The sequence below is a fragment of the uncultured Mailhella sp. genome (assembly GCF_905187505.1).
Classification (GTDB): Bacteria; Desulfobacterota; Desulfovibrionia; order Desulfovibrionales; family Desulfovibrionaceae; genus Mailhella.
Genome location: NZ_CAJJIC010000007.1, coordinates 1 through 42625 on the forward strand (window position 1 = coordinate 1; position 42625 = coordinate 42625).

At 59.2% G+C, this 42625-nt stretch carries 37 protein-coding genes and 1 other RNA gene; 22 read left to right on the top strand and 16 right to left on the bottom strand.

Features of this window, described 5'->3' with window-relative positions; genetic code table 11:
• Positions 1–59 precede the first annotated feature (59 nt).
• From QZZ60_RS01660 to QZZ60_RS01680, 5 genes are all read left to right on the top strand, one after another.
• A complete protein-coding gene (locus tag QZZ60_RS01660; protein WP_295636927.1) occupies positions 60–2504 on the top strand; it encodes a glycyl radical protein in 2445 nt (814 codons plus the stop codon).
• A 55-nt stretch (positions 2505–2559) separates the two neighbouring features.
• Positions 2560–3453 (top strand): glycyl-radical enzyme activating protein, encoded by an 894-nt coding sequence (locus tag QZZ60_RS01665; protein ID WP_295636931.1) that lies wholly within the window; start codon positions 2560–2562, stop codon positions 3451–3453.
• A 26-nt stretch (positions 3454–3479) separates the two neighbouring features.
• Positions 3480–3773 carry an ErpA-related iron-sulfur cluster insertion protein gene (locus QZZ60_RS11420; protein ID WP_367119398.1) on the top strand — a complete coding sequence of 98 codons (294 nt, stop codon included), beginning with the start codon at positions 3480–3482 and terminating at the stop codon, positions 3771–3773.
• 106 nt (positions 3774–3879) lie between these two features.
• On the top strand, positions 3880–4179 hold the full coding sequence (locus tag QZZ60_RS01675) for an ErpA-related iron-sulfur cluster insertion protein (RefSeq protein ID WP_295636937.1): 300 nt from the start codon (positions 3880–3882) through the stop codon (positions 4177–4179).
• A gap of 190 nt (positions 4180–4369) precedes the next feature.
• A complete protein-coding gene (locus QZZ60_RS01680) occupies positions 4370–5173 on the top strand; it encodes a DUF169 domain-containing protein (RefSeq protein ID WP_295636939.1) in 804 nt (267 codons plus the stop codon).
• A 181-nt stretch (positions 5174–5354) separates the two neighbouring features.
• Here QZZ60_RS01680 and QZZ60_RS01685 read toward each other — a convergent pair whose 3' ends face one another.
• On the bottom strand, positions 5355–8600 hold the full coding sequence (locus QZZ60_RS01685; protein ID WP_295636942.1) for a UvrD-helicase domain-containing protein: 3246 nt from the start codon (positions 8598–8600) through the stop codon (positions 5355–5357).
• A 128-nt stretch (positions 8601–8728) separates the two neighbouring features.
• Between QZZ60_RS01685 and QZZ60_RS01690 the strand changes: the two genes are divergently transcribed.
• On the top strand, positions 8729–9457 hold the full coding sequence (locus tag QZZ60_RS01690; protein WP_295636945.1) for a methyltransferase: 729 nt from the start codon (positions 8729–8731) through the stop codon (positions 9455–9457).
• 61 nt (positions 9458–9518) lie between these two features.
• On the opposite strand, the gene QZZ60_RS01695 is transcribed toward QZZ60_RS01690, so the two are convergent.
• Positions 9519–10778 carry a methyltransferase domain-containing protein gene (locus tag QZZ60_RS01695; protein WP_295636947.1) on the bottom strand — a complete coding sequence of 420 codons (1260 nt, stop codon included), beginning with the start codon at positions 10776–10778 and terminating at the stop codon, positions 9519–9521.
• A gap of 115 nt (positions 10779–10893) precedes the next feature.
• On the opposite strand from QZZ60_RS01695, the gene QZZ60_RS01700 reads away from it, so the two are divergent.
• From QZZ60_RS01700 to argC, 3 genes are read left to right on the top strand one after another with little or no spacing between them, the layout of a single operon-like run.
• Positions 10894–12546 carry a VCBS repeat-containing protein gene (locus QZZ60_RS01700; RefSeq protein ID WP_295636949.1) on the top strand — a complete coding sequence of 551 codons (1653 nt, stop codon included), beginning with the start codon at positions 10894–10896 and terminating at the stop codon, positions 12544–12546.
• A 28-nt stretch (positions 12547–12574) separates the two neighbouring features.
• Positions 12575–12847 carry a DUF1844 domain-containing protein gene (locus tag QZZ60_RS01705; RefSeq protein ID WP_295636951.1) on the top strand — a complete coding sequence of 91 codons (273 nt, stop codon included), beginning with the start codon at positions 12575–12577 and terminating at the stop codon, positions 12845–12847.
• Between the two features lie 53 nt (positions 12848–12900).
• Positions 12901–13947, top strand: a complete 1047-nt coding sequence (gene argC, locus QZZ60_RS01710) for an N-acetyl-gamma-glutamyl-phosphate reductase (RefSeq protein WP_295636954.1) — start codon at positions 12901–12903, stop codon at positions 13945–13947.
• A 54-nt stretch (positions 13948–14001) separates the two neighbouring features.
• Here the strand turns inward: argC and QZZ60_RS01715 are convergent, their stop codons facing one another.
• Positions 14002–14952 carry a LysR family transcriptional regulator gene (locus QZZ60_RS01715; RefSeq protein ID WP_295636957.1) on the bottom strand — a complete coding sequence of 317 codons (951 nt, stop codon included), beginning with the start codon at positions 14950–14952 and terminating at the stop codon, positions 14002–14004.
• 379 nt (positions 14953–15331) lie between these two features.
• Between QZZ60_RS01715 and QZZ60_RS01720 the strand changes: the two genes are divergently transcribed.
• The gene (locus tag QZZ60_RS01720) at positions 15332–16771 is read left to right on the top strand and encodes an SLC13 family permease (protein WP_294446022.1); all 1440 of its coding nucleotides are present in this window, start codon (positions 15332–15334) and stop codon (positions 16769–16771) included.
• Positions 16772–16878: 107 nt separating this feature from the next.
• A complete protein-coding gene (locus QZZ60_RS01725; protein ID WP_295636960.1) occupies positions 16879–18390 on the top strand; it encodes a PHB depolymerase family esterase in 1512 nt (503 codons plus the stop codon).
• 254 nt (positions 18391–18644) lie between these two features.
• On the opposite strand, the gene QZZ60_RS01730 is transcribed toward QZZ60_RS01725, so the two are convergent.
• The 5 genes from QZZ60_RS01730 to surE all read right to left on the bottom strand — a co-directional run bounded on the left by QZZ60_RS01730 (position 18645) and on the right by surE (position 26045).
• On the bottom strand, positions 18645–19544 hold the full coding sequence (locus QZZ60_RS01730; RefSeq protein WP_295636962.1) for a LysR family transcriptional regulator: 900 nt from the start codon (positions 19542–19544) through the stop codon (positions 18645–18647).
• A 171-nt stretch (positions 19545–19715) separates the two neighbouring features.
• Positions 19716–21695, bottom strand: coding sequence for an NAD(P)/FAD-dependent oxidoreductase (locus QZZ60_RS01735; RefSeq protein WP_295636965.1), 1980 nt, complete (start codon positions 21693–21695; stop codon positions 19716–19718).
• Positions 21696–21767: 72 nt separating this feature from the next.
• Positions 21768–23747: an FAD-dependent oxidoreductase gene (locus QZZ60_RS01740; RefSeq protein ID WP_295636968.1), complete on the bottom strand. Its 1980-nt coding sequence runs from the start codon at positions 23745–23747 to the stop codon at positions 21768–21770.
• Positions 23748–24184: 437 nt separating this feature from the next.
• Positions 24185–25108: a class II fructose-1,6-bisphosphate aldolase gene (gene fba / locus QZZ60_RS01745; protein WP_295636971.1), complete on the bottom strand. Its 924-nt coding sequence runs from the start codon at positions 25106–25108 to the stop codon at positions 24185–24187.
• A gap of 145 nt (positions 25109–25253) precedes the next feature.
• Positions 25254–26045 (bottom strand): 5'/3'-nucleotidase SurE, encoded by a 792-nt coding sequence (surE, locus tag QZZ60_RS01750; protein WP_295636974.1) that lies wholly within the window; start codon positions 26043–26045, stop codon positions 25254–25256.
• Between the two features lie 415 nt (positions 26046–26460).
• Here surE and QZZ60_RS01755 point away from each other — a divergent pair, with 415 nt between their 5' ends.
• The 8 genes from QZZ60_RS01755 (at position 26461) to tmk (ending at position 34395) form a co-directional block, all read left to right on the top strand.
• Positions 26461–27180 carry a response regulator transcription factor gene (locus tag QZZ60_RS01755; protein ID WP_295636977.1) on the top strand — a complete coding sequence of 240 codons (720 nt, stop codon included), beginning with the start codon at positions 26461–26463 and terminating at the stop codon, positions 27178–27180.
• Between the two features lie 8 nt (positions 27181–27188).
• Positions 27189–28658, top strand: coding sequence for a HAMP domain-containing sensor histidine kinase (locus QZZ60_RS01760; protein ID WP_295636980.1), 1470 nt, complete (start codon positions 27189–27191; stop codon positions 28656–28658).
• 304 nt (positions 28659–28962) lie between these two features.
• The gene (locus tag QZZ60_RS01765) at positions 28963–29370 is read left to right on the top strand and encodes a hypothetical protein (RefSeq protein ID WP_295636983.1); all 408 of its coding nucleotides are present in this window, start codon (positions 28963–28965) and stop codon (positions 29368–29370) included.
• A gap of 39 nt (positions 29371–29409) precedes the next feature.
• Positions 29410–30714, top strand: coding sequence for a hypothetical protein (locus QZZ60_RS01770; protein ID WP_295636986.1), 1305 nt, complete (start codon positions 29410–29412; stop codon positions 30712–30714).
• A 63-nt stretch (positions 30715–30777) separates the two neighbouring features.
• Positions 30778–31959, top strand: a complete 1182-nt coding sequence (locus QZZ60_RS01775; protein WP_295636988.1) for a hypothetical protein — start codon at positions 30778–30780, stop codon at positions 31957–31959.
• Positions 31960–31976: 17 nt separating this feature from the next.
• On the top strand, positions 31977–32270 hold the full coding sequence (locus QZZ60_RS01780) for a helix-hairpin-helix domain-containing protein (RefSeq protein ID WP_295636991.1): 294 nt from the start codon (positions 31977–31979) through the stop codon (positions 32268–32270).
• Positions 32271–32734: 464 nt separating this feature from the next.
• Entirely contained in the window at positions 32735–33784 is a 1050-nt protein-coding gene (locus tag QZZ60_RS01785) for an HD domain-containing protein (RefSeq protein ID WP_295636994.1), read from the top strand.
• Positions 33769–34395, top strand: a complete 627-nt coding sequence (tmk, locus tag QZZ60_RS01790) for a dTMP kinase (protein WP_295636995.1) — start codon at positions 33769–33771, stop codon at positions 34393–34395. The genes QZZ60_RS01785 and tmk overlap by 16 nt, the downstream gene beginning before the upstream one ends.
• Positions 34396–34462: 67 nt before the next feature.
• On the opposite strand, the gene QZZ60_RS01795 is transcribed toward tmk, so the two are convergent.
• From QZZ60_RS01795 to QZZ60_RS01825, 7 genes are all read right to left on the bottom strand, one after another.
• Positions 34463–35023, bottom strand: coding sequence for a DUF4125 family protein (locus tag QZZ60_RS01795; RefSeq protein WP_295636998.1), 561 nt, complete (start codon positions 35021–35023; stop codon positions 34463–34465).
• A 10-nt stretch (positions 35024–35033) separates the two neighbouring features.
• Positions 35034–35813: a tetratricopeptide repeat protein gene (locus tag QZZ60_RS01800; RefSeq protein ID WP_295637019.1), complete on the bottom strand. Its 780-nt coding sequence runs from the start codon at positions 35811–35813 to the stop codon at positions 35034–35036.
• Positions 35813–36757 carry a DUF4037 domain-containing protein gene (locus QZZ60_RS01805; protein WP_295637022.1) on the bottom strand — a complete coding sequence of 315 codons (945 nt, stop codon included), beginning with the start codon at positions 36755–36757 and terminating at the stop codon, positions 35813–35815. Before QZZ60_RS01805 ends, QZZ60_RS01800 begins: the two co-directional genes overlap by 1 nt.
• Before the next feature lie 39 nt (positions 36758–36796).
• The gene (locus tag QZZ60_RS01810; protein WP_295637025.1) at positions 36797–37231 is read right to left on the bottom strand and encodes an Rrf2 family transcriptional regulator; all 435 of its coding nucleotides are present in this window, start codon (positions 37229–37231) and stop codon (positions 36797–36799) included.
• A gap of 256 nt (positions 37232–37487) precedes the next feature.
• On the bottom strand, positions 37488–38096 hold the full coding sequence (locus QZZ60_RS01815; protein ID WP_295637028.1) for a recombinase family protein: 609 nt from the start codon (positions 38094–38096) through the stop codon (positions 37488–37490).
• Positions 38097–38908: 812 nt separating this feature from the next.
• Positions 38909–39287: a transfer-messenger RNA gene (ssrA, locus tag QZZ60_RS01820) on the bottom strand.
• A gap of 172 nt (positions 39288–39459) precedes the next feature.
• Positions 39460–40710 (bottom strand): HD domain-containing protein, encoded by a 1251-nt coding sequence (locus tag QZZ60_RS01825; RefSeq protein ID WP_295637031.1) that lies wholly within the window; start codon positions 40708–40710, stop codon positions 39460–39462.
• A 263-nt stretch (positions 40711–40973) separates the two neighbouring features.
• Between QZZ60_RS01825 and rplM the strand changes: the two genes are divergently transcribed.
• The gene (gene rplM / locus QZZ60_RS01830) at positions 40974–41408 is read left to right on the top strand and encodes a 50S ribosomal protein L13 (protein WP_294445606.1); all 435 of its coding nucleotides are present in this window, start codon (positions 40974–40976) and stop codon (positions 41406–41408) included.
• 10 nt (positions 41409–41418) lie between these two features.
• Positions 41419–41811, top strand: coding sequence for a 30S ribosomal protein S9 (gene rpsI, locus QZZ60_RS01835; RefSeq protein WP_295637034.1), 393 nt, complete (start codon positions 41419–41421; stop codon positions 41809–41811).
• Positions 41812–42019: 208 nt separating this feature from the next.
• Here the strand turns inward: rpsI and QZZ60_RS01840 are convergent, their stop codons facing one another.
• Complete coding sequence (locus QZZ60_RS01840) at positions 42020–42199, bottom strand: hypothetical protein (RefSeq protein WP_295637038.1); 180 nt, start codon at positions 42197–42199, stop codon at positions 42020–42022.
• Here QZZ60_RS01840 and QZZ60_RS01845 point away from each other — a divergent pair.
• On the top strand, positions 42198–42625 hold a 428-nt coding region (locus QZZ60_RS01845; RefSeq protein ID WP_295637040.1), incomplete at its 3' end, for a DMT family transporter. The two genes, QZZ60_RS01840 and QZZ60_RS01845, sit on opposite strands and share 2 nt — an antisense overlap.

A 42625-nucleotide genomic window follows, 5' to 3' on the forward strand; every position in this document is an offset into this window, starting at 1 on the left:
TTGCCGACAAGCAAACGACTTTTCCCGTTACCATAAAAATTTCCAACAGGAGACCCCTCATGTCTGTCATGCAGTTCACCTCGCCTGCCCCGGTGGAAGGGCAGGGCTACGGCATCAACTGGGATACCGCCGAACAGCGCGTTCAGGAGCTGAAGGATTTTCTGATGACCGCCCCCCAGGTCATGGACCCCGAGCGTCTTCGCTGCCTTCTGGACGTGTATGACGAGTTTGCCGGAGAATCCACGCTTTACATCCGTGCAAAGCTGTTCGAACGCGTTTTGCTGACCAAGAAGATATTTCTGGACGGCAATCCCATCGTCGGCACGCTTACGGGCATACGCTGCGGCGTGAATCCGTATCCTGAATGGAACGTGTCGTGGATCAAGGACGAAATGCAGCTCGCCAAGATGACGTCCCTCGGCGAAATGAAGATCCCGAAGGAAACGGAAGAGCTGCTCGAAAAGGTCTACAAGAAGTGGAAGAACCGTACCTGCATTGCCCTGAACAACAAGATGTACAAGGACAAGTACGGTGTGAATCCTGCGCAGTACTCCAAGGCCGGCATGTACTACGACAACGTGAGCGTGGCTTCCGGCTCCGGCATTGCCGACTATCCCAAGGCGCTGAACAAGGGACTGCGCTGGGTGGTGGACGATTTGAAGGCACGTCTGCATGACTGCCCCACCACGCTGGACAACAAGGAAAGGCACGACCTTTACCGCGCCATGATCGTGGCCACGGAAGCCGTCATCGCCCATTCCCACCGCTATGCGGAACTGGCGGAAAAGACGGCCGAGGCTGAAACCGATCCGAAGAACAGGGCCGAACTGCTGGAAATCGCGGAAATCTGCCGTCGCGTGCCTGAATATCCCGCGCGCAACTTCCGTGAAGCCATCCAGTCCTTCTGGTTCATTCATCTCGCCATTGAAGTGGAGCAGATGGCCTGCGCCACCTCTCCGGGCCGTTACGGTCAGTACATGTATCCCTTCTACAAGAAGGACATCGGTGAAGGCAGGCTGACGAAGGAGCAGGTCATCACCCTGCTGAAGTTCCAGTGGATCAAGCACATGGAACTCGGCGAATATCAGGGCGGCTCCTATGCCAAGACCCTGTCCGGCCACACCGGTCAGACCATCACCATCGGCGGCGTGGACGCCTATGGTCGCGACGCCAGCACCGAGCTCGAGGAGCTGCTGCTCGAAACGCAGATCCGCATGCGCGGCATCCAGCCCACGCTGACGCTGCTCTATCATCCCAAGCTCAAGGCTTCCTACATGAACAAGGTGGTGGACTGCATCCGCGGCGGCTCCGGCCAGCCTCAGATTCTGAACAATACCGTGGTCATCGAGCGCAACCTTGCCCGTTTCGCCCAGTACGAAGGCGGCATCACTCTCGAAGATGCCCGCAACTGCGGCAACTACGGCTGCGTTTCCACCGGCATCTGCGGCAAGGGCAGCTTCATCACGCAGGAAGATCAGCCCTGCCTTGCCAAGGTCGTGGAGCTTCTGCTTCACAACGGCAAGGATCCCTCGACGAAGAAGGTCGTGGGCGTGCAGACCGGCGACCCCTGCGAATTCAAGAGCTTTGAGGAAATGTACGATGCCTGCAAGCAGCAGCTCCGGCATCTGTTCACCATCTCCCGTCATCACTCCGATCTCAGCCAGATGGCCCGTCTGCAGGTGGTGCCGAGCATATTCCGCTCCGTCATGTACGACGGCTGCATTGAGAAGGGCATGTGCGAGGAGGCGGGGGGTACCCGCTATCCGCAGGTCAATCCCATCATGACCGCCGGTGTGGACGCCGCCAATTCCCTGCTGGCCATCAAGCATCTGGTGTTCGACACGAAGAGGATCACCATGGCCCAGCTTCTGGAAGCGCTGAACGCCAACTTTGAAGGTTACGAGGACATCCGCAAGATGTGCTTCGAGGCCCCCAAGCACGGCAACGACTATCCTGAAATCGAGGAATTCGTGCAGCGGTTCTACCGCGACGTGGACGAAATTCACAGCTCCATCGGTCCGGACTGCTTCGGTCACAGAACTCCTCTGGACGCCTATTCCCTTTCGTACCACAACTACTTCGGCTCTCTCATGGGCGCTCTGCCCACGGGCCGCAAGGCAGGTGTGGCCCTTACCGACGGCAGCGTGTCCGCCATGCCCGGCACCGACCATGAAGGCATCACCGCCCTCATCAAGTCCGGCGCGGAGGCCATCGACACCGTGCGCTACGGCGCCAACCACTTCAACGTGAAGTTCCTGCCCTCCGCACTGGAAGGTCCGCAGGGAGCGCGCAACCTCATTTCGCTCATCAAGACCTACTGCGACTACGGCGGTTCGCACATCCAGTTCAACTGCGTGAGCTCCGACACGCTGCAGGACGCGCAGGATCATCCTCAGGAATACAAGGATCTCGTGGTCCGCGTGGCCGGATTCAGTGCCTACTTCACCCGCCTCGACCGCGGCGTGCAGAATGAAATAATCAAGCGTACGGAATACGCCCAGTAATCACCGCAAGGCGGCGGAGCGCCGCTCCGCCGCCCCGGTTCCGGGGAGGAGAGCCATGAGCAGGGGAACGGTCTACAACATTCAGCGCATGTCCACCAAGGACGGCCCCGGCATCAGAACCACCGTGTTTCTGAAAGGCTGCCCGCTTCGCTGCCTGTGGTGCAGCAATCCCGAGTCTCAGAGCTTCTCCCCCGAGCTTTTGTTCTTCCGGGAACTGTGCACGGGTTGCGGAGCCTGTGAAAAGATCTGCCCGGCCGGAGCGATACGCATGGAAGACGGCGTGTCCGTTCTCGACAGGGAAGCATGCCGTTCCTGTGGTGCCTGCGCAGGCGTCTGTCCCACCAAGGCCAGAGAAATGAGCGGCCGGGAAATGAGCGTGGACGACGTTCTGGCCGTGGCCCGCAAGGATGCGCTCTTCTATGAGAATTCCGGCGGCGGCGTGACTTTCGGCGGTGGAGAGCCCACGGCCGCGGGGCAGTTCTTTCTCGATCTTCTGGAAGCCTCGCTCTGCGAGGGCTGGCACGTCACCGTGGACACCTGCGGCTTCTGTCCGGAAGAGCGTTTCGACAAGGCCCTTGCGCTGGCGGATCTTTTTCTTTTCGACTGCAAGCACATGGATCCTGAAGAGCATCGGAAGCTGACCGGGCGGGACAACGCGCTCATTCTCCGCAACATGGATGCGGCGCTCAGGTCCGGCAGGGAAGTGCGCATACGCATGCCGCTCATGCCCGGCCTCAACGATTCCGATGAGAATCTGGCCGCCATGGCGGAATTTTTCGGCAGATACGGCCGTTCTGAAATCGAGATCATGCCGTGTCATGCCTTCGGACGAAACAAGTATCAGGCCCTCGGCAAGCCGTTGCCCCCGGTGGATCAGTACTCGCCGGAAGCTCTTCGCGAGGTTCGGGAACGCTTCGAGAGACACGGCCTTTCCACCATTGTCGCATGACAAGAGAAAACAACCAAGGAGCAGCCATGTTTACCGTGACCATAGGCGAGGAGATGCTGGAAAAGCTTCGCGCCATGCTGGAAGATGAAGATGAGGAAACCTGCATCCGCCTGCGGGAGTACAAGGTCGGCGGCGGATGACACTGCAAGATCGTGCTCGGTCTGGGCATGGAAGAGATGGATGAGGACGAGGACGAAAAGATCGTCGTTGAAGACGTTCCGTTCATCGCGGACAGGGATTTTCTGACAAAGTACGGCAAGGCTTACGAGCTGAGCTTCAACGAAGACAGGCAGGTCGTGCTGACGGCTTCGGGCGTCTGAGCAAGGGCGTTTTGAAGAAGTCCTTCCGGGGACAGGTTCTCCGGAAGTGTCCGGCATCCGGAGCGGAGCCGTCGGCTGAGCCTGCTGAAAGCACGGGAGAGAGACCATGTTTGCAGTAACCGTCAATGAAGAGATGCTGAAGAAACTCCGTTCCATGCTGGAAGACGAGGATGAAGGCGTATGCGTCCGTCTGCGCGAGTATACGCTGGGCGGAGGCTGCCGTTCCCGCATCATTCTCGGTCTCGCTCTGGAAGAGATGGATGAGGATGAGGACGAGAGCATGACTGTGGAGGATGTGACCTTCATTGCGGACAGCGATTTTCTGCTGAGGTACGGCCGGAAGTTTGCCCTGACCTTCAACGAAGAAAAGCAGGTCGAGGTAAGGGCCCTGGAGTCCGACGACTGAGGCAGGGCGCTTCCTGCTGAAAGACGCGGGCAGCCGCCGTTCCCGGATTCCCGCCGATTCAGGCCCGCCTTTCGGGACTTGTCCCGGAGGCGGGCTCTGCCGTGAAACGACGGTGCCCTCCGCGAAGCAGAAGAGCTCGGGGCCGTTGCGGGCGGTTCGGGAACGGACACGTTTTTGCGGGAGGAGAACCATGGACAGTTCCGATTACGCGCGCATGCATGATTTTCTCATGCGCACCCTTCGCCTCATGCATGAGCCTGTGGGCATGACCTTCATTTTTGACGACGAAAGCCTGAACGAGGTTCAGAAACGGGGAGGATACTGTGAGCCCGTTCGTCCGCTTACCTTTTGTCAGGCCGAACTCGGAGCACGCATGGAAGGGCATTCCGTGCTTCTGGAGATGAAGAAGCTCTGGTGTCTTGACGCCCGCTGTTCGTTCGGCGTGGACGAGGTGAGCGACGCGGTGGTGCGCGATCTTCTGCGCTTCGGTACGAGCGAGAAGCAGGTGCGCGCTTTTGTGGAAAGCAAGCCGCGCATGGAAAGGGCGCCTCTTGCCGTGCTCATGCAGCCCCTCCGCTTATGCGCAGGAGAGCCGGACGTGGTGCATTTCTGCTGCGACAACATGCAGGCCTATCATCTGGTGGACGACTGGATGGCGGTTGCCGACGTGCATCCCTTCCGCCCGTCCCTCAGCATCAATTCCGCGGTGTGCGGCGGCACGGCGTTCAGCTTCATCCACGGTCAGGCCAACATGACGCTGGCCTGTGCGGGCAGCTACAATTCCGGCAAGATGGAACGCGGCGAAATCAACGTCATGATTCCCGGCGCGCACATCCATGCCGTGGTGCTGCGCATGGCTTCCCGGGTGGAGAAGACGGGCGGCGTTTCCCTCACCCGTACGGGTCAGCCCTTCCCGGGGGCGGACATCTGTCAGAACTGTCCGCTCATCGTGTTCAGGGAAAAGGAGCCGCGTCAAACCGGAGAAGTCTCGTAACGTAAAATTTCAGCAGTTTTGAAGTGCCGAGAAAGAACACGGCAAAGGGCCCGCACAGGAACAGGCGTTCCTGCCCGGGCCCTTTTTCAGAAAAGACAGCCGAGGCCATGCGGCGACACAGGCTTTTTTCGGGCAAAGGCCGAGCTTCTGCCGGAGCGCTCGCGGTCCGGCAAAGGAGGCGTCAGAACAGACTGAGCTGACTTGCCGTGGTTCTGGTGTGCCGCGTCAGCTTTACGGCATGAAAGTGCGAGAGCGGCAGCAGCGGCGAGGGCGGAAGCGAGAGCTTGTGACCGTAGAGCGTGCGCGTGACGGCCGAGGAAAGGAACACCGCTTCCGACGCTCTCGTTATGCCCACGTAAAGCAGTCGTTCCTCTTCTTCCACGGGAGGAGGGGTGAAGTCGTCTTCCTTGTGGAGAAGCGCACCGACGCCGCGGAAGGGCAGAAGCCCGTCTTCCGCACCGGGAATGAAGACCACCTTGAATTCCAAGCCTTTGGATGCGTGCAGCGTCATGAGCTGCACATACTCCGCCTGGCCCTTCACCATGTCCAGTTCCCTTCGGAAGGACACGAATTCCAGAAGTCCGGGCCAGCCGTCGTGTTCCTTCCATGCAAGCCGGAGGCGCTTGAAGGCCGTGGATTCGGCAAAAAGCGGATCGAAGCGGTTCGGACAGCGGGCCAGAACGGCGTCCGGTCCCTGCGCCCAGACGTCCACGGGCACGTCGTCCAGCGCGTCTTCCTTCCAGTCGTCGCTTTCCTGCGCGGCGGGAGCCATGGCCACAAGCAGCGGAAAGCGGCTGGCGTCGAGGAAGGCGGCTTCCTTCTTCGTGTGCTCTTCCCGGCGATGCATGCGGGCTGCGGCCTGAAGCAGCGCGTCCGCCCTCTCATCGGTCCAGAAGGCTTCGGTTTCGGGGGCGGAGCAGGGAATGCCCCGGCGTTCCAGCGCCGCGCGTATGGGATCCATGAGCGCCTTGATGCGGCAGAGCACCGCGATTTCTCCGGGACTGCATGAGCCTGATTCGAGATGGCAGCCCGCGAGGCTTTCGTGCAGGTCGGCCTGCTGATGGGACGTGCCGCCGACGAGGTAGGCTATGCGGTCGGCAATCCAGGCGGCCTCCTTCTCGGCGCTCGGCGCGGCCATCCATTGCAGGGTGGCGGAAGAGCCGGTGACGGAGGAGAGCTCGCCGCAGGCGCCGTGACCGGCAAGGGCGTCGTGTCCGGCCTCCAGAATGGCGGCCGCGGAGCGGTGACTTTCGGTGAGTCCCAGCACGTGAAGCTGCGGCCAGCGGGCACGCAGCGCGTCTTCTATGCCGGAATCCGCGCCGCGGAAGCCGTAGATGGACTGGTCGGGATCGCCTATGCCGAAGAAGCCCGAGCCGTCTGCCGGGGTAAGGGCTTCCACAAGGGCCTTCTGCAGCGGCGAGAGATCCTGCACCTCGTCCACAAGAATGTGCTTCCAGGGCTTGGCGGCGCCGTAGTTTCTGCTTTTGAGCTCATGCAGCCAGGTTTCCGGCAGATCGGTGTAGTCGGCAAGATTGCGCTCCTTTTTCCACTGCCGGTAGCGCCGTGCCGGAGATTCGAGCTCTTCGGGCATGGAAAGAGTTTCGCGGCCGAGCTCCATGCGGTCGTAAAGGCGTGAGGCCTCCTTTGCGCCGAGGCCGGGATTGGCCGAGGCAAAGGCCTTGCGCGCGCCTTCTTCGGAAAGGACCACGGGCGCTTCTCCGGGCCAGTGCTTCAGGGCAAGGGCGTGGAGCGTGTCGGTTTCGGGCAGCTCGACCGGCTCGTCGTCCGGGCCGCGCAGCGCCGAAGCGAGCCTTGCGCGCATTTCCTCCGCTGCGCGCCGCGTGAAGGTCACGGCCACGATGTCCGAAGCCTTCACGCCGTCTTTCAGAAGGCGCACCAGTCTGCCGACAAGCGTTCTCGTCTTGCCTGCGCCCGGGCCGGCAAGCACCAGCACCGGGCCGGGGCCGGCGTTGAGAGCTTCCCGCTGCATGGGGCTGAAGGTGTCCGGCGCATAGGAGCTCTTCAGCCCGGCGTCGCTTTTTTTGCGCGCGTCCGATTCAGCGCTTTTTTTCGGCCCGTCCGGCGTCAGGCTTTTTTTTTGAGCCCCTGCGCCTCGTTTCGGCAGCGGGGTGCGCCTCGCGGAGGGCACGCGTTCCAGTAGCGACGGTTCGTTTTCCCGTTCTTCAAAAAGGCGTATGGTGCCGTATTCGCCGTCGTAGCCGCCGTGACGCATGACGCGGCCTGCGCGCATTCGGGCGACGGCTTCGCCGAGCTCCGGCCACGCGTGACGAAGATCGTCCTCGGGCGTGTCCATGAGAATGGTCATTTCCGAACCGAACCGGCTCAGCAGATCGGCATACTTTTCCTGCGTCTTTTTGGTCTTTGAACCGCAGTGCAGGATTTCACCGAGAATTTCCGGCAGAGGAATGAGCGATTGAAAGTCCTTTCCCGGACAGGGCGGCTCGGTACGGTCGGCCAGCTCGAGCACGCGATGCAGCACGCCCACGGTGAGCGGCTTGCCGCAGACGGGGCAGATGTTGCCCATTTTCATGCTCTCCGCAGGCTCGAGCACCACGCCGCAGGCGCGGTGTCCGTCGAGATGATACTTGCCCTCTTCGGGGAAGAATTCCAGCGTGCCCCTGTAGAGGGTGTTTCCTTCTTTCTGATGCAGCGCGTCGAAGATGCTGTCGTAGCTCGCCGCACCGTCGAAGAGCGTGGCTTCGCGCGCGAGGTTTTCGCCGGAATGGGCGTCGGAGCTCGACACCATGAGCAGTCTGTCGAGGTGGCTCCAGCAGCGGTTCATGTCCGGGTCGGAGGAAAGACCGGTTTCCGCCGCAAAAATGTGGGGCGTCAGATCCTCGAAGCATTCCTCGAGGCTGTTGAATCCGGACTTGGAGCCGAAGAGGGCGAACCACGGCGTCCAGATGTGGGCGGGAATCATGAAGGCACGGGGAATGTCCAGCACCATGGAAAGCAGATCCTTCACGTCCAGGCCGAGTATGGGACGGCCGTCCGACTTGAGGTTGCCTATGGCTTCCAGCTTTTCACAGAGCCGGTCGGCGGACTCAAAATCCGGCATGTAGACCAGACTATGTATCTTGCGTACCGCTCCGTTTTTCTTGTAGATAGAACTGATTTCCGCCTCGAGCATGAACTTGGGCTCGTGAGGCTCGAGGCCTGCGAGCTGCGGAATTTCCCGGGCCATGTCGTCGCGGGAAAGCGGCGTCTTCAGGCGGAACAGGCCGCTTTCTTCGTCCTGTTCGAGAGCGTCGCGCAGCTCCTGTCGCCATGCGGGATGGGTGAAGTCGCCCGTGGCCAGAACGTCTATGCCCTTGACGGATGCCCATGCCGCGAGATGGGGCACGGTGAGGCGCGAACTTGTGGCTCGGGAAAAACGGGAATGTATGTGCAGGTCTGCTCGGAACATGGATGACTCGCGGCGGGAAAGGGTCGAAGAAGGAGGGCCGGACGACGTGCGTCCGGCGATGGAACAGCGGACATTGTTATAGCGGGAACGCGCACGTTGCGCAATGACGACAGAGGGGTGCAAGCGGCATGAACGAGGAAGAAATGCGGCCGGAAGAGACAAGGTTTCCCGCCGGGCTGGAACAGCCGGAAGGGAGTTTTCGATTCAGCGGCGACGCGCTGCTGCTGGCCGATTTTTCCGCGGGCCTTGCCCTGCCTGAAAACGCTTTTTTTGCCGATCTGGGAACGGGGTGCGGCGTGGTGGCTCTGGCCGCGCTGCAGAAAAGACCGCTGTGGCGCGGCGTGGGACTGGAAGTGCAGCCGAGTCTTGCCGGAGCGGCGGGACGCAACGCCTCAAGACTGGGACTTGCGGAGCGCTTCTGCGCCCTGGAAGGGGACGTGTCTTCTTCCGAAAGTCTGCGAGCGGCAAGAATCGCTCTGGCGCGGCAGAGCGGCGCGTCCTCTGGAAGTCTTCCTCTTTTTGACGCGGTGTTCTGCAACCCTCCGTGGCGTCGCGAGGGCGAGGGGCGTCTTCCCCCCTCTCCGCTGCGCAGAACGGCGCTTTTCGGCACGGAGCGCACCTTTCCCGTCTTTTTTTCGGCGGCCGACGCCCTGCTGAAGAGCGGAGGATGCCTGGCCGCGGTGAGCGGCGCGGAGCGCACCGCGGAACTGCTTGCCGCACTGCCGGTCAGAATGCGTCCGGAGAGGCTGCGCTTCGTGTTTACGAGGCCGGACGCTCCGGCAACGTTCGTGCTGCTCATGGCAAGGAAGAACGGCCGTTCGCGCCTTTGCGTGGACAGGGTGGACGGCGTTGACTGAAGGCAGGCGTCCGGCACCCCCGGGCAGGGAGTGCCGCCGTGCGAAGAGAGACCTTCCCTTGCTAGCGTTCCGACCAGATGAGACGCTTGTTCTTGACGTTCAGTCTGCCGAGGGGAAGGCCGTTCCAGCGAAGCAGCGCCGTGCGCGCGCCTGCGGGAACCGAGGAAGGGGCGGGCAGGCTCTGTCCCTGCAGAATGCCCGATATGATGCGCAGCCCTTCCGTGCCTTCCAGATCCACATGAGCTCCGGGGCCTTCGATGCGCACGCGCGGGGAAAGGCGCAGGTCGCCGTTCTTGCCCGCCTTGCCCATGTAAAGCCCCTGCCAGTGCAGCTCTTCGGGCAGCATGGCGAGCGCGGATACGGGCAGCGCGTGCAGGCTTGCGCCGAACATGCCTATTTCGGCGTGCACGAGCCGCGGGTCGAGCCCCTGTTCGCGAAGCTGGCGCTCGCTGACGACTTCGGCCTGAACCGGGTGTTCCGTGTACGGCACGGGACCTTCGCTGCGGCCGCTCTTGCGCAGCCTTGCCACGAAGAAGCCCTGGGTGTCGCCCATTTTCGGCGAAAGGCACCACACGCCCTCGCAGCCCTGCGGGGGCTGAAGGTCGAATCCCGGCACGTCTCCGAGGGGTTCGAGCTCGAGTCCGAGTTCTTCGCGGGCGAAAAGCACCTGTTTTTCGTTTTCCTCCACATCCGTGGTGCAGGTGGAGTACACCACCACGCCGCCGGGCCTGAGCAGTCTTGCCGCCTCGCGCAGAAGGTCCTTCTGCAGCCGGATGAGCGGGGCTACCTTGTCGTCCTTCCAGATGTCCATGACGCGGGGATTCTTTTCCACCGTGCCCCAGCCGGAGCAGGGAGGATCGAGCTGAATGTAGTCCCATGAGGCGTCGGGCAGGGGGAGCTTTTCTCCGCTCTGACAGCAGGTCACGGTCTGCGTCAGACCCATGACGTGCAGGTTGCGGCGCAGGTTGGCAAGACGAACGGGCGAAGGCTCGTTGCCGAGCACCATGCCGTGCGGTCCCACGAGCCAGGCAAGCTCGCTGGTCTTGCTGCCCGGGCTCGAGCACATGTCGAGCACGGATGCGCCCTTCGGCGGATCAAGCGCTATGGGCGGCAGCATGGAGGCCCTGTCCTGAATGTAGATGAGGCCGAAGAATCCCGCGAGGCTGTTTCCGAGCGGGCCCGGTCCTTCCACGAGACGCCGGGCGGGCGCAAAGAAGGGGTCGGGTTCAAAGCGGAACCCCTGCAGACGGAGCATTTCCTCCGCAACGGGAATTTCCTCGGGGGCGCAGGCGAATCGGAAGGAACGGCGTGCTGTGGTCATGTTCTCTGAAATGGGCTGATGCTGGTGCGATTGTTACAAAAAGGCCGGGGCCGCGCTGTTGCCGTTTGGGGCGAGAAAGTGTAGAGTCCCTTGCAAATCCTTCAAGGAGTATTGTATGTCCAGACGTTTTCTGCCCGCCATATGGGCATTTACCCTTCTGTTCCTGATGATGCAAGTGCCCGCCATGGCGGCCACCTATGTGGTGGCTCCATTCTCGGTGTCCGGCGCTCAGGGATATTCCTATCTCGGACAGGCCGTGCCGTCCATGCTGACGTCGCGTCTCTATCTTCAGGGCAAGTTTGAACCTGTCGGACGTCAGGATGCTGCGCTGAAGGAAAAGGCTCCCGCCTCGAAGGATGCCGCTTCCGCCATGGCCCGCAAGTTCAGTGCGGATTATGTGATATGGGGCAGCGTCACCGTCATGGGTGATCAGGCCAGCCTGGACGTGAGCGCGCTTTCTCCCGACGGCAAGGTCTGGAAAGAGGCCGCCACGAGTCCTGTGAACGCCCTTATCGGCGGCGTGCAGAACGTGGCCGACAGCATCAACGTCGAGGTGTTCGGCCGTACCGACGTGGCCCGTGCCTCCGGGGCTTCTTCCGGGGCTCCCAGCAGTGCCTTCGTCATGAACGAGTCCTACGGCCGCGTGCAGAACGGTACGTACCTCAATCCTTCCCTGCGCTATCAGGGCACCGAGGACGAACGCTCTCAGATCCGCAGTCAGATGCTCGGCTTTGAATGCCTCGGCATGGAAGTGGCGGACATCAACGGCGACGGCAAGAACGAGGTGCTGCTGCTCAACGACAATACGCTGAACGCCTATGTATGGAGGGACGGCAACAGGCTCGTGGAGATAGGTTCCTACGACATTCCCGCCTCCATGAAGCCCGTGCTTGCCCGCCATTTCAAGCAGGACGGCAAAAACTACGTCATACTCACCGGTTACAACAAGACTGATTCTTCCGCCTATTCCCAGGTTCTGCAGTTCTCGCAGGGCAAGTTCAACGTGGTGGTGCGCAACGTGCGCCGCTATCTCAACGTGGCCAAGATTCCTCCGCTCTACGCCCCCACGCTCATCATGCAGGACAGCGACCGCAGCAAGGTCGTGAGCGGTTCCGTGTATGAAGGCCGCATCCGCGGAGACGACGTGGTGCGCGGAGGCAAGCTCTCCAACCTGCCCTCGCAGGCCACCGTGTTCAACTTCTCCTGGATTCCCGCGGACAAGGGCAAGAGAGGCGATCATCTGGCGCTCATTGCCGAAAACGAGACCCTGCTTACCTTCGACGATCGCGGTCATCGTCTTGCCGGCACCGAGGACACCTACAGCGGCAGCTCCGTCTATGTGGAAGGCGACCGCGGCATAGGTGCGCTTTCCGCCAGCCGCGAGAGCTCCGACATGGTGCTTTACTATGTGCCCATGCGCATGCCCGTCGTGGATCTCGACCGCGACGGCCGCTACGAACTCATCGCCAACAAGCCCGTCACCGCCGCCGGCAAGCTGTTCTCAAACTACCGCACCTATCCGCAGGGCGAAATCCACGCCATGCTGTGGAACGGTATGGGCATGGAGCTTCTGTGGAAGACCCGCCGCATCAAGGGCACGGTGTGCGACGTGAGCGTTGCCGACGTGAACAACAACGGCAAGATCGATCTCGTGGTGAGCGTCAACTCCTACGCCGGTCTTGGCTCCGGCATCAAGACCCGCTGCGCCGTGTACCTGTATCCTCTGGACACGACCATGGTCAAAGCAACGCCCAATTATCAGGAATAACTTTTCGTTCAGGTCATTCGGGGGTGTCATGTCAGACAAGAACGATTCGGCCACCGTGCTGCCGGAAGTGACGTTTTCGACCTTTGTGCTTTCTCTCGCCTCTTCGGCGCTGGTGCATCTCGGAGAGGTGCCCAATCCGGAAACGGGAAACACGTCCCGCAACGAGGCCCTTGCCCGCAATGCCATAGACGTGCTCACCATGCTCGACGACAAGACGCGCAACGGTCTCACGCCCGAAGAAAGCAAGCTCATGCGCGACGTTCTTTATGAGCTGCGCATGAAGTTCGTGGCGCGTTCCTGACGCACCTCTCACCGTCAACGGGCCGGTTTCCGGCCCTTTTCTGGAGTTTTGCCATGCTGCGAGCCGGACTGGTCGGCGTAACGGGCTATACCGGGATGGAACTTTCCCGAATTCTGGCTTCCCATCCTTCCATCAGGCTGACCGCCGCCACTTCCCGACAGGATGCCGGCCGGAGGCTGGATGCCGTGTATCCTTTTCTGCAGGGGCTTCCGGGCGCCGACGTCGTGCTCATGGAGCCCGACGCGGAAGCGCTGGCCGGGATCTGCGACGTGGTCTTTCTTGCCGTGCCTCACGGCGTGGCCATGGAAATCGGCGCCGCGCTCTATGATGCCGGCGTGAAGGTCGTCGACCTGTCGGCGGATTTTCGTCTGCGCGATGCCGACGTGTACGAAGCCTGGTACAAGCCCCACACGCGCAGGGAACATCTTGCGCACGCCGTGTACGGCCTGCCTGAAATCTACGGGGAGCAGATTCGCGGGGCGAGACTCGTGGCCAATCCCGGCTGCTATCCCACGGCTTCCATCCTCGGGCTGTATGCCGCGCTTCGGGGCGGCATAGTCCGTACCGACGACATCGTCATCGATGCCAAGTCCGGCACCACCGGCGCGGGCCGCAAGGCCGTGGTGAGCTCCCTGTTCTGCGAGGTGGCCGATTCCTTCCGTCCCTACAACATCGGCGGCAGACATCGCCACACGCCGGAAATCGAGCAGGAACTGTCCGTTGCTGCGGGAACGCCCGTCACGGTGTCGTTCAATCCGCATCTTCTGCCCATCAGCCGGGGCATTCTCGCCACCATCTATACGAAGCTGACGAGCCAGCTCTCTCAGGCCGACGTGCAGGCCATGTATGAGGACTTCTGGAAGGACAGCCCCTGGGTGCGCGTGCTGCCCTCGGGAAAGCTGCCGGAAACCCGCAACGTGCGCGGCACCATGTTCTGCGACATCGCCGTCACCGTGGATGAACGCACGGGACGGCTCATCATAACGTCGGCCATCGACAACCTGTGCCGCGGTGCATCCGGTCAGGCCGTGGCCAACGCCAATCTCATGTTCGGTCTTCCTGTGGAAACGGGACTGGGCTTCGCCCCGCTGGTTCCGTAGAAAACGACGACACATGAAAAAGAGGACGACAGCGTCTGCTGCCGTCCTCTTTTTTTATGTGTGCGTTTCGCCCCCGGAACAGGGCTGCGGCGTCCTGGGGTCGGGAGGAAGGGTCTTTGAGAAGTTCTCCACCAGAAATTCCCAGAACAGACGCTCTGCCAGAGAGATTTCCGGGGCGCGTATGGCCACGATGGGGGCGCTGTGATCAAGTTCTTTTATGGGAATGCTTTTTGCCACCATCATGCCTTTGCGCACGCGGTAATCGTGCTGAAACATGGTTCCGGCCTGAATGAAGACGGCCTCGTTGCGTATGACGAGATCGAGGATGTCGTTTCTGTTGGCCAGACGGTATTCTCCGCCGAAGTACGGAGCATAGCGGGAGGAAACGTGGTCCGAGCTGTGGGAGTAGTAGGCAATGTGCAGCTTTTTCAGATCTTCGGGCTCAAGTTCGTCCTTGTGCGCCAGCGGATGCCCCGATCCTATGAACATCTTGCGTTCGTCGGTGTAGAGGGGAACTATTTCACAACCCATGCCCCGCGCCTGTTCACGGATTTTCAAACCCATGCATACCAGCGTGACCGCAATGTTGGAACGGCCGCTTTTCAGGTCGGCGATGATGTCCACGTTGGGCACGTTGCGCACAAAGACATTGATTTTCGGATGCAGCTTTGTGAAAGGAAGCACGATCACGCTCGTCAGATGAAAGGACAGCAGCGGCTGCGCGCATACGGCCAGCGAACCTCCCGCCTCCACGCTTTTTCCTCTGGCCTGTATGTTCTGCACGAGGTCCAGAATGGCGTGCGCATCGCGATAGGTGAGACGTCCGAGAGGGGTAAGGCTGACGCCGCTGTTGCCGCGCTTGAGCAGCGGACTGCCCAGTTCCTTTTCCAGACTCCGCACGGCGGCGGAAACGGCAGGCTGAGAGATCCCCAGACGCTGTGCGGCGGCGCTGATGGCTCCAGCGTCGGCGGTAGCCACAAAATATTCCAGCTGCTCCAGGCGCATTTCTACCTCCCCTGAACGGTTGACGGAGCTGTGTCCGTGCGGATTGAAATTCTGCCGTGACGGTCGGACAAGGCCTGCTCCATGTCGTATCCTAACCCGTATGTTCTCATTCAGGCAAGGCTATTTCCTCTCCCATAATTCAAACTGATATCCAGCCATTGATAATTAATATTTTTCTTTTTATCAGTTTTCTTTATTAATATTAATTCATAAGAGAGCGCTGTTCTTATATGTGCATTTACGGTCACAGAAGCAGTTTTATTATTGTGTATTAATGGACTGCTTTTTTTTACTATTCCTCATGTGAATAAAATTTTTTTCATCTAAAATGGCTTGATAAGGTCATTTTATTTGATTTTCAATGGGATGGAGGTAGGACATGAGTTTTTCATTAACGAAAAATGGACCGAAATTCTATGTAAATCTCGCAGTCATGATTCTTATCATGGTAGTATTTCGGTTTATTACACCTCCGGAAGGACTGACTTCTGATGGACTTGCAGTGGTTGGTGTCTTTTTCGGCGTTCTTTATGGATGGCTTTTCATCGACATGATCTGGCCGTCCTTCATGGGACTTGTCGTTCTCGGCATGACGCTGCCGCAACCCATGGATACCGTGCTGGGCGGGGCTTTCGGCAACAACACGTACCTGCTTCTGCTCTTCTTCTGCATGGTGGCCAGCATCATCAATGCGGCCGGCATAGCCGAATATGTGGCCCGTCGCATCATCTGCGTTCCCGTCGTCGTCGGAAGGCCGTGGGTCCTCGTGTTCATGCTCTGCATCGCCATGTGTGCCCTGGCGACCATGCTGACCATGACAGCCGCCGTGCTCGTGGCGTTCCCGCTCATCAAGGAAGTCTGCCGGCAGTACGGCTACAAGCCCGGCGACACATTTCCCATGATTCTGCTGCTTGCCATGCTGTACGTTGCCGACATCGCATACATGATGCTGCCTTTCAAGAGCCTTCCCGCCATCGTGTTCGGCATTTACGGCCAGATGAGCGGCGGCCAGGAAATCAATCTTGCCGCGTATGTGGGCGTGACCGGCCTGCTTCTTCTGCTTTCCATCTTCTTCGTCATATTCATCTGCAAGTACGTGCTCAAGGCCGACGTGTCGCCCATTCTGGAAACCCGCGACTGCATGCACTTCGACGAACAGCTTTCCCCCTATCAGAAGACCATCCTGTGGTCGTTCCTCGGCCTGATCGTGCTTCTTCTTCTGCCCAACATCCTTCCCGGCAGCTGGGCTCTTTCCAAGTTCCTCAAGGCCATGGGCAACAACGGCATTCTGCTCGCCTACATCGGCCTTTATCTCATGCTGAACTTCAAGGAAGGCATCAGCCTGAGAGAAATCATGCACAAGTCCGTGGCCTGGCCTGCGCTCTTCCTTGTGGCGGCCGTGCTCAGAATCACCGGAGCCTTTGAAGCTACCGGCGTGACCAAGTTCATCGCCGACACCTGCGAACCTCTGCTCGCCGGCTTCAGCGGCAACCTGCTGGTGTTCATCGTCGTGTGCACCACGACCCTGTGCACGCAGCTCACTAACAACAATGCCTGCGCGGCCACCTTCGCTCCCATCGCCTACACGCTGGCCGTGGCCAACGGCACCGTCGATCCTCAGGCTCTTCTCTCCTGCGTCATTCTTTCCTGCACCCTCGGCATCGCCACGCCCGCCGCGGCCACCACGTCCGCCATTCTGTACGGCGACACGGAATGGGTGCATCAGAGAACGGTCATCAAGTATGCAACTTACTTCTGGGTATTCAATATCCTGCTGCTCTCCTTTGTAGGCTATCCGCTCATGACCATCGCCTTCTAAAAGGCTCTCCCCTGAAAAGGCGTCCGGCTCTGCCGGGCGTCTTTTTTTCGCGGGCGGCAGTCGTGCTGATCGGCGGGCCGCCCGCATGTTTAACACCGGAGGTCGTTATGAAAAAGCTGCCCCTTTACCTTGCTCTGTCCGCTGCTTTAGCCGCGATGCTGTCTTCGTCCGTCATGGCGGCGGAAGTGGCATTTCCTGAAAAGCGTCTTCCTTCCATGAACGCAAAGCCGCGTTCCGTTGCTCCCGCGGCAACCATCGCCGAAAAGGCGGACATAGACGGATTTCAGCGCACCTGGAAGCTCTATGTGCCGGAACGATGCAAGGGCGACAGGCCGGTTCCGCTGGTGGTGGCGCTGCACGGCTTCGGCGGGCCGAGCATGGATTATTCCAGCGCATGGCACATGACGGCGGAGCGCGAGGGGTTCATCGTCCTGTATCCCGAAGCCGTGTCCCCCAAATGGTGGAACATATGGGAGCTTCGGAGCGATGCTCCTGACGACGTGAGCTACCTGGACTACGTCATTGAGGACACCTGCAGGAAATACGCCGTCGATCGTTCCCGAATCTATCTCACCGGCGTTTCCATGGGCGACAACATGGCGACGACCTACGCCTTCCGCAGGGCCGACAGGCTGGCGGCAGTGGCGCCTACGGACGGTCCCACGCTTCCTTCCATTCTGGTGGACCCGAAGAGCGGAGATTTCCGCATGAGGCCGGAGTTCGCCGTGCCTTCGTTGCGTCTGCACGCCGAGCTGGACAGCATGGCCGGACTTCCCTCCACCTATCAGCAGTATTCCATCACCCAGAGTGAATACGACAGAGTGGTTCCCCTGGCTGAGAGACGGGCGCTCAGGCACATGATGGATGAAAGCATGAAGAAGCTGTGGCTCGAAAAGAACGGATGTGCCGCCCTGCCGAAGCTTCATCTTGATGAAAGGCGCAATTTCGCCATATATGCCGGGGCGGATCACTGCGACTATGTGGCCTGTTCCACGCTGGGAGAAGGGCACGGCGGCGGTTTTGAGCGCTCCGACCTTCTGTGGGACTTCCTTTCCTGCTTTGCCCGCAAGGACGGCAAGGTCATCCGCGTCAGGACGGCCTCTCCCGTTGTCGCCGACCGCAACGCCGTGGCCATAGCGGCCGGTGCTCGGCGTGCCTACGTGGACAACACGCTGGTGGACATGCCGAAGGGCATGGCCATGGAGCGCAGCGGCGAGCTTTTTCTGCCGGTCTCCTTCCTTCCTGCGGCATTCCCCGGCACGGAATTTTCCATGGACGGAAAGAGCGAAACGGCCGTGGTGACCTGGAGGGGAAAGACCCTGAAAATGGGAGCCTCCCGCCCCCTCATGCTTGTGGACGACCGTGTGCTCGACTGTCCTGAACCCTTCATGGCCGAAGGCGAACTCATGGCCCCCGCACGTACTCTGGCCCGTGACTTTTACATCATGCACTATGACGACGAGTTTGAGGCTGCCTACATCTCCGAGCAGCCTGCCAGACTGAGCTATGATTTTGCCGCCGATTTTCGCGTCATGCTCGGCAGGGACAAGGCACCGGGGGCCGACATCGCCATGGAAAAGGCCGCGGTGAAGAAGATTCTCGATTCCCGCAGCAGGTAGGCAGGGAAGGGAGAAGGGCGCCCGTCGCACGGAGGCTTTTCTCCCGAAGGCTGCAAGGCGGAGAACTTTCGTTTCGGTAAGGCTCCGCGTTTCCGTGCAGAGAACAGAATGCCTTCAGGGGCGGGGATATCCCCGCCCTTTTTCATGCGGAATGAGGAAACGAACCGGAAAAGCCCCGGCGAAGGACCGGGGCAGGAGGAAGATGGAGCTTCGGGAAAGCTCGGGAAAACGGAAGATTCCGAAGGAGAAGTCTTTCAGAGGTTGCAGGAGAACTGTTCGATAAGATAGTCCCAGAAAAGTTTTTCGATGGAGGAGAGTTCCGGCGCGTGCAGGGCGAACACATCGGCCCGGCTGTCCACTTCCGTCAGAGGAATGGGACGTTCCACGATGAGCTTTTCCATGACTCGGTAGTCATGGCGGAAAAGGTGACAGGGCTGGATGAACACGGCTTCGTTCTTGATGACGAGATCAAGGATGTCTTCCTTGTTCGCAAGCCGGTAGGGCGTGCCGAAAAATGGTTCATAATTGCGGGAAACCTGATCCCTCACATCGGAATAGTAGGCCAGATTCAGGGCCTTGAGGTCCTCGCGGGAGAGCTGCTTTTTGGAAGCCAGAGGGTGCGTCGTTCCCAGGAAGAGACGTCGCTCGTCGGTGAACAGATGCTGCGATTCCCAGCCCATGGCACAGATCTGTTCAATGAGTCTGTTGTTGCCGGGCAGAGTGGTGAGCGCAATGTCCGCGCTCGTGGTCTTGAGTTTGGCTATGATGTCGTAGTTCTGGGAACTGTGCACGAAGATGGTGATCTTCGGATAGAGCTTCTGAAAGGGGACTATGATGTTCGGGGTGATGTAGCAGCTGATGATGGGCGTGCAGGCCAGATGTATTTCTCCTTCCGGTTCCTGCTCATGATACTGGCTGTACCAGCCGTTGATGATGTTGAGTATGCCCACGGCGTCGCTGTGAATTTTCTCTCCCTCCGCGGTGAGAAATATGCCGCGGTTTGTGCGCTTGAAGAGGGATATGCCCAGCTCTGTTTCCAGACTCTTGACCGAGGCGGACAGCGCCGGCTGAGAGATGTGCAGCGTTTCCGCCGCCTTGCTTATGGAGTGAAGTCGCGTGATTTCAATGAGATAACTCAGTTGTTCAAGCCGCATGACAAACTCCTTTCCGTAACTTTTCGGCAATGACCGCACAGCAGTGATTTTAATTTGCGGCAATAACCATATATTGTAGGTTTGTTATCTGCAATATCAGCAATAAGTTAAAATAAACTGGGGGCGGAAAAACGAACGCTTTTCCACCCCCGCAGAACAGATGAACTTCAGTTACAGGGTAAGGCCGGCGTCGAAGCCGGTATGCACGGCGTGCACGATGCTGGAGGCCTTCACGCAGTCGCCCACGCTGATGACGTCGAAGGCCACGTCCTTGAACTGGTCGCGTTCCTGGGCAAGAGGCTTGGTGCCCACGGAGATGATGACGGTGTCGGCTTCAATGAACTGTCTGCCGTCCTCATTTTCCACCCACACGCCCTTGTCGGTGATTTCCTGGCAGGTGGTCTTGACCATGGTTTTGACGTTGTTCTTCTTCAGATGGATCATGTAGGCGGTGCGCTCGGTGAGCTCCGTCTTGGAAGCGAGGTATTCGGCCATTTCCACGATGGTGCACTCATGGCCGAGGCCGTTCAGATGAATGCCGAGCTCCACGCCGATGGCGCCGCCGCCGATGATGACGACCTTCTTGCCGACCTTGTCTTCATGACCGAACACGTCGAAGGACATGGTGGCCTTTTCCACGCCGGGGATGCGGGGAACGATCTGTTCCGCGCCCACGGCCACGATGACGGCGTCGAAGTCGTTCTGATCGATGATTTCGGGGGTGGCTTCGGTGTTGTAGACCACGGTGATGGAGGGACGCTTCTTGACCTGGCGTTCCAGATATTCGTGGAACAGCTTCATTTCCTTCTTGAACCACATGGGATCGGAGAGAAGGGCCTGTCCGCCGAGGCGGTCGGTCTTTTCGTAGAGCACCACGGAATGGCCGCGGTCGGCGCAGCTTATGGCGGCGTTCATGCCGGCCACGCCGCCGCCGATGACGGCGACCTTCTTATGACGGTCGGACGGCGGAATGCGCAGCTTCTGGGCGCTCTGGAACTGCAGCGGGTTGACCATGCAGGTGCGGTCGTAGCTCGGATAGGTGAGCAGATGCAGATCTTTGGAAATGGCCACGCGGCGGCCGTGATCGAGGCAGTAGTCGCAGCGCAGGCAGGGACGGATGTCGTCCTCGCGGCCTTCCTTGGCCTTCTTGATGATTTCAGGATCGGCCATGGCGGAGCGGCCCATGAGCACGTAGTCGGCCTGTCCCTTGGCGAGCACTTCTTCGGCGATTTCGGGGCTGTAGATGCCGCCCACCACGCCGATGGGGATGGACACGCCGGACTTCTTCACGATTTCGCTGGCCCAGGCGTTGTGCGCCACGGGATCGAAGCCGGTAGGATGCATCTTGGGACGGGTGAGGGCGTCGATGCGGTGGCCGCAGGTGATGTGCACCATGTCCACGTAATCCTGGAAGATCTTGACCTGTTCGGCCGTTTCTTCGGGCATGATGCCGCCTTCAACGCCGTCGGTGCCGTTGAGTCGCAGTTCGATGAGCAGGCTGTCGCCCACCACGCGGCGGATTTCCTTGATGACCATGAGCGGGAAGCGGCAGCGGTTTTCAATGGAGCCGCCGAACTCGTCGGTGCGGTGGTTGGTGAGCGGAGAGAGGAAGTAGTTGAACAGCCAGCCGTGGCCGTAGTGCAGCAGCAGACCGTCGAAGTTGGCGATCTGCGCCCAGTGCGCGTATTCGCCGAACAGGGAGGCCACTTCCTCCATGTCTGCCACCGTGGCCGCCACGGAGCCGAGATGCGGCTCGTCGTCGGCGGAAATCTTCTTGAAGCCAGCACGCATGTAGGGACCGCCGTGCAGAAATTCCGCGAAGGTCTTGCCGTTGAAGGCGTGCACGGCGCGCTGCAGGCGCTGGAAGTTCATCTGGTTGCAGGTCTTGGGGTTCAGGTTGAACATATGTTCATGGCTGCCGTCGATGGGCACTTCCATGGGCAGGGCCACGGAGGAGAAGCCTCCCTGTATGTAGCGCATCCAGAAGTCGATGCCGAAGGTGTTGATGCGGCCGTCGCTGTCTTCGCCGCCGCCGGTGGCGCCGGTGCCGATGGGCGCAACGCGAACCCTGTTGTTGAAGAGCACCTTGTTCTTGCCTACGTACATGGGTTCAAAAAGATGAGGATATTTTTCCTTGTATATCGGTTTCATGGCAAACTCCTGGGGTATTTTGGGCATCCGCCTTCCGCGGATGCCCCGTGCATCTTTTGAAGGAATCCGGAATTACAGGGTGAGGCCCGCGTCGAAGCCGGTGTGCACGGCGTGCACGATGCTGGAAGCCTCCACGCAGTCACCCACGCTGATCACGTCGAAGGCCACGTCCTTGAACTTTTCCCGTTCGTTGACCAGCGGCTTGGTGCCCACGGCGATGATGACGGTGTCGGCTTCGATGAACGTTCTGCCTTCGGCATTTTCCACCCACACGCCCTTGTCGGTGATTTCCTGGCAGGTGGTGTTCACCATGCTGGCCACATGGTTCTTTTCAAGATTGATGAGGTAGGCGGTACGTTCGGTGAGCTGAGCCTTGGAGGCGAGGTATTCGGCCATTTCCACGATGGTGCATTCATGACCGAGACCGCTCAGATGAATGCCGAGCTCCACGCCGATGGCGCCGCCGCCGATGATGACGACCTTCTTGCCGACCTTGTCTTCATGACCGAACACGTCGAAGGACATGGTGGCCTTTTCCACGCCGGGGATGCGGGGAACGATCTGTTCCGCGCCCACGGCCACGATGACGGCGTCGAAGTCGTTCTGATCGATGATTTCGGGGGTGGCTTCGGTGTTGTAGACCACGGTGATGGAGGGACGCTTCTTGACCTGGCGTTCCAGATATTCGTGGAACAGCTTCATTTCCTTCTTGAACCACATGGGATCGGAGAGAAGGGCCTGTCCGCCGAGGCGGTCGGTCTTTTCGTAGAGCACCACGGTGTGGCCTCTTCTCTCGCAGCTCAGGGCCGCTTCCATGCCGGCCACGCCGCCGCCGATGACGGCGACCTTTTTCTGGCGGTCCGCCGGCGGAATGCGCAGCTTCTGGGCGCTCTGGAACTGCATGGGATTGGTCATGCACTGACGGTCGTAGCTCGGGTAGGTGAGCAGATGCAGATCCTTGGAAATGGCCACGCGGCGGCCGTGGTCCATGCAGTAGTTGCAGCGCAGGCAGGGACGGATGTCGTCTTCGCGTCCTTCCTTGGCCTTCTTGACGAGTTCGGGATCGGCCATGGCGGAACGGGCCATGAGCACATAGTCGGCCTGTCCCTTGGCGAGCACTTCTTCGGCCACGGCGGGATCATACACGCCGCCCACGAGGCCGATGGGAATGGACACGCCGGACTTCTTCACGATTTCGCTGGCCCAGGCGTTGTGCGCCATGGGATCGAAGCCGGTGGGATGCATCTTGGGACGGGTGAAGGCGTCGATGCGGTGGCCGCAGGTGATGTGCACCATGTCCACGTAGTCCTGGAAGATCTTGACCTGCTCGGCGCATTCTTCAGGAGTGATGCCGCCTTCAACGCCGTCGGTGCCGTTGAGTCGCAGTTCGATGAGCAGGCTGTCGCCCACCACGCGGCGGATTTCCTTGATGACCATGAGCGGGAAGCGGCAGCGGTTTTCAATGGAGCCGCCGAACTCGTCGGTGCGGTGGTTGGTGAGCGGAGAGAGGAAGTAGTTGAACAGCCAGCCGTGGCCGTAGTGCAGCAGCAGACCGTCGAAGTTGGCGATCTGCGCCCAGTGCGCGTATTCGCCGAACAGGGAGGCCACTTCCTCCATGTCTGCCACCGTGGCCGCCACGGAGCCGAGATGCGGCTCGTCGTCGGCGGAAATCTTCTTGAAGCCAGCACGCATGTAGGGACCGCCGTGCAGAAATTCCGCGAAGGTCTTGCCGTTGAAGGCGTGCACGGCGCGCTGCAGGCGCTGGAAGTTCATCTGGTTGCAGGTCTTGGGGTTCAGGTTGAACATATGTTCATGGCTGCCGTCGATGGGCACTTCCATGGGCAGGGCCACGGAGGAGAAGCCTCCCTGTATGTAGCGCATCCAGAAGTCGATGCCGAAGGTGTTGATGCGGCCGTCGCTGTCTTCGCCGCCGCCGGTGGCTCCGGAGCCGATGGGCGCGACGTTGAAGCGGTTGTTGAAGCGCACTTTGTTTTTGCCGACATAGAGCGGTTCAAACAGATGGGGATATTTTTCTTTGTAGATGGGCTTCATACGCTCTCCTTTGGCGATACGGGGGATGGTGACTTCAGCGGCGCCGGAAGCGGAAGGGGCCGCATGGCGGGGGCTTACACTTTCTGAATCTCTATTCCAGAAAATAGGAGAGGCAGGGGAAAAAGAAAAATATTAATTTTCAATGGCTGGTTATCAGTGGGGATTATGCTGGGGCGTGCGATAGCCCGGCACGCCGGGCGGACCTCCCCGGAGATTTTGGGTCGGGGCGTCCGGTTTCGCCTCTCGTCTTGCGGGATGCGGATTTTTGTGCCGGACCGGAGGGCCGGGAGTCCGGCCGTGCCTTCGCGGAGGTTCTCGCCGGGGCGGGCGAGCTCTCGTTTTCAGGACAAAAAAAGCAGACCGCCCGAAGGCGGTCTGCCGCAGAGGAAAGAAGGGGCGGGACCGTCACGCCGGGAGGACGTGACCGGTCTAGGGCCTTATATCTTGTTGGAGCTTCCGAGCACGTTGCGGATCTTGCGCTGCACCATGTTCTTCACGGCCTCGCGGGCGGGCTTGAGATAGGCGCGCGGATCGAAGGCTTCGGGATGTTCGGCCATGTACTTGCGGATGTTGGCCGTCATGGCAAGGCGGATGTCGGAGTCGATGTTGATCTTGCACACGCCGGACTTGGCGGCCTTGCGCAGCATGTCTTCGGGCACGCCCTTGGCGTTGCCGAGCTTGCCGCCGTATTCGTTGGCCATGTCCACGAATTCCTGCGGAACGCTGGAGGCGCCGTGCAGCACCAGCGGATAGCCGGGCATCATGGAGGAAATCTTGTCGAGACGGTCGAAGTCGAGCTTTGCTTCACCCTTGAACTTGTACGCGCCGTGACTCGTGCCGATGGCTATGGCAAGCGAGTCGCAGCCGGAGCGCTGGGCGAATTCCACGGCCTGATCGGGATCGGTGTAGATGCTCTCCGCGGCGTTGACGTGTTCTTCCACGCCGGCGAGACGGCCGAGTTCCGCTTCCACCCACACGCCGCGGTCATGGGCGTATTCCACGACCTTCTTCGTGACGGCGATGTTTTCCTCGAAGGGCAGATGGGAGCCGTCGATCATGACGGAGCTGAAGCCGCCGTCGATGCAGGCCTTGCACAGCTCGAAGTCGGGCCCGTGATCGAGATGCACCACTACCGGAAGATCGGATTCGATGAGGGCGGCTTCCACCAGTTTCATGATGTAGACCTGACCGGCATATTTGCGGGCGCCGGCGGAAACCTGAAGAATCAGCGGCGAACGCTCTTCCGCGCCGGCCTGCATGATGCCCTGAATGATTTCCATGTTGTTGACGTTGAAGGCGCCGATGGCATAGCCTTCCTTGTAGGCACGGGCGAACATCTCTTTGGGAGTGGTGATAGGCATGGCTTCCCTCCGGGGAGCGGGTATCAAGTATCATGGAGAGGTGAGGACTGTAAAAAAGAGCCTCTCCGGTTCTTTGTTTCTTTTGTATCCGCAGTAGGGATTTTTCGCAAGGGATGTCGTCGGAAAGAACGACTCTTTGCGGCCGTTACGGACGGACCTTTTCCCACAGACTGTTTTCGTTCAGCTTTTTGGCCGTCTCCTCGTCGTTGAGATCAATGTTCAGAGGCGAGAGCGTTGCCCATCCCTTGTGAAGCCAGCTTTTGTCGGTGCCTTCGTCTTCAAGAAGAAAGTGCTGGAAGGGATCCTTCATCCAGAAGTATTCCCGTCCTGAGGGGGAGAATCGGCGTTCGTAGGAGTCGAGACAGGCCCAGTCCGTGCTGTGGCGGCACACCTTGAGACCGCGTATTTCCTCGGCAGGACCGTCGGGAAGATTGAGGTTGTATACGCGATGACGGGGAAGATTCTTCCAGTCCATGGCCGAGGCCACGCGTTCGGCAAGATCGGCGTGGGCCATGGTGGCTCCGTCGTGGGAGCAGTGGGAAACGGCGAGGGAGGGAAGGCCGTACATGGCGGCCTGAATGGCGGCTCCCACCGTGCCGGAGAAGAACACGTCCTGTCCGGCGTTGGGGCCGAAGTTGATGCCGGAAATCACGAGTTCGGGATGGAAGTCCGGCATGAGGCCGCGCAGGGCGAGAATGACGCAGTCGGCAGGCGTGCCGGATACGGCCGTTCCTTCAAAGGATTCCCCGCCGTCCAGGGTGAGACAGACTCTTTTGACGAGTATGGGATCGTGCACCGTGAGGCAGCAGCCCGCGCCGGAGTGCTGTCCGGCCGGGGCCACGGCGCGCACGTCGTGACCTGCCCGGCGCAGGGCGGCGTAGAGCAGATGAAGGTTGCGGCTGTAAATGCCGTCGTCGTTGCTTATCAGTATGCGCATGAAAGCTCCGTATGTGCCGGACGGCGTCGTGACGCCTGAGGCCGGCGTTGTGCAAAGGATGCGGATGAGAGTGCGGCAACATGCCGCGGGGTATGTCCCCCGGAATTTTTCACCATCCATATTTTGCTGTCAACATGAGGAAAAAATAGCAGGGCCTTCAGTCCAGCGGAGGCGGCCTTCCGAGGGAACGTGTTGGAGTTCTTCGCCAAATCCTCAGATGGGAAGAGGCAGCAGGGGCGGCCAAAGGGAGAGAACTTCGGCGTTCGCGGCCGCTTGCCGGGAGTAGGCTGTTCTCGGGGGAAATGCCGGGACTCCGGATGGTTAATTTCTCTTGAAAGAAATCTCCGTGTAGTTAAAAATAATGGTAATCTATGAAAAACACTCGTTCCGGCAGAGAACGAGGGGGAGAATTCGTATGTCTCAGAGCGCCGTGTCCCCTCCAAAATATTCGATTCTCGTCATTGACGACGACAGGAAACTCTGCTCCCTGGTTCGAGATTATCTTGGCGGCTATCAGATGGAATGTGAATTCGCCCATAGCGGCGAGGAAGGTCTCGAAAAGGCCATGAATCGAACCTACGATGCCATTTTGCTGGATTTGATGCTCCCGGGCATCGACGGTCTTGATCTTCTGAGACAGCTGCGGGAAAGCCGCATAGATACTCCGGTCATTATAATCTCCGCTCAGACGGAAGTGAGTGATCGCATCGTCGGTCTGGAGATGGGGGCCGACGACTATGTGCCCAAGATATTTTCTCCTCGGGAACTGCTTGCCCGTTTGCGGGCCGTTCTACGTCGTCGCGTGCAGCCCGCGCCAGCCGGAAGGCTGTCTTCTTCCGTGCTGAGCGTTCACGGCCTGACGATGAACGCCTACAACATGCGGGCCGAACTGAACGGAGTCGATCTTGAACTGAGCGCGCTGGAGTTCCGGCTTCTGTATTTTCTGGCCACGCACGCCGGGCAGATATTTTCCCGGGAGACGCTTCTGGAAGAAGTGTTCGGCCGCTGGTACTCGGGTTCGGATCGAGTGGTGGACATTCATATATCCTCGTTGAGAAAGAAGCTGGATGACAGCCCAAGACAGTCCAGCTGGATAAAGACAGTGAGAAGCAGCGGTTACATGTTCATTCAATGAGGGTCGACATGCGCCTCAATTCCAAATTTTTTCTGTGGGCGGCACTGAACCTGGCATGGCTGGCCATTTTGCTGGTCATCGGTCTTTTTGTCATGGGCCTGCGTACGGACGGACGTTTTCCCCACATCTTTTTTCAGGGCGGCATCAATTCCGTGATGCAGATCGTGGCTCTGAACCTGCAGTACAAGAGCCCTGGAATGTGGGAGCGGGAGCTGCAGAATGCCTATCATGCCTACGGCATCCGTTTTTTTCTCTGTTCTTTGAATGCTGACGACACGTTGGTTCAAGATACGCCCGGAGTCCCCAGACGCGTTCTTGAAACGGCGGGGCTCATTCCCCGTCCTCAGGTGGATCTGTGCCTGGGGCCTTTGTGGAAAAATGTGTCTCTGGAAGAGCAGGAGGAAGCGCAGAGCGGCTTCCTTCCCTCAAGCAACGCCATTTTTATCAGGGAAGCGGGGCTGTACTGGTACGGCCGGCCGGTCATCATTCCCGATGAAATCAACGAACCACATTATGTGCTTCTCGTGGCCGCCTCTCCTTCCATGACGGGCAACGGAATGTTCATCCGCATAGAGGAGGCGCTTTTTCCCGCGCTTTTGTGCCTGCTTCTGAGTTTTTTGTGGTGGTGGCCTTTCGTGCTCTACATAACCAAGCCCATGGAAAGACTGACCCGTGTGGCGGAAAGGGTGGCCGGCGGACAGAGCTACAGGGCGGAGGAGCATGAGCACGGGAAGGGACCGCTGTTCTGTGAGAACCGGCATGATGAAATAGGAAGGCTCTCTCAGGCGCTGGACAGAATGTCCACGAAACTTTTTCGTCAGATGAACGGTCAGCGTCAGTTCATTCGTCACATAGCACATGAACTCGGCGCGCCGCTGGCCCGCGCACGATTCGGCTTGGAAGTGCTGCAGGACAGACTGAACGGGGATACCGCTCGTCGGGTCGAGGATATCGGACACGACATCGCTCAGGTGTCGGAACTGGTGCAGGACGTTCTGTCGTATCTCAGCTCCAACGGTATGCCGCAGAGCACCAAAATAGAGTCTTTTTCCCCCTCCGATCTGATTCGTCACTGCGTGAGGGAAGAGCTGCGGGACGTCGCATTCACCCTGAAAATGGAGACGGTCGTTCCTCGGGTCCGGGCCGACGTCCGGTGCTTTCAGACAGCGCTCTGCAACGTGCTTCGCAATGCTGTCCGCTATGCTTCATCGGACGGCCCCGTAAGCATATCCGTGGAGGTATGCGGGCATGAACTGTGCGTGAGTGTCGACGATGAAGGCCCGGGTGTGGGACAGGACGAGCTGGAGCATCTTACGACTCCGTTTTTCCGCGGAAAGAGCGGAGAGAAGCATCCCGGCGGCTCGGGACTCGGCATGTCCATCGTGATGCATTGCATGGAATGCTGTTCCGGGCGGCTGTGCTTTCAGAACAGGAATCCGAAAGGCTTTTCCGTCGAACTGTATTTTCCTCTGGGATGATGCCGTCGGACAGAGGGCAGTCGCTGAAAGAAGGCGTTTGGACCTGATATTGTGAACATATTATCAATAATGAGGCAATGTTGCGGATAGTTGCCCCCTGCAGCCGCGGAGCTTCCGTCATGCCGTTAAAAAGGAACTTTGTTAAGATTCCTAAATAAAATTATAATAGTTTATAATAATACTTTAAATTGATCACACATTGCCTTGTTATATTTTTTACAAAATCGAGGAGAACGAGATCTTCTCTTTTTGGAACAGGCGGCGTCCGAGACGCGTTTGACATTACTTCAGCACGGAGGAGCGTATGCGTATATCCGTTGGCAGTGTGTTGCTTTCTCTGGTGGGCATGGCCTTGCTGGCCGGTCCTTCCCAGGCGGCAAGTCCTGCTGTGCAGCAGTGGGAACTTGTCCGGCCTGACGGCATAGTGATCACGGAACCGATAAAGATCAACCCGCATCCGTCGACGCTTGACGGCAAGAATGTGGTTCTCCGCTGGTCCGGCAAGCCCAACGGCGACATCATGATGAAGTATGTGGGCGATCTCATCAAGCGGGACTTCCCCAAGGCCAACGTCATCGTGAGCTGGGAAGGACAGCCCAAGGAAAGTCTGCTTGCGGCCGGCTGGAGTGCGAGCCGCGACAAGAGCGCCAAAATGGCCTCTGCCATTCTCGACCTGAAGCCGGATCTCATTGTCGGCGGCCAGGGCGACTGAGGCTCCTGCACGTCATGGCTGGTAGTTGACCAGCTTCAGATGGAAAAGGTCGGTGTTCCCACTCTTACCATAGTCACTTCCGCATTCTCCAGCCTTGCCGACAATACGGCGGCGGGCGAAGGCGCGCCGAGCTGGTGCAAGGCCGTCATCGAACATCCCGTGGGCGGCATCAGCGCTGAACAGGTACACGCCAACGTCGACAAGATATGGCCTGAAATCAAGTCCAAGCTCATCAACTGGAAGCCTCAGGATTCCGTCGCCTCCGCCACGGAGAAGCCGTATCCTCTGAGAACCTTCAAGGTGAAGGGCGATGAGGCGACCATCAACGAATTTATGGCGCGGCGTCATTACACCATGAGTCTGCCTGTCATTCTTCCGACGAAGGAGCGCGTGGCAAAGATGCTTACCGGCACCACCCGCGCTCCGTCCGAAGTCCTTGGCAAGGTCGGTCCCCGCGACGGCGTGCTCACCGTGGAACTGGTGGCCGTTCATGCGGTCATGGCCGGCTGCAAGCCTGAATACATGCCCGCCATCATTGCAGCCTGCGAAGCCTTGCTGGATCCTGCCGTGAACTGGCGCGGCTGCAACACCTCCACCGGTTCGCTCACCATGCTCATTGTCTACAACGGGCCCATCGTGAAGAAGCTCGGCATTGCCAGCGGCTCCGGTGCGGCCGGTGCCAGCCAGCCTGTGAACAACCGCATAGGCTACTGCCTCTCCCTCATTGCGGAAGTGGTGGGCGGCTCCTTCCCCGGCGTCGACATGTCGAACCTCGGAGCGCCCAGCGATCTCGTGGCCTGGGTCGTCGGCGAAGATGAAATGCATCTGCCCAAGGGCTGGGATTCCTTTGCCGTGTCCCGCGGCTTCGGCAAGGATCAGAGCGTGGTGACGGTGGCCGGCGTATATCCCGGCATCGACCACATGGATCATTCCGCCACGACGCTTGACCGCTATCTGGAAGGCTTCCGGTCCGTCAGTGGCATGGGCGGCGTGTTCCGTACCCATATAGGCTACCTCGGAACCGACAACACCAATATCACTCCGCTCATCATCTTCAGTCCCGAACTGCTGAACTTCGCCTCCAGCAACGGCCTTGACAGGGCTGCCTTCCAGAAGCTCTTCTGGGAAAAGACGTCTCTGCCTCTGAAGTACCTCGCCGGCATCAACCAGAGTCAGCTGGATATCTTTGCCAAGCGTTATGGTATCGAAATCACCCCTGATACCATGATCCCCCAGACTATGGCTCCGGAAGATCTGTGCATCATCGTTTCCGGCGGCATGGGCAAGCACGCCCATATGTTCACGCCTTTCGGCGGCTGCGCCAGCCGTGTGATAGGAAACTGACCCACAGAAAGGGGGGGAGCTTCCGGCTCCCCCCTCTGTACGGTTTTGTCATAAGGGAGGAATATGCGAAGCCTCAGATTTTTGTTGACCTGTGCCCTGCTTTTTCTGCCGTTCATGGCTTCCGCCGCTGAAGTGGAAGTCTGCAATCCTGCCGGCATCCGACCGGATGGACACTATGTCGATTTTTTCATTCGTCAGACCATGGACAAAGAGGGAATCCAGAAGCCTCCTCTGGCCAATAAGTTTCCTGCAACGGACGTGGAAAAGATAACGGTGGAAGGCAGTCCAGAAATAGAGATCAACCGTCTGTTCCTGCTGCGCGGATGGGGTGACGGACTGCCCCTTGTCATACCTACTCCTCAGCGTGTTGAAAAGATGCTTGAGGGAGCCGATTACGACCCCGAGGAGGTCATTGCGCGAGTCAAGCCCCTGGAAGGTCAGGCCACGATACGGAAGCTGGCCGTCAACGCCGTGATGGCAGGTTGCCGCCCTGAACATTTTCCGTTTCTTATTGCGGCCGTGCGGGCCCTTACCAAGCCTGACTTTGACTCTCTCGGTCCGTCTACGACTACGGGTGTGGAAACGCTGCTGATCATAATCAGCGGGAGTGCAGCGTCTCAGATCGATCTGAATGCCGGTACGGGCACCATGGGGCGCGGCGTCCAGGGCAATCCGGCCCTGGGACGAGCCCTGAATCTGGTGGTGCAGAACATAGGAGGCAGCGTTCCCGGAGTGACGGACATGTCCAATCATGGCAATCCCGGTGAATTCGGCATGTGCGTCGTGGAAAATCAGGACATGGATCCGTGGCACTCTCCTCTTCCCATGTCGGAAGGGTATGCCGAGAGAGCCAACGTCGTGACGGTTGCCGCCGTGGGCAGCATGAAGCAGATCATTTTCATCGGCATGTCGGTGGATGAACTTCTGGATGAGGTTGCACAGGCCATGAAGTCCCATAAGGATCGCCGTCAGGCCTGCGTATGGCTCACCACGCCGGATACGGCGCAGGAACTGGCCAAGGCCGGGCATACGCCGGACTCCTTGATGAAAGCAATTCGCGAACGTCTGGGCGACAACTCTCCTCAGGAAATAAAGATCGTGGTCACCGGCGGTCCCGGTGAGAAGAATCTTGTTTTTGAGGGCTGGTACGCCATGAAGCATGTGACGCATAGCGAAGTGGAAATTCCCGCCATGTGGGACTTTCTCGTGGAAGAGGCGAAAGCCGATATGTCCGCAGTAAAATAATTTTTCAGGAGGTTGTTATGAAATCCTTGCTTGCTTCTCTGCTCCTGACGATGGCTTTGTCTGTGCCGTCCGTTTCCATGGCGGAACCTTCCAAGGAGCCGTTTGAGCTGAATAACGCTACAACGGAAGATCTTATGACCCGCTGCTTCTTCCCTCGGGAACTGGCCGAGCAGGTGCTGGATCTTCGGGATTCTCTTGGCGGCTTTCAGAGCTGGGACGATCTTAAAGAACTGAATCTTGATCAGGGAATGCTGAGCATTCTTGCTTCTGAAGCAACCATTTCCGGCATTTCTACGGATTGCGGATGCTGAGGAGCTTTCAGGTCGTTTGAATTCCTTGACTTGAAGGAAATATGCTGTCTCCACCATGAAAGGAAGGATAAAAACATAGAGGAATAAAAATATCTATTTAAAAACATATTTTTATAAAAGTCGGCATGAAATGCATATCAGTACATGAATGCCGGCTTTTAGTTTTTATGGACTATATTTTTATTTTTAAATTTAATAATGAGATAATGGAAGATGATGTTGAAAGATGTCATGACCGTTATGTGCGATGTCGGGTTGGCTTGCAAGTTTTCAGAGAAACAGGTATGGAGAATCAATATGTTATTGTAGTGAACAGGTTGTTTTCCATGGATGTCCTGATGGGAGAACACAGCGCCCGAGGTGTGCTCTCCGTGATGCCTGAAATGTGTGGTGTTTTTATAATATATTGATTTAATTTTATATTTTTAATGAAAAATCAAAAGTCAAATTTTTCCGAGGTACCCATGACCGAACATCAGAAGATAAGCGCCGTGGCGGCCGGCGACGAGCTGTCTTCCGTTTATGTCGTTTCGCTGGCCTCTCTGCAGCAGTCCCGCAACGGTCCGTACTGGAGGCTGGAGCTGAGGGATGCGAGCGGCTCGCTGGAAGCCAAGATATGGAGTCCGCTCAGCCTTTCCATACCGTCTCTTGCCGCGGGGCAGATGGTGCGGGTGGAGGGACACGTTTCCTTGTATCGTGATCAGCTTCAGCTCACGGTGGAGGCGCTGAGCGTTCTCGATGAGGACGAGGCGTCCGCTCTGCCCATGGAGGACTATGTTCCCTCCAGTCCGCGTCCGGCAGCCGATATGATGGCGGACATCGAAAGGCTGTGCGACGCCGTGCTCGTGCACAAGCCGTGGAAGAAGTTCATGCGCTCCGTGCTTTCCGACAAGCGCATACGGCCGCTGCTGCTCCGGGCTCCGGCCGCCAAGTCCGTGCATCACGCCTATGCGGGAGGGCTGCTTGAGCACATGCTTTCCGTGGCGGAACTGTGCATGCTCATGGCCGACCATTATCCAGACCTCGACCGCCAGACGCTTCTGGCCGCGGCTCTTCTGCACGACATAGGCAAGATTGATGAAATGGAAGGGCTGCTTGTGACGGAGTATACCGACGAGGGGCGGCTTCTCGGGCACATCGTTCAGGGACTGATCATGCTTGAGCCGTATCTTCGCAAGGCAGGACTGGCACAAGAACTCGTCATGCATTTCAAGCATCTCATAGCCAGCCATCACGGTGAGATGGAATTCGGCGCGGCCCGGGAGCCCGTCACGCCGGAGGCCTTCGTGCTGCACTATGCCGACAACATCGACGCAAAGCTGGCGCAGTGCCGCGGGGTGCTGCCTCTGCCCGCCGAAGGGGATAACGGCATGGTCTGGAGCCCGTACCAGACGCTTCTCGGCCGCAGCGTATGCCGTCCCGTCCGCACGCCTGAAGCGCGGGAGGAGGGCAGAGGCGCAAAGCATGACAAGAAGGAATCCCGTCAGGAGGAGAGGCAGTGTTCGTTACTGTAGAAGGCGTGGAGGGCGCGGGCAAGAGCACGCTCATGAACCTGCTTGAGCATGCCCTCGAAACGCGCGGCATTTCCTTCCTGCGCACGAGGGAGCCCGGCGGATGCGGTCTCGGCGCGAGTCTTCGGCCCCTGCTGCTCGACGTGTCGAACGAGCTCGACTCCCGTGCGGAGCTTTTTCTTTTTCTGGCCGATCGCGCTCAGCACGTGGCCGAGACCATACGCCCCGCGCTTGTGCGGGGGGACTGGGTGCTTTGCGACCGCTACGCCGATTCCACCATCGCCTATCAGGGCTACGGGCGCGGCATGGACGTGGACAGACTGCAGGCGCTCAACGACTACGCCACGGGGGGCCTCTGGCCGGACAGAACTCTTCTGCTTGATCTTCCCGTGGAAACGGGACTCGCCCGGGCGCTTGCCCGCAACGGACGGGAGGGACTCACGCAGAGCGAGGGCCGCTTCGAGGCCGAGGAGCTGGCCTTTCATCAGTGCATCCGGGACGGGTTTCTGGCCCGTGCGTCCCGCTGGCCGGAACGCTTCCGCGTTCTGGACGCCACGCTGGAGCCGGAAGAGCTGCTTCGGCAGGCACTGAAGGCGCTGGGACTTCTTTGCTGATCCTGCACAGGCAAAAAACGGGGCGCGGTTTCGCACCCCGTTTTTTTATGGGCAAAGCCGACGTCGTTCAGCTTCTTGCGGCCAGTTTTGCGTCGTAGGAGGCAAGAGAGCCTTCGCCGAGCCTTTTCCACAGATTGTCGTAGCGCTCCTCGGCGAGGTTTCTGCCTTCCTGCTGCGCCTGCTTCACTTCCGCGGCGTACAGTTCGAGCGTGCGCTCGGAAAGGGTTTCCAGCTCGCAGCGGCAGTAGTTGCGGAAGAGTGCGTCGCCGTTGTCCGTGATGGCGTGGGGATAGCGTGCAGAGGCCTCGCGCAGGAATGCGGACTCGGCGTCGGTTATTTCATCCAGCAACGGGCTTGTCGAGAGCGGGGGAAGACGATTGTCCATGCGGGCGTATTTCTCAATCATGAAGTTTCTGCCCCCGGCCTCGGCTTCCTTCAGGTCGTTCAGATAGGATTCCAGCGTGGAGATGTCGTGCGTGCTGTGATTCATCCAGCGCATGAGACGGAAGGATTGCGGCCGCGTCTGGCAGGCGCTGGGGCCGCCTTCGTTGGGGGTGGCGAGAAACATGACGAGTTCCCGTTCCACGATGTCGCGGATGAGATTTTCCCTGATGTCGTCTGCGTCCATGGCTGACTCCTTACTCCCGCGTCTCTGCAAGAGCCTTTTTGCATATGTTCAGGTTGCGGCGATAGCCTTCAATGTCGCGGCCTTCGGCGTGTCCGCAGCGGGCGTAGCAGGCTATGGCCTGCTCAAGCACGGTCGCGGCCTCCTCCCATTTTCCGGCGGCGGCGAGCGCCGTGCCGAGATTGCCCATGGAAAAGGCTGTTTCCGGATGATCGCCCAGCACCTTGCGCCGGATGGCGAGCGCTTTGCGGTGATGGGCTATTCCTTCTTCCTCGCGGCCCATTTCCTCATAAATGCGGCCGAGATTGTTGAGGCACGTGGAGAGCTCGAGGCTTTCCGCTCCGAGCTGCTTTTCCCACAGTTGTCTGGCTTCAAGACAGAGCTGTTCGGCGCCTTCCAGATTCCGGGCCTCGTATTCGGCAAAGGACAGGGAGAAAAGCGAGGGCGCGAGTCTGACGTCGTCCGGGGAAAGGGAGTCGTGCAGCATCAGGCGTGCTTTTCTGCCCGCGTCGAGACTTTGCTTCAGCTCTCCGCAGGCAAGACAGGCACGGGCAAGCGCGGTTAAGGCAAGGGCGCGCTCCGACTCGTCGTCGAGAAGCCGGACGGCGTTTTCCAGAGTCTCCCGCGCTTCGGCGTGCTTTTTCTGATGCAGCAGACAGAGCGCCAGCGAGTATCGGACGCGGCCCTCGTCTTCGGGTGCGGCAGCTTTCCGCAGAAGATCGCGCAGGACGCGTTCCGCCTGTGCGTCGGGAAGATTTCTTGCCGCGTCCAGGGCGGAACGAAGGCTTTCCATCAGTCCTCCATGACGTTGCGTGCGCGCAGTTCGGGGTCTTTGATGCTCATCTGAACGATCGGTCCGGCTTCCCACAGCCAGTTGTCCCTTACGTCGCACAAATGTTGTCTGCGGAGCTCCTCGGCGGTTTCGGCACAGAATTTTTCAATGGATTCCACGGCCAGCATGCCGAGCTCCCGGGAATCCCATCGGGTGCGGGCAAGAGCGTCGAGCGTCCGGGCGGCTTCCCGACCCATGACGGGAAGCGTTTCGGCCAGACTGCCCGCCCACTTGTAAAAAGGCATGAAGCGGCGGCTGAGCAGAAATGCCATGGACAGCGCGGCTTCGGCAAAGCGTGCGGCGGCGAGCATGGCGGCCGTCGTGTTTCTGCGCTGAAGGCAGCGAGGCAGGTTGTATTGTCCGGCCTGCGCCATGATCATGCAGCGTGCCGCTATTTTCTTGCGGCGCACGTCTTCGGGATAGTATCCGAGCAGAGCGTTGCGGAAGGCGGAAAACTCTCCGCCTTCATCCATGAACACCTCGCCGTTGGTGCAGGAACAGAGATGGTATTCGGGCACGGCCAGCCATTCCCTCCAGCTGGCGGGAACATGATCCGTCCCGAGAAAGCGCCGGTAAAAGCCCCGCAGGGGAAGAGGACCCGTTCGGCCCATGCGTCTGTCCCGCGCCATGCGGACGGGATGCCCCTCAAAGGTGGGGGGCAGGGCGTCCATGACGCTCTCGATGCGGTCGAGTTCCGAGCGGAGCAGATCGTCGGGCACCCAGAGGCAGAACGCCGGCCCCCAGTCGTGATCACGGGAAATTTCGTCGTCCAGACCGAGACATTCCGACCCCTCGCCGACAAGTCCCGCGGCGGAGCGGGCCATGACGTCGGGAATCCGTTCCTGGAGAAGGGGAAGGGAGGATGTGAAGAAAAAACGGGAGAGCGCAAGGCCGGTGGATGACATGGGTACCTCGATGGGATCGGAATGTTGTTTCCGGAAAGGTCAGAGGCCTGAAGACAGGGGACATTCACCTTTCAGCGAGGCGAGATCCCGCAGCGTCACGCTGTCGGCATATCGTTCGATGCATTCTCCGAGTCCGCTCCAGAAGTGCAGGGAGGCGCACTGCTTCTGGAATCCGCAGGCCTTGGCCTCCGGCTCAAGACAGTCCACGGGAGCAAGGCTCCCTTCGACGGCGCGGAGAATGTCGCCTGCCGTGCATTCTTCCGGCGGCATGGCCAGCCGGTAGCCTCCCTGACTGCCGCGTTCGCTCTTGACGAGTCCTGCCCGGCTCAGCGGCACGATGATCTGTTCAAGGTACTTGAGACTGATGTTCTGCGATTTCGCGATGAGCTTGAGGGGGGTGTTGTCCTGTTGCGGCTGTCTGGCGAGTTCTATCATCACGCGCAGAGCGTAGCGGCTTTTTGTAAAGAATTTCATGGCGTCACTCCTGCCGTTCTTCTCCTTCTAACATGGAGTTGCACGCATGGCCATAGGCTGACGGGGGGCGTCGTGGGACTTGCCGTCCCCTGCCCGGGGGAGCTTTTCCGGCGTAGAAAGGCGGCCCCCGAAGGAGACCGGGGCGCCTTTCTGGCTTCAGGTTCAGGATGTGCGGTTCACTGACTTTCCGGGGGCGTTATTCCCGGAGAAGATGGAACGGTCCTCTTGACATGCGGCGCATCGCGGCGCGCCGTCATCATGTGGTGTTTTTTCTCATGTAGGTCGCCGCGCGATAGCGGAAGCTCGAGCGGGGCATTCCGCAGCGTCTTGCCGCCTCGGATGTGTTGATCTTGCCCTCCTTCCACAGCGCGTACACCCTGGAAAAGCCGGAGGGCAGCGGACTGGGTTCCCTGCCGAAGCGTATGCCGCTGCTTTTTGCCGCGGCTATGCCTTCGGCCTGGCGTCTGCGTATGTTTTCCCGCTCATTCTGCGCCACGAACGAGAGTACCTGAAGCACGAGATCCGCAATGAAGGTGCCGAGCAGATCCTTGTCTCGCCTGGTATCGAGCAGCGGCATGTCCAGTACCAGAATGTCGACTTTCATGTCCTTGGTGAGGATGTGCCACTGCTGCTGGATTTCCTTGTAATTCCTTCCCAGCCTGTCGATGCTGGTGATGCATATCTGATCGCCAGCCTTCAGGCGCTTGAGCATGGCGCAGTACTGCGGGCGCTGAAAGTCCTTGCCCGACACCTTGTCGATGAAGATGTTTTCCCTGGGAATGTTCTGTTCCTGCAGGGCGAGACACTGACGGAGTTCATTCTGATCCGTGCTGGAAACGCGGATGTAGCCGTATGTTTTTCCCATGTCGTGAATCTCCTTTGGGGTGCGATGAAATGAGTCCTGGCGGATGAGGGCTTCATGCGCCGCGTTCCGCCGGAAGTATGGCGAACCGTGATGCGTGAGCCGGACGGCGCCGGAAGGACGGAGGCGGCCGGCGGGAATGCGACGTTTTTCGCCGGAGCCGGGGAGAGCGTTCTGATGATGCAGATGTCCTGACGACCATGGTCTTACCTCCTGAGCGGGTTTGCGGTTTGTGAAACTGTCGTGAGAAAGCGGGACTCTGACCGCTTTGCCAATCAGGAGCATACAGGGCTATTCTTCGGGAATGAACCGGGATCTTGTCCATGAGAACTGTCAGTCGATATGACAGTAAAATAAGGCGTCGATTATTTGTCGAAAGCTTCTGCAAAGAGCGGAACGCGCCGCAACGTACTCTGGTATTCTGTGAGGCATCTTCATAACCCATGAAAAATAATAAGAAAAGTCCAGATGTTGGACCTGTGTTCCTTTAGGAGTCGTCAAAAGCGCGTTGTGGAGGAAGATATTTTAGGGAAAGGTCGGAAAGGCATGCGTCGTGCCGGCCAGAGAAAAGGCTCACGCCGCGGGGACTGAGTCGGTGTTTTGGGGAAAACGGCACGGATTCGGCAAGGAATGCTTTTTTATTTCGGAGAGCATGGGCCGGGAACAGCGTGCCGACGCGCTGATGCGGCCCCGGCAGGGGAGAGTGGCCGGGACGAAAAAGGGCATAAAAAAATGCTCCCGATGCAGACGCATTTGCGTCGCGGCATTGAGAGCAAGATTTCCCCTCCAATTTTCATTGGAGGTCTTCGACTTTTTGGTGGAGGCGGGGAGAGTCGAACTCCCGTCCGAGAAAGGTCCGCACAAGGCCTCTACAGGTGTAGTCTGCGTATGGATTTTCGCCTCAGGACAGGCCCGCAGACGGGCGTCCGTCAGTTATCCCGCCGTAACTCCTCGCGCACGCCCCGGAAGGAGCAGACGTGCGCCAGCCCGATGCATTGACGCCTCGGCGACGTATCGGACGTCGGCCGCTTCGGCGTGACGGCCTAGGCCGTCAGGGTGCCCTGCCGCTTACGCAGCGTAGGCGTATTCGTAATCGTTGTTGGCAATTACTTTGTTGCCGCTTTTTACGAGGCCAGCGGCGCCTCGACCTGCAACCATGGCTTCCAGCATCCCCGTCGAAACCAATGCGCCCCCATGTGAGGTACGGTTTCTTTTTGACGAAGGTCAGAAAGTCCGTCGTCCGCCGCTGCGGGCGGAACAAGCATTAAATACGCACAAAAAAGCCGCTCGTAAAGAGGGGAGAAAGGGCAAATTTTCGCTTCTCCCCGCTAAGGCGGGCGTCGTCGTTTCCGCTCTCGACGCACGCTCAGTCGAAATCGGCCAGCAGCGGCGCCATGCTGAAGGAGCCGAGCCGTATGCTTCCGGCTTCGCGCCGCATGCGGGCCATGGCCTCGTAAAGATGGGGCGAGCCTATGCCGTTGTGGATGGAGCTGTAGGCTTCGATGAAGGCGGCGAGGGTGTCGCAGGCCTTGATGAGCTGGCCGTCCTTGGGATCGAAGTCGTCGGAGTTGTACTCTCCGTTGAGTGCGGCAAAGCCGTCGAGCTTCAGAATGCGGCCGTCGACGCGGCAGGTGTCGTTGAACTCCGATCTGGTGGACAGGCCGAGATAGTAGTCGAGCCGTTCTCTGATGCGGCCGTAGCCTTCCTGTTCCAGAGGATCGAGGATGCGGCTGTGCAGTTCCTCGTCCTCATACTGATGGATGATTTCCGGCAGCTGCGCCACGGAGCGCTTGACGGGAGTGATGATGTCGCGGGTGAGCAGCTCCGCAAGATCGTGGAAGAGTCCGCAGTAAAAGTCGTTGATGCGGCGCTGCGGACAGCCGTCGAGATAGAGACTGAACAGGTAGGAATACACGGCCACGATGAACATGTGTCCGAGCACCGAGGTGGCGGGCACACGGGGAGTCTGCGCCCAGCGTATCTGAAAGCGCAGCTGTCCGCAGAGATTGGCCATGCGGGCGAGAGCCGTGCCTGAGCCCGCGAGCAGTTCGTTCACGCCTTCCACGTCCTTGAGGGCCAGAAGACGCCTGTTGAAGGAGGGGCCTATTTCCTTGATTTCCTCATCGAAGCCGTTGAGCGGCTCGATAAGGCAGAATTCCCAGCGCGATGCGTACATGTGCGCTGCGCTCAGTATGCGGTCGGCAAGCGTGTCCGCCTCTTCGGCCGGACGCGTGTGATAGGCCGTGAGCCTCTGCCAGAGCGCTTCGTCGAGCGGACGTATGCGGGGCTCAAGCTCCCCGAGAGCCCAGCGCGTGAGTTCTTGGTAATGTTCCCTGTTGGCCTTGATGCGGTAGAATACCGGCGGCTTGATGTCGGTGATGATGAGCCGGTAGAGATAGTCGAAGAGTCCGCCTTCTATGATGTCGATGCCGATGCTGCGCTGCTGTTCATCGGTCATGCCGGCGGTGTTCTGCTGCCAGAGCAGGAAGGCAGCGATCATCTTGTGGGCCTGCTTGTCGAGCTCGAAAAGCTCCACGGGGCGGAGCTTGTCGTTCCAGCGCCGCATGCTGGCCCCGGAGAAAATGAACTGGAGAAGGCTTTTTCTTATGCTCCGCATGGCCATTCCTCACTTGCTTAAACTTTCGTTTTATGGCAGATACCTTGTTTCAAACGTTCTGGCAAGGGAACGGCGGTCTGGTAGCCGCTCCCAAGGCGCGTTTCTCCGGCTCCCCGTTGCGGGGGGGACGTGTCCGGTTTCCCTTCGGAAAGGAACGACTGTAACGAGGAATGCGCTTCCCTGGCGGGAAGCCTTTTTGTGACTACGCCTCTTCATTGGCACACTCATGCGGTTCCGCCCCGCGCGGGACAGGAGATATTTTCATGAAAACTTTCAGCCCGACCCCGGCCGACATCGACCGTCAGTGGTATCTGGTTGACGCCGAAGATCAGATCCTTGGCCGTCTCGCCGCTCAGATCGCTCATCGTCTGCGTGGCAAGCACAAGCCTGAATTTGCTCCTCACATGGACAACGGCGACTTCATCGTTGTGGTCAACTGCGAAAAGATTCGCGTGACCGGCACCAAGATGCACGACAAGCTTTACTACAGCCACTCCGGCTGGGTTGGCGGTCTCAAGGAAATCAGCCTCGAAAAGCTGCTTGCCTCCAAGCCTGAAGAAGTGCTCCGCAAGGCCGTTCGCGGCATGCTGCCCAAGAACCGTCTCGGTCGTGCCATGCTGAAGAAACTGAAGATTTACGCCGGCGCCGAACATCCTCACGCCGCTCAGGCCCCCAAGCCGCTGACCTTTGAGAAGTAGGAGTCCAGCCATGTCCACCACTTTTGATTATGGCACCGGCCGCCGCAAGACCGCTATTGCCCGCACTCGTCTCTATCCCGGTTCCGGCCAGATTGAAATCAACGGCCGTCCCATGGATCAGTATTTCCCCCGCAAGACCCTGCAGATGATCGTCCGTCAGCCTCTTGCCCTCACCAAGCTCGCCGAACAGTATGACATCAAGGTCAACGTGTGCGGCGGCGGCATTTCCGGTCAGGCCGAAGCTGTCCGCCTCGGCATCTCCCGTGCTCTGCTCCAGGCTGATCCCGCTCTGCGCGGCACTCTGAAGCATGCCGGTCTGCTGACCCGCGATGCCCGTAAGAAGGAACGTAAGAAGTACGGTCTGGCTGCTGCCCGCGCCCGTTACCAGTACTCCAAGCGTTAATCTTCCGATTCTCGCTGCATGGGAGCCCGTCGTTCTTCGGCGGGCTCTTTTTTTGCCGGAGCCGTTCTCCTCGTGGGGACGGCTCCGGTTTTTTTGTTGTCCGACACGCGTCGTTCGGCGTTTTGAGCCGCGCTGACGGCCTTTGCTGCGGGAAAGGGGCGGAAGACATCTTGATCCGCAAACGAACGAAGGCTTTTTTCGGTGCGTTTCAACGGCGGAAGAGCGGCAGCACCAGGGGCGAAGGAAGCCTTTTTCGGAGAAAATCGTGCGCCTGAGAAACAAAATGAGAAAAATGTTGCATGTGCGTCAGAAATGTTCCGTGAACTTCGTATGCTGACGGAAGTTCTACCGGGAGGTTCACCATGATGTTTTCGCCGAGAATGGTCATGATGCTGCTTGTGATATGCTACGCTCTGTGGGGCGGCGGCATGATAGCCATGAAATACGCGTTTGAGTCCTTTGCCGTGCTGCACGTGGTTTTTGCCAGAGTGGCTTTTGCCGCGCTGTTTTATCTGGCGCTTTTCCCGAAGTGGCGGCACATGCCCTATCAGAAGGGCGACTGGAAGTATCTTGCCCTTCTGGTCATGTTTGAGCCGTGTCTGTTCTTCTTGTGCGAAACGTTTTCCATGAAGTATACCACGGCGTCTCAGGGCGGCGTCATTGCGGCCTGCTTTCCCCTCTGCACGGCCGTGGCCGCATGGCTTTTTCTGAAGGAAAAGCTGACGCGGCGCACCGTGCTCGCCATAGTGCTTGCCGTGCTCGGCGTGGCGGGGGCCTCGTATTTTGCGGAAGGGGACGCCAGAGCCTCGAATCC

Bases quoted from the DNA above. Each gene is read 5' to 3' on its own strand.
- QZZ60_RS01660 (WP_295636927.1), top strand. From the start codon at position 60: ATGTCTGTCATGCAGTTCACCTCGCCTGCCCCGGTGGAAGGGCAGGGC.
- QZZ60_RS01665 (WP_295636931.1), top strand. From the start codon at position 2,560: ATGAGCAGGGGAACGGTCTACAACATTCAGCGCATGTCCACCAAGGAC.
- QZZ60_RS01675 (WP_295636937.1), top strand. From the start codon at position 3,880: ATGTTTGCAGTAACCGTCAATGAAGAGATGCTGAAGAAACTCCGTTCC.
- QZZ60_RS01680 (WP_295636939.1), top strand. From the start codon at position 4,370: ATGGACAGTTCCGATTACGCGCGCATGCATGATTTTCTCATGCGCACC.
- QZZ60_RS01685 (WP_295636942.1), bottom strand. From the start codon at position 8,600: ATGTTCCGAGCAGACCTGCACATACATTCCCGTTTTTCCCGAGCCACA.
- QZZ60_RS01690 (WP_295636945.1), top strand. From the start codon at position 8,729: ATGAACGAGGAAGAAATGCGGCCGGAAGAGACAAGGTTTCCCGCCGGG.
- QZZ60_RS01695 (WP_295636947.1), bottom strand. From the start codon at position 10,778: ATGACCACAGCACGCCGTTCCTTCCGATTCGCCTGCGCCCCCGAGGAA.
- QZZ60_RS01700 (WP_295636949.1), top strand. From the start codon at position 10,894: ATGTCCAGACGTTTTCTGCCCGCCATATGGGCATTTACCCTTCTGTTC.
- QZZ60_RS01705 (WP_295636951.1), top strand. From the start codon at position 12,575: ATGTCAGACAAGAACGATTCGGCCACCGTGCTGCCGGAAGTGACGTTT.
- argC (WP_295636954.1), top strand. From the start codon at position 12,901: ATGCTGCGAGCCGGACTGGTCGGCGTAACGGGCTATACCGGGATGGAA.
- QZZ60_RS01715 (WP_295636957.1), bottom strand. From the start codon at position 14,952: ATGCGCCTGGAGCAGCTGGAATATTTTGTGGCTACCGCCGACGCTGGA.
- QZZ60_RS01720 (WP_294446022.1), top strand. From the start codon at position 15,332: ATGAGTTTTTCATTAACGAAAAATGGACCGAAATTCTATGTAAATCTC.
- QZZ60_RS01725 (WP_295636960.1), top strand. From the start codon at position 16,879: ATGAAAAAGCTGCCCCTTTACCTTGCTCTGTCCGCTGCTTTAGCCGCG.
- QZZ60_RS01730 (WP_295636962.1), bottom strand. From the start codon at position 19,544: ATGCGGCTTGAACAACTGAGTTATCTCATTGAAATCACGCGACTTCAC.
- QZZ60_RS01735 (WP_295636965.1), bottom strand. From the start codon at position 21,695: ATGAAACCGATATACAAGGAAAAATATCCTCATCTTTTTGAACCCATG.
- QZZ60_RS01740 (WP_295636968.1), bottom strand. From the start codon at position 23,747: ATGAAGCCCATCTACAAAGAAAAATATCCCCATCTGTTTGAACCGCTC.
- fba (WP_295636971.1), bottom strand. From the start codon at position 25,108: ATGCCTATCACCACTCCCAAAGAGATGTTCGCCCGTGCCTACAAGGAA.
- surE (WP_295636974.1), bottom strand. From the start codon at position 26,045: ATGCGCATACTGATAAGCAACGACGACGGCATTTACAGCCGCAACCTT.
- QZZ60_RS01755 (WP_295636977.1), top strand. From the start codon at position 26,461: ATGTCTCAGAGCGCCGTGTCCCCTCCAAAATATTCGATTCTCGTCATT.
- QZZ60_RS01760 (WP_295636980.1), top strand. From the start codon at position 27,189: ATGCGCCTCAATTCCAAATTTTTTCTGTGGGCGGCACTGAACCTGGCA.
- QZZ60_RS01765 (WP_295636983.1), top strand. From the start codon at position 28,963: ATGCGTATATCCGTTGGCAGTGTGTTGCTTTCTCTGGTGGGCATGGCC.
- QZZ60_RS01770 (WP_295636986.1), top strand. From the start codon at position 29,410: ATGGAAAAGGTCGGTGTTCCCACTCTTACCATAGTCACTTCCGCATTC.
- QZZ60_RS01775 (WP_295636988.1), top strand. From the start codon at position 30,778: ATGCGAAGCCTCAGATTTTTGTTGACCTGTGCCCTGCTTTTTCTGCCG.
- QZZ60_RS01780 (WP_295636991.1), top strand. From the start codon at position 31,977: ATGAAATCCTTGCTTGCTTCTCTGCTCCTGACGATGGCTTTGTCTGTG.
- QZZ60_RS01785 (WP_295636994.1), top strand. From the start codon at position 32,735: ATGACCGAACATCAGAAGATAAGCGCCGTGGCGGCCGGCGACGAGCTG.
- QZZ60_RS01795 (WP_295636998.1), bottom strand. From the start codon at position 35,023: ATGGACGCAGACGACATCAGGGAAAATCTCATCCGCGACATCGTGGAA.
- QZZ60_RS01800 (WP_295637019.1), bottom strand. From the start codon at position 35,813: ATGGAAAGCCTTCGTTCCGCCCTGGACGCGGCAAGAAATCTTCCCGAC.
- QZZ60_RS01805 (WP_295637022.1), bottom strand. From the start codon at position 36,757: ATGTCATCCACCGGCCTTGCGCTCTCCCGTTTTTTCTTCACATCCTCC.
- QZZ60_RS01810 (WP_295637025.1), bottom strand. From the start codon at position 37,231: ATGAAATTCTTTACAAAAAGCCGCTACGCTCTGCGCGTGATGATAGAA.
- QZZ60_RS01815 (WP_295637028.1), bottom strand. From the start codon at position 38,096: ATGGGAAAAACATACGGCTACATCCGCGTTTCCAGCACGGATCAGAAT.
- QZZ60_RS01825 (WP_295637031.1), bottom strand. From the start codon at position 40,710: ATGCGGAGCATAAGAAAAAGCCTTCTCCAGTTCATTTTCTCCGGGGCC.
- rplM (WP_294445606.1), top strand. From the start codon at position 40,974: ATGAAAACTTTCAGCCCGACCCCGGCCGACATCGACCGTCAGTGGTAT.
- rpsI (WP_295637034.1), top strand. From the start codon at position 41,419: ATGTCCACCACTTTTGATTATGGCACCGGCCGCCGCAAGACCGCTATT.
- QZZ60_RS01840 (WP_295637038.1), bottom strand. From the start codon at position 42,199: ATGACCATTCTCGGCGAAAACATCATGGTGAACCTCCCGGTAGAACTT.